Source organism: Qipengyuania triglochinis (genome assembly GCF_054655615.1).
Window position 1 is genome coordinate 958,182 of the sequence record NZ_BAAHND010000001.1, and the last position, 54,511, is coordinate 1,012,692.

General features: G+C 61.5%; 60 protein-coding genes (2 of these 60 only partly in view). 26 read left to right on the plus strand and 34 right to left on the minus strand.

Annotated features, from left to right (window positions below; translation table 11 throughout):
* The 6 genes from ACYQ0G_RS04740 to ACYQ0G_RS04765 form a co-directional block, all read left to right on the plus strand.
* On the plus strand, positions 1–369 hold the 3' portion of the coding sequence (locus tag ACYQ0G_RS04740; RefSeq protein WP_460099924.1) for a malonic semialdehyde reductase. It extends 240 nt beyond the left edge of the window; only the last 369 of its 609 coding nucleotides appear in the window; its start codon lies off the left edge, out of view; its stop codon occupies positions 367–369.
* 37 nt (positions 370–406) lie between these two features.
* Positions 407–1,021: a tRNA (adenosine(37)-N6)-threonylcarbamoyltransferase complex dimerization subunit type 1 TsaB gene (tsaB, locus tag ACYQ0G_RS04745; protein WP_460099926.1), complete on the plus strand. Its 615-nt coding sequence runs from the start codon at positions 407–409 to the stop codon at positions 1,019–1,021.
* Entirely contained in the window at positions 1,018–1,470 is a 453-nt protein-coding gene (locus ACYQ0G_RS04750; RefSeq protein ID WP_460099929.1) for a GNAT family N-acetyltransferase, read from the plus strand. The genes tsaB and ACYQ0G_RS04750 overlap by 4 nt, the downstream gene beginning before the upstream one ends.
* Positions 1,471–1,586: 116 nt before the next feature.
* Positions 1,587–2,027: a Ros/MucR family transcriptional regulator gene (locus ACYQ0G_RS04755; protein WP_460099932.1), complete on the plus strand. Its 441-nt coding sequence runs from the start codon at positions 1,587–1,589 to the stop codon at positions 2,025–2,027.
* 72 nt (positions 2,028–2,099) lie between these two features.
* The gene (locus tag ACYQ0G_RS04760; protein ID WP_460099935.1) at positions 2,100–2,522 is read left to right on the plus strand and encodes a Fur family transcriptional regulator; all 423 of its coding nucleotides are present in this window, start codon (positions 2,100–2,102) and stop codon (positions 2,520–2,522) included.
* A gap of 181 nt (positions 2,523–2,703) precedes the next feature.
* Entirely contained in the window at positions 2,704–3,390 is a 687-nt protein-coding gene (locus ACYQ0G_RS04765; protein WP_460099937.1) for a lysophospholipid acyltransferase family protein, read from the plus strand.
* On the opposite strand, the gene ACYQ0G_RS04770 is transcribed toward ACYQ0G_RS04765, so the two are convergent.
* From ACYQ0G_RS04770 to ACYQ0G_RS04795, 6 genes are all read right to left on the minus strand, one after another.
* Positions 3,387–4,271, minus strand: coding sequence for a LysR substrate-binding domain-containing protein (locus ACYQ0G_RS04770; protein ID WP_460099940.1), 885 nt, complete (start codon positions 4,269–4,271; stop codon positions 3,387–3,389). The two genes, ACYQ0G_RS04765 and ACYQ0G_RS04770, sit on opposite strands and share 4 nt — an antisense overlap.
* A gap of 70 nt (positions 4,272–4,341) precedes the next feature.
* Positions 4,342–5,259 carry a hemolysin family protein gene (locus tag ACYQ0G_RS04775; protein WP_460099942.1) on the minus strand — a complete coding sequence of 306 codons (918 nt, stop codon included), beginning with the start codon at positions 5,257–5,259 and terminating at the stop codon, positions 4,342–4,344.
* Positions 5,260–5,283: 24 nt separating this feature from the next.
* Positions 5,284–5,769 (minus strand): rRNA maturation RNase YbeY, encoded by a 486-nt coding sequence (ybeY, locus tag ACYQ0G_RS04780; RefSeq protein WP_460099945.1) that lies wholly within the window; start codon positions 5,767–5,769, stop codon positions 5,284–5,286.
* A 41-nt stretch (positions 5,770–5,810) separates the two neighbouring features.
* Positions 5,811–6,854 carry a PhoH family protein gene (locus ACYQ0G_RS04785; protein WP_460099948.1) on the minus strand — a complete coding sequence of 348 codons (1,044 nt, stop codon included), beginning with the start codon at positions 6,852–6,854 and terminating at the stop codon, positions 5,811–5,813.
* A gap of 100 nt (positions 6,855–6,954) precedes the next feature.
* Entirely contained in the window at positions 6,955–8,298 is a 1,344-nt protein-coding gene (gene miaB / locus ACYQ0G_RS04790; RefSeq protein ID WP_460099951.1) for a tRNA (N6-isopentenyl adenosine(37)-C2)-methylthiotransferase MiaB, read from the minus strand.
* A gap of 91 nt (positions 8,299–8,389) precedes the next feature.
* Entirely contained in the window at positions 8,390–8,851 is a 462-nt protein-coding gene (locus ACYQ0G_RS04795; protein WP_224811918.1) for a peptidylprolyl isomerase, read from the minus strand.
* Positions 8,852–8,946: 95 nt separating this feature from the next.
* Here ACYQ0G_RS04795 and mgtE point away from each other — a divergent pair, with 95 nt between their 5' ends.
* The 4 genes from mgtE (at position 8,947) to ACYQ0G_RS04815 (ending at position 13,266) form a co-directional block, all read left to right on the plus strand.
* Entirely contained in the window at positions 8,947–10,407 is a 1,461-nt protein-coding gene (gene mgtE / locus ACYQ0G_RS04800; protein ID WP_460099953.1) for a magnesium transporter, read from the plus strand.
* 233 nt (positions 10,408–10,640) lie between these two features.
* On the plus strand, positions 10,641–11,030 hold the full coding sequence (locus ACYQ0G_RS04805; protein ID WP_460099956.1) for a DUF1489 family protein: 390 nt from the start codon (positions 10,641–10,643) through the stop codon (positions 11,028–11,030).
* A 178-nt stretch (positions 11,031–11,208) separates the two neighbouring features.
* Positions 11,209–12,954 carry a methyl-accepting chemotaxis protein gene (locus ACYQ0G_RS04810; RefSeq protein WP_460099958.1) on the plus strand — a complete coding sequence of 582 codons (1,746 nt, stop codon included), beginning with the start codon at positions 11,209–11,211 and terminating at the stop codon, positions 12,952–12,954.
* 66 nt (positions 12,955–13,020) lie between these two features.
* Positions 13,021–13,266, plus strand: a complete 246-nt coding sequence (locus ACYQ0G_RS04815; protein ID WP_224811920.1) for a hypothetical protein — start codon at positions 13,021–13,023, stop codon at positions 13,264–13,266.
* A gap of 120 nt (positions 13,267–13,386) precedes the next feature.
* Here ACYQ0G_RS04815 and ACYQ0G_RS04820 read toward each other — a convergent pair whose 3' ends face one another.
* The 4 genes from ACYQ0G_RS04820 to ACYQ0G_RS04835 form a co-directional block, all read right to left on the minus strand.
* Positions 13,387–13,776 carry a hypothetical protein gene (locus tag ACYQ0G_RS04820; protein ID WP_460099961.1) on the minus strand — a complete coding sequence of 130 codons (390 nt, stop codon included), beginning with the start codon at positions 13,774–13,776 and terminating at the stop codon, positions 13,387–13,389.
* Positions 13,777–13,839: 63 nt separating this feature from the next.
* Positions 13,840–14,529 (minus strand): DsbA family oxidoreductase, encoded by a 690-nt coding sequence (locus ACYQ0G_RS04825; protein WP_460099964.1) that lies wholly within the window; start codon positions 14,527–14,529, stop codon positions 13,840–13,842.
* Positions 14,526–15,308 carry an NAD(+) diphosphatase gene (gene nudC / locus ACYQ0G_RS04830; protein WP_460099967.1) on the minus strand — a complete coding sequence of 261 codons (783 nt, stop codon included), beginning with the start codon at positions 15,306–15,308 and terminating at the stop codon, positions 14,526–14,528. Before nudC ends, ACYQ0G_RS04825 begins: the two co-directional genes overlap by 4 nt.
* 81 nt (positions 15,309–15,389) lie before the next feature.
* Positions 15,390–16,703, minus strand: coding sequence for a serine hydrolase domain-containing protein (locus ACYQ0G_RS04835; RefSeq protein WP_460099970.1), 1,314 nt, complete (start codon positions 16,701–16,703; stop codon positions 15,390–15,392).
* Positions 16,704–16,819: 116 nt separating this feature from the next.
* On the opposite strand from ACYQ0G_RS04835, the gene ACYQ0G_RS04840 reads away from it, so the two are divergent.
* Complete coding sequence (locus ACYQ0G_RS04840; protein WP_460099973.1) at positions 16,820–17,041, plus strand: hypothetical protein; 222 nt, start codon at positions 16,820–16,822, stop codon at positions 17,039–17,041.
* Here the strand turns inward: ACYQ0G_RS04840 and mutY are convergent.
* Positions 17,038–18,057: an A/G-specific adenine glycosylase gene (mutY, locus tag ACYQ0G_RS04845; protein WP_460099975.1), complete on the minus strand. Its 1,020-nt coding sequence runs from the start codon at positions 18,055–18,057 to the stop codon at positions 17,038–17,040. The genes ACYQ0G_RS04840 and mutY overlap by 4 nt on opposite strands.
* A 14-nt stretch (positions 18,058–18,071) precedes the next feature.
* Between mutY and ACYQ0G_RS04850 the strand changes: the two genes are divergently transcribed.
* From ACYQ0G_RS04850 to ACYQ0G_RS04880, 7 genes are all read left to right on the plus strand, one after another.
* Positions 18,072–18,635 carry a DUF721 domain-containing protein gene (locus tag ACYQ0G_RS04850; protein WP_460099977.1) on the plus strand — a complete coding sequence of 188 codons (564 nt, stop codon included), beginning with the start codon at positions 18,072–18,074 and terminating at the stop codon, positions 18,633–18,635.
* A gap of 10 nt (positions 18,636–18,645) precedes the next feature.
* The gene (locus ACYQ0G_RS04855) at positions 18,646–19,365 is read left to right on the plus strand and encodes a thioredoxin domain-containing protein (RefSeq protein WP_460100643.1); all 720 of its coding nucleotides are present in this window, start codon (positions 18,646–18,648) and stop codon (positions 19,363–19,365) included.
* A 105-nt stretch (positions 19,366–19,470) separates the two neighbouring features.
* Entirely contained in the window at positions 19,471–20,211 is a 741-nt protein-coding gene (locus ACYQ0G_RS04860) for a thioredoxin domain-containing protein (protein ID WP_460099980.1), read from the plus strand.
* Positions 20,212–20,236: 25 nt separating this feature from the next.
* Positions 20,237–23,662, plus strand: a complete 3,426-nt coding sequence (locus tag ACYQ0G_RS04865) for an AAA family ATPase (protein ID WP_460099982.1) — start codon at positions 20,237–20,239, stop codon at positions 23,660–23,662.
* A gap of 188 nt (positions 23,663–23,850) precedes the next feature.
* Positions 23,851–24,489, plus strand: coding sequence for a hypothetical protein (locus ACYQ0G_RS04870; protein ID WP_460099985.1), 639 nt, complete (start codon positions 23,851–23,853; stop codon positions 24,487–24,489).
* Between the two features lie 108 nt (positions 24,490–24,597).
* Positions 24,598–25,149 (plus strand): TetR/AcrR family transcriptional regulator, encoded by a 552-nt coding sequence (locus ACYQ0G_RS04875; RefSeq protein ID WP_460099988.1) that lies wholly within the window; start codon positions 24,598–24,600, stop codon positions 25,147–25,149.
* Complete coding sequence (locus ACYQ0G_RS04880) at positions 25,146–26,279, plus strand: MFS transporter (protein WP_460099990.1); 1,134 nt, start codon at positions 25,146–25,148, stop codon at positions 26,277–26,279. The genes ACYQ0G_RS04875 and ACYQ0G_RS04880 overlap by 4 nt, the downstream gene beginning before the upstream one ends.
* 13 nt (positions 26,280–26,292) lie before the next feature.
* Here ACYQ0G_RS04880 and ACYQ0G_RS04885 read toward each other — a convergent pair whose 3' ends face one another.
* From ACYQ0G_RS04885 to ACYQ0G_RS04915, 7 genes are all read right to left on the minus strand, one after another.
* The gene (locus tag ACYQ0G_RS04885; RefSeq protein WP_460099994.1) at positions 26,293–27,027 is read right to left on the minus strand and encodes a metallophosphoesterase family protein; all 735 of its coding nucleotides are present in this window, start codon (positions 27,025–27,027) and stop codon (positions 26,293–26,295) included.
* Positions 27,028–27,104: 77 nt separating this feature from the next.
* A complete protein-coding gene (locus ACYQ0G_RS04890) occupies positions 27,105–27,473 on the minus strand; it encodes a MerR family transcriptional regulator (protein WP_460099997.1) in 369 nt (122 codons plus the stop codon).
* Positions 27,474–27,495: 22 nt separating this feature from the next.
* Positions 27,496–27,795: an integration host factor subunit alpha gene (locus ACYQ0G_RS04895; RefSeq protein WP_460100645.1), complete on the minus strand. Its 300-nt coding sequence runs from the start codon at positions 27,793–27,795 to the stop codon at positions 27,496–27,498.
* A 110-nt stretch (positions 27,796–27,905) separates the two neighbouring features.
* Complete coding sequence (locus ACYQ0G_RS04900; protein ID WP_460099999.1) at positions 27,906–28,871, minus strand: beta-ketoacyl-ACP synthase III; 966 nt, start codon at positions 28,869–28,871, stop codon at positions 27,906–27,908.
* Positions 28,868–29,905 (minus strand): phosphate acyltransferase PlsX, encoded by a 1,038-nt coding sequence (gene plsX, locus ACYQ0G_RS04905; RefSeq protein WP_460100001.1) that lies wholly within the window; start codon positions 29,903–29,905, stop codon positions 28,868–28,870. The genes ACYQ0G_RS04900 and plsX overlap by 4 nt, the downstream gene beginning before the upstream one ends.
* 26 nt (positions 29,906–29,931) lie before the next feature.
* Entirely contained in the window at positions 29,932–30,114 is a 183-nt protein-coding gene (gene rpmF, locus ACYQ0G_RS04910; RefSeq protein ID WP_224811933.1) for a 50S ribosomal protein L32, read from the minus strand.
* 166 nt (positions 30,115–30,280) lie between these two features.
* Positions 30,281–31,231, minus strand: coding sequence for an acyl-CoA desaturase (locus tag ACYQ0G_RS04915; RefSeq protein WP_460100004.1), 951 nt, complete (start codon positions 31,229–31,231; stop codon positions 30,281–30,283).
* Positions 31,232–31,304: 73 nt separating this feature from the next.
* Here ACYQ0G_RS04915 and ACYQ0G_RS04920 point away from each other — a divergent pair, with 73 nt between their 5' ends.
* The gene (locus ACYQ0G_RS04920) at positions 31,305–31,622 is read left to right on the plus strand and encodes a metalloregulator ArsR/SmtB family transcription factor (protein ID WP_460100007.1); all 318 of its coding nucleotides are present in this window, start codon (positions 31,305–31,307) and stop codon (positions 31,620–31,622) included.
* Here the strand turns inward: ACYQ0G_RS04920 and ACYQ0G_RS04925 are convergent.
* From ACYQ0G_RS04925 to ACYQ0G_RS04935, 3 genes are all read right to left on the minus strand, one after another.
* Positions 31,619–32,287, minus strand: coding sequence for an MBL fold metallo-hydrolase (locus tag ACYQ0G_RS04925; RefSeq protein WP_460100009.1), 669 nt, complete (start codon positions 32,285–32,287; stop codon positions 31,619–31,621). The genes ACYQ0G_RS04920 and ACYQ0G_RS04925 overlap by 4 nt on opposite strands.
* A gap of 246 nt (positions 32,288–32,533) precedes the next feature.
* A complete protein-coding gene (locus tag ACYQ0G_RS04930) occupies positions 32,534–32,899 on the minus strand; it encodes a hypothetical protein (protein WP_460100011.1) in 366 nt (121 codons plus the stop codon).
* 98 nt (positions 32,900–32,997) lie between these two features.
* Entirely contained in the window at positions 32,998–33,651 is a 654-nt protein-coding gene (locus ACYQ0G_RS04935) for a S24 family peptidase (protein WP_460100013.1), read from the minus strand.
* A 198-nt stretch (positions 33,652–33,849) separates the two neighbouring features.
* Between ACYQ0G_RS04935 and ACYQ0G_RS04940 the strand changes: the two genes are divergently transcribed.
* Together ACYQ0G_RS04940 and ACYQ0G_RS04945 are read left to right on the plus strand one after the other, a co-directional pair.
* Positions 33,850–34,092 carry a hypothetical protein gene (locus ACYQ0G_RS04940; protein ID WP_460100016.1) on the plus strand — a complete coding sequence of 81 codons (243 nt, stop codon included), beginning with the start codon at positions 33,850–33,852 and terminating at the stop codon, positions 34,090–34,092.
* On the plus strand, positions 34,082–34,447 hold the full coding sequence (locus ACYQ0G_RS04945; protein ID WP_460100018.1) for a hypothetical protein: 366 nt from the start codon (positions 34,082–34,084) through the stop codon (positions 34,445–34,447). Before ACYQ0G_RS04940 ends, ACYQ0G_RS04945 begins: the two co-directional genes overlap by 11 nt.
* Positions 34,448–34,466: 19 nt before the next feature.
* Here the strand turns inward: ACYQ0G_RS04945 and ACYQ0G_RS04950 are convergent, their stop codons facing one another.
* The 6 genes from ACYQ0G_RS04950 to cysS form a co-directional block, all read right to left on the minus strand.
* Positions 34,467–35,405, minus strand: coding sequence for a D-2-hydroxyacid dehydrogenase (locus ACYQ0G_RS04950; RefSeq protein WP_460100021.1), 939 nt, complete (start codon positions 35,403–35,405; stop codon positions 34,467–34,469).
* Positions 35,406–35,505: 100 nt separating this feature from the next.
* On the minus strand, positions 35,506–35,715 hold the full coding sequence (locus ACYQ0G_RS04955; protein ID WP_460100024.1) for a DUF6980 family protein: 210 nt from the start codon (positions 35,713–35,715) through the stop codon (positions 35,506–35,508).
* Positions 35,716–35,842: 127 nt separating this feature from the next.
* Entirely contained in the window at positions 35,843–36,112 is a 270-nt protein-coding gene (locus tag ACYQ0G_RS04960; RefSeq protein ID WP_460100027.1) for a hypothetical protein, read from the minus strand.
* 1,176 nt (positions 36,113–37,288) lie between these two features.
* Entirely contained in the window at positions 37,289–37,663 is a 375-nt protein-coding gene (locus tag ACYQ0G_RS04965; RefSeq protein ID WP_460100029.1) for a hypothetical protein, read from the minus strand.
* Positions 37,664–37,981: 318 nt separating this feature from the next.
* Entirely contained in the window at positions 37,982–38,266 is a 285-nt protein-coding gene (locus ACYQ0G_RS04970; RefSeq protein WP_460100031.1) for a hypothetical protein, read from the minus strand.
* A gap of 926 nt (positions 38,267–39,192) precedes the next feature.
* Positions 39,193–40,644, minus strand: coding sequence for a cysteine--tRNA ligase (cysS, locus tag ACYQ0G_RS04975; protein WP_460100034.1), 1,452 nt, complete (start codon positions 40,642–40,644; stop codon positions 39,193–39,195).
* Between the two features lie 176 nt (positions 40,645–40,820).
* Here cysS and ACYQ0G_RS04980 point away from each other — a divergent pair, with 176 nt between their 5' ends.
* A complete protein-coding gene (locus ACYQ0G_RS04980) occupies positions 40,821–41,492 on the plus strand; it encodes a hypothetical protein (protein WP_460100037.1) in 672 nt (223 codons plus the stop codon).
* A 258-nt stretch (positions 41,493–41,750) separates the two neighbouring features.
* Here ACYQ0G_RS04980 and ACYQ0G_RS04985 read toward each other — a convergent pair whose 3' ends face one another.
* The 5 genes from ACYQ0G_RS04985 to ACYQ0G_RS05005 form a co-directional block, all read right to left on the minus strand.
* Positions 41,751–42,425: a nitroreductase gene (locus tag ACYQ0G_RS04985; protein WP_460100040.1), complete on the minus strand. Its 675-nt coding sequence runs from the start codon at positions 42,423–42,425 to the stop codon at positions 41,751–41,753.
* Positions 42,422–42,886: a hypothetical protein gene (locus ACYQ0G_RS04990; protein WP_460100042.1), complete on the minus strand. Its 465-nt coding sequence runs from the start codon at positions 42,884–42,886 to the stop codon at positions 42,422–42,424. Before ACYQ0G_RS04990 ends, ACYQ0G_RS04985 begins: the two co-directional genes overlap by 4 nt.
* The gene (cobT, locus tag ACYQ0G_RS04995; RefSeq protein WP_460100045.1) at positions 42,886–44,712 is read right to left on the minus strand and encodes a cobaltochelatase subunit CobT; all 1,827 of its coding nucleotides are present in this window, start codon (positions 44,710–44,712) and stop codon (positions 42,886–42,888) included. The genes ACYQ0G_RS04990 and cobT overlap by 1 nt, the downstream gene beginning before the upstream one ends.
* A 10-nt stretch (positions 44,713–44,722) precedes the next feature.
* Positions 44,723–45,382: a fructose-6-phosphate aldolase gene (gene fsa, locus ACYQ0G_RS05000; RefSeq protein WP_460100048.1), complete on the minus strand. Its 660-nt coding sequence runs from the start codon at positions 45,380–45,382 to the stop codon at positions 44,723–44,725.
* 66 nt (positions 45,383–45,448) lie between these two features.
* Entirely contained in the window at positions 45,449–46,177 is a 729-nt protein-coding gene (locus ACYQ0G_RS05005; RefSeq protein WP_460100051.1) for a DUF4197 domain-containing protein, read from the minus strand.
* Between the two features lie 65 nt (positions 46,178–46,242).
* Between ACYQ0G_RS05005 and ACYQ0G_RS05010 the strand changes: the two genes are divergently transcribed.
* Genes ACYQ0G_RS05010 through ACYQ0G_RS05020 form a run of 3 tightly spaced genes read left to right on the plus strand, consistent with a single transcriptional unit; the run spans position 46,243 to position 51,685 of the window.
* On the plus strand, positions 46,243–48,408 hold the full coding sequence (locus ACYQ0G_RS05010) for a primosomal protein N' (protein ID WP_460100053.1): 2,166 nt from the start codon (positions 46,243–46,245) through the stop codon (positions 48,406–48,408).
* A 59-nt stretch (positions 48,409–48,467) separates the two neighbouring features.
* Positions 48,468–50,057, plus strand: coding sequence for a hypothetical protein (locus ACYQ0G_RS05015; RefSeq protein WP_460100056.1), 1,590 nt, complete (start codon positions 48,468–48,470; stop codon positions 50,055–50,057).
* A 56-nt stretch (positions 50,058–50,113) separates the two neighbouring features.
* Positions 50,114–51,685: a cryptochrome/photolyase family protein gene (locus ACYQ0G_RS05020; RefSeq protein WP_460100059.1), complete on the plus strand. Its 1,572-nt coding sequence runs from the start codon at positions 50,114–50,116 to the stop codon at positions 51,683–51,685.
* An 8-nt stretch (positions 51,686–51,693) separates the two neighbouring features.
* Here ACYQ0G_RS05020 and ACYQ0G_RS05025 read toward each other — a convergent pair whose 3' ends face one another.
* Both ACYQ0G_RS05025 and ACYQ0G_RS05030 read right to left on the minus strand, forming a co-directional pair.
* Positions 51,694–52,446: a siderophore-interacting protein gene (locus ACYQ0G_RS05025; RefSeq protein ID WP_460100061.1), complete on the minus strand. Its 753-nt coding sequence runs from the start codon at positions 52,444–52,446 to the stop codon at positions 51,694–51,696.
* Between the two features lie 30 nt (positions 52,447–52,476).
* The gene (locus ACYQ0G_RS05030; RefSeq protein ID WP_460100064.1) at positions 52,477–53,502 is read right to left on the minus strand and encodes a CPBP family intramembrane glutamic endopeptidase; all 1,026 of its coding nucleotides are present in this window, start codon (positions 53,500–53,502) and stop codon (positions 52,477–52,479) included.
* 355 nt (positions 53,503–53,857) lie between these two features.
* Here ACYQ0G_RS05030 and ACYQ0G_RS05035 point away from each other — a divergent pair, with 355 nt between their 5' ends.
* Positions 53,858–54,511: the 5' portion of a hypothetical protein gene (locus ACYQ0G_RS05035; protein ID WP_460100067.1), read on the plus strand. 45 nt of this gene lie beyond the right edge of the window; the window shows 654 of its 699 coding nt (coding positions 1–654); it begins with the start codon at positions 53,858–53,860; the stop codon falls past the right edge of the window.

Here is a 54,511-nt window from a genome sequence, read left to right on the forward strand (position 1 = left end):
GAAAAGATAAAGACCGCACCAGTCGTTGTCATCATCGGTTACGACATCGACTTCCATGAAGAGCTTCCTTGGCTCTTCCCCCACGCCGACGCCAAAAGCTGGTTTGAAGGCGATGAGGAAGGTCGAAAGGAAGGAGCATCGCGCAACTCTGCCTTGCAAGGCGCCTACCTCATGATAGCCGCTCGTTCACTCGGTCTCGATTGCGGACCGATGTCGGGCGTGGATCTCGATAAGATAACCGATCATTTCTTTGAAGACTCCCCGCGGCATCGCGCAGACTGGGTGTGTGCAATCGGATATGGCGACAAAGAAACGATTTTCGACCGCAGTCCCCGTCCTGATTTTGCCAAGTTCAATCGCATAGACTGACTTGAAGCATCGGATCGTGTGGGGCAGGACGCCGTCCATGCGACTGCTCGCCATAGATACGTCAGGTGAAGCTTGCTCCGTCGCACTATTCGACGGAGCTAAGCTGATCGATGCTCGTCACGAAACGATCGGTCGCGGCCATGCGGAGCGCTTGGTTCCGATGATAGCAGACCTGCCCGAAAGTGGGCGTTCTGATAGGATTATGGTCTCTCTCGGCCCGGGCAGTTTCACCGGAGTGCGTATCGGGCTTGCAGCAGCAAGAGCACTCGGCGTCGCTTGGAATGCATCGGTGGCTGGATACCCGACATTGTCTCTCATAGCGGCAATTGCGCAAGCCGAAGTATCTGGACCATGCGATATCTGTATGAATGGCGGTCACGGAGAGTGGTTTCTCCAATCTTTCGACAGTTCGGGATTGCCGATTACGGAAGTTCAGTCCCGCCGTCCCGAAGAAGCGGCACGTGAATTGACTGCTGCCGTTGTGGCTGGGAACAGAGCCGCTGACTTCGCTAAAATCTCCGGAAGAGAAATTCGATCGCTGGAAGTTGTAGCTGATGCACGTCTTGTGAGCGCCATCCCCGCGTCCCTCAAGATCTCGGCGCTTTCCCCTATTTACGGCCGGGCTCCGGATGCAAAGGCGCCCGGACAATGACCGAGCTGGACCGGTTGATGCAGGTCATGGAGGCCAGTTTCGATCCGCACTATCGTGAAGCGTGGACGCGGCGCCAAGTCGAAGATTCGCTTCTAGTGCCGTCAACTTTTGCGATACTTTGTAACGAAACGGGAAACCAAATCTCCGACGGTGAAACGGCAGCAGGCTTCATACTTGCAAGACAAGCTGCGGATGAAATCGAACTTCTGCTAATTGCAGTAGATCCATCTCATCGAAGGAAAGGCATTGGTTCACGATTACTGCAACGATTTCTAGATGTTGCCAGCGAACGTGGAGCAAGCGACGTGTTCCTAGAGATGCGCGCCAATAACCCTGCAGTATCTGTCTATCTTGCAGCCGGTTTCGAACAAATCGGACACCGCGCTGCTTATTACCGGACTGTTTCCGGAGAAACGATCGACGCCCTTACCTTCGGTAGAAAAGTATAATTGACTTGCCGTGTGCATCACGGTTGTACGTATGCGACAAACTGTATCTTGGTTACAGTTTTGTGTAGACTTGCTACTCTACGATGCATACTTCCGGCCGAAGCTGGAGTACTAACATGAACGATTTTCAAACAGATATGAGTGAAACACTCATCACCCTTACTTCGGATATTGTGGCAGCACATGTTTCGAACAACAGTGTTACCGTAGACGACGTACCTGCATTGATTTCCAATGTTTATTCTGCACTTTCCGGGTTGGGCGGAAATGGCACGAGTGAAGAAGAGCGTCCTGATCCTGCGGTTTCAGTTCGTGCATCGGTCAAGAAGGATCACATCATCTGCCTCGACTGCGGCAAGAAGATGAAGATGCTCAAGCGTCACCTTTCGACCGAACACGATATGTCGCCGGAAGACTATCGTCAGCGCTGGGACCTTCCTTCTGATTATCCGATGGTTGCACCGGATTATGCAGACACGCGCCGCGATCTTGCCAAAAAGATCGGCCTCGGCCGCAAGCCTGGTGAAAAGCGGACGCGAACTAAACAGTCTGCATAAAGCAGCAGTACCGCTTGAGATAGACGCCCCGCCCCGATAAGGTGCGGGGCGTTATTCATTCAGGAAGACGAATTGCATCAGCGTATCGATCTCGAACAGCTTTGTGCCGACAAGGGTCTGCGCATTACAGAGCAACGCCGCGTGATAGCCAGAGTGCTGTCTGAAAGCGATGACCATCCCGATGTGGAAATGGTCCATGCGCGGGCCAGCGAGATCGATCCGGGCATTTCGATTGCAACGGTTTATAGAACCGTCAGACTGTTCGAAGAGGCCGGAATTCTCGATCGACACGATTTCGGAGATGGACGGGCACGTTACGAAGCTGCACCGGAAGCGCATCACGATCACTTGATCGATGTGGAAAGCGGCAAGGTCGTCGAATTCGTCGATCCCGAACTTGAGGCGCTGCAAAAGCAGATTGCGGAAAAGCTGGGATATCGTCTCGTCGATCACCGGATGGAACTTTATGGTGTCCGGCTCGACCGCGAGAACTGAGCGCAAGCTCGCCCGCTATTCCGCGAAACGGCTTGCCGCAGCGGCCGGAGAGAAGGTCCCGCTGAGCGCACCAGGATGGGTCCGGTTCATTTTGCGAATCACCGGCATTTTCCTTCTGTTGCTAGTTTTCGTCCCCTTGCATTACGCCTATCGCATTTTTGCGTACGGCTCACCCTTCCCCATGCTTTTCCTTCGCTACACCGCGCGCGTAGTCGGGGCCCGGGTGGAAGTAATCGGCACCCCTCTTCGCCGCGATGTCTTTTTCATCGCCAACCATATCTCGTGGATCGACATCCTAGCGATGGCAGGGGCCAGCGGCACTGCGTTCGTTGCCAAATGGGAGCTCAGTCAGGTCCCCGTAATAGGCTGGCTTTGCAGTCTAAATCGTACCGTTTTCGTCAAGCGCGAACACAGGATGGGCGTAGCTGAGCAAATCAACGCCTTGAAAGAGGCGTTGCATGACAATTGGTCTATCACGGCATTTCCCGAAGGCACTGTAACTGACGGGCATTCGCTACTGCCGTTCAAGTCATCGATGATTTCCGTGCTGGAGCCGCCGCCTGCAAGCGTCATGGTCCAGCCAGTGGTGATCGATTATGGCGCAAACTCGGAAGAAATTTCCTGGATCGGAGAGGAAACCGGGCTCCATAACGCTATGCGGGTCATGGCGCGGCGCGGCACGTTCAACATGCGCATCCATTACCTCGATCCGTTCAGCCCGGAAGACTATCGTGGCCGAAAGGCAATCGCTGCTAAAGCGCGCGAGGAGATCGAACGGCAGCTTGTTACCAATCTCGGCAAGCCACTTCGGGATTATCAGCATGTCGTCGAAGCGGTACGGTACCGCCCCAAGGCGGCTGAGGTCTAGAGATCAGCCTTTACCAGCCAGTCATGAAACAAGCGCACCGGCCGCTCTTCCAGAGCCGTTGGCTTGCAAACAAACCAATAGCTATAGGGGCTCTCAACCGTAGCGTTGTAAAGCGTCGCAAGCCGCGGATCGGCCGCCCGCCGCATGTGGTCATCATGCATGATGGCGATTCCAAGCCCTTGAGCGGCTGCTTCCAGCATCAATTGGCCTGAATCGAAATGATCGATCGCGGCGGGCTCCAGATTGGGATGCCCGATCTCGGCACGCCAGGCGGAAAAACTTTCCGGCAATTCATTATGGATGAGAAAGGTCTGCTTAGACAGCTGATCTTCATCTGGGACATCGCCTAGTCTGACGGCTAGATTCCGGCTGCAGATCGCGTGAACCTTATTGTAATCCAGCCTCACCGCATGAAGCCCCCTCGAGGGGCCACGCGAGAGAATAATCGCCGCATCCAGTACGTCGCCCACCCTGTCCTCCAGATGGGCGCCCGTATCGATATCTATGTGCAAAAGCGGGTGCCGGGCTCGAAGCTCGGCTAGACGCGGGAATAGGCGCTGGCTTCCGAACAAGGGAAGCACACCGAGGTGCAGCCGCAGTACCGAGAGATTTTCGGACTGGCTTTCGACCGCCCTCGCCAAAGCTTCCAGCTGCGGATTAACTGCTTCGTAAAAGGCGTGGCCGTCATCGGTAAGCTGCATCGCCTGACGTGCCCGGGTAAACAGCTTTTTCCCGACGAACTCCTCCAGATTGCCGATGCGGCGCGACAAAGCACTCGGGCTTAAGCCCAGCTCGTCGGCCGCAGCACGGGCGGACCCTAAGCGGACGGTCCGGACGAAGGCTTCGAGAGCGCGAAGGGGAGGTAGACGGCGAGAGGCCATACGCTTGGCCTATGCATTTAAACGCCACCTGTCGAGTATGGATGTGCGCTTTTCTGCAACTCACACACGATCAATCGAGCGGCTCTTCAGGCTCCGGAGCGTGGAGCCGCAAGCGCGTTACATGGGTTTCGTCGCCGTCGGTCACTTCTATGCGCCAACCCGATGAGTGCTCCAGTATCTGGCCCTTGGGCGGGACCTGTTCGGCCAAGACGAAGGCGAGCCCCCCAAGGGTATCCACGGACTCTTCTACTTCGGCAAGGCGAGGATCGATACGATCTGCCACGTCGTCCAATTCGGCACGCGCATCGCAATCCCACATGCCGTCACCGATAGAAGCAATCCACTCTTCCGGCGCATCGTCATGCTCGTCTTCGATTTCGCCGACGATTTCCTCGACCAGATCCTCGATCGTAATGAGACCATCGGTCCCGGAAAATTCATCGAGGACAATTGCCAGATGCATACGTTGCGAACGCATATCTGCCAGCACATCGAGGGCATTACGCGTTTGCGGCACGTAAAGCGGTTGCCGCATCAAAACCGTCCAGTCCTCCGGCGGTGGCTTACGCTCTGCCAAGAAGGAAAAGATATCCTTGATGTGGATCATGCCGATGACATCATCGAGCTGCCCGCGATAAACCGGCATGCGTGAATGACCGTGCTCGGAAAAGGTCGACACGACTTCGTCCCACGTCGCGTCTGCATTAATCGCGATGATCTCACCGCGTGGCACAGCTACGTCGTCCGCATCGTGTTCCGAAAAATGGAGCAGATTGCGAAGCATTTGACGCTCCACTCCCGAAAGATCACCTGTCGCGCTATCTTCCGAATCTTCGGAGCCCTTTTCGCCCTCGTGCTCGTCGATCGCTTCCTCGAGCTGGGCGCGCAAGCTGCGGCCACCACCTTCGGCGTCAAACAATTTGCGGATTGCGGGCCATAGCCCGCTGCTACTCTCCGCGTCTCCGGCGGGGGGTGAAGAATTGGCCATGGGCCGTTTTGCTACTCCAAAAATTCAGCGATCCCCATATGGGTCCGCGATACCTAGTTTTGCAAGCGCTTCGATTTCGAGTTTTTCCATCGCCGCTGCCTGACTGTCGGAATCCACATGATCGTGCCCGGCAAGATGCAAGAAACCGTGAACGAGCAAATGGGCTGTGTGGTCCGGCAGGCTGACGCCCTTTTCCTTCGCTTCCCGCTCACAGGTTTCGAAAGCCAAGGCAATATCTCCGAGCATTTCCGGGGGGCCATCCGCCTGCAAAGCTAGCAAGTCCTCGCGTTCCAGCATCGGAAAAGACAAGACATTCGTAGGCTTGTCCTTTCCGCGCCATTCTCTGTTTAGCTCGTGAACTTGGCTATCGGTCGTAAACAACACGCTGGTCATGAGACGTTCGCTGGCAAGAGCGGGTTCGCTATTAAGAAGCGCGCTGTGCGCTTGCTGGCAAAGTCCTTCCCAATCATGGCCCTGCGGCCAGCCGTCTATTTCGATATCCAAGTGCAAAGCGCAGATCCGATGTGTTCGATCTCGACTATTACCGAGTGTTAGCTCGTCGGGCCTTCATAGGCTTCGACAATACGTCCCACGATCGGATGCCGCACCACATCGGCTGCGGTGAAGCGGATCGTTCCAAAGCCATCGACACCTTCCAGCTTGCCAACTGCATCTGCAAGCCCGCTCATGCCATCGCCACCGGGGATGTCGACCTGTCGCGGATCGCCACAAATCACCATCCGGCTATTTTGGCCAAAGCGGGTGAGGAACATCTTCATCTGCTCCCGCGTGGTGTTCTGCGCCTCATCGAGGATGACGAAGGCATCGGCCAGTGTGCGCCCGCGCATAAAGGCAATCGGCGCGATTTCAATCTCGCCCGAGGCGAGCCGCCGCTCGACCTGTTCCGGCGGCATGCAGTCGTAGAGCGCATCGTAAAGCGGGCGCAAATACGGATCGACCTTGTCTTTCATGTCTCCCGGCAGGAAGCCGAGCTTTTCACCGGCTTCGACCGCGGGGCGGGACAGGATCAGGCGCTGCACACTTCCAGTAATCAGCTGCGCCACTGCCTGCGCAACGGCGAGATAGGTCTTGCCCGTACCGGCCGGCCCAAGCGCGAAAATGATGTCGTCACGAACCAGGCTGCGCATATAGGTCGCCTGCATGGCGCTACGCGGCACGATGGTCTTGCGCCGCGTACGGATCATGATGGGCGGTCCGCCCTTGGCGTCGCTCAGCTTGCCGTCGACAATTCCGTCCAGCGTGGGTTCGTTAGACATGGCGATCAGAGATTCGATGGCTCCAGCGTCGAGATCTTGCCCCATGGCCAGCCGGTCATACATTTCATTGAGCACATCACGCGCGCGGGCAACGCTGTCTTCCGGGCCTTCGATGTGGATCGCGTTTCCGCGAGCCGAGATGAACACACCTAGGCGGTTTTCCACCTGCACCAAATTGGCGTCGAACTGTCCGAAGAGCGCGCCGAGCAGGCTCTGGTTGTCAAAGTTCACATCCACCTGCGCGCGGCGAACCTCGCGCTGGGGTACGGGCGGTTTGGTCAGGGCCGGGTCGGCCTGCCGTGCTGGTTTGCGAGCCATCTGCTCCTTTCGCGAAGGGTTACGAGTCGGAAATCTAGGCACTCCGGCCCGCTAAGCAAGGTAGGCCCTGCAAATATGGTGGAAAGTCACGCGCCTGTAATCAGGCAGCAACCCGTTCCCGTAGCTTGCCAGCGAGCGAATTCGGTCCCGCTTCGACCAGTTCTGCCGTCACAAGATCGCCGATAGCTGCTTCGCCTTCGAACCAGACACTCTGCAACCAGGGCGACTTGCCCAGCCACTGTCCGGGAAGCTTGCCCTTGCGCTCTACGAGCACTTCGCAATTCCGCCCAACGCTCGCCTCATTGAAAGCCATCTGGTCGCGATTGAGCGCGGCCTGAAGGCGCTGGAGACGCTCGTCCATCACTTCTTTCGCTACCTGCCCATTCATCGTGGCGGCGGGGGTACCGGGGCGTGGTGAATATTTGAAGCTGAAGGCCTGCGCGTATTTGACCTCGTCCACCAGCGCGAGGGTTTCCTCGAACTCGGCATCGGTTTCGCCGGGGAAGCCGACGATGAAGTCGCCCGACAGCGCGAGGTCCGGGCGCGCGTCGCGGAAGCGCTCCAGAAGCTTCAGGTAGCTTTCCGCCGTGTGGCTGCGATTCATGGCCTTCAGAACACGATCGCTGCCCGCCTGCACCGGCAGGTGGAGGAACGGCATGAGCTTGTCGATCTCGCCATGCGCGGCGATCAGATCGTCATCCATGTCGGCAGGGTGACTGGTAGTGTAGCGGATGCGCGCGAGCCCATCGACCTTGGCGAGATCGCGTATCAGGCCCGCAAGGCCAACCGAGTGGCCCTTCTCGTCCTCTCCCGACCACGCCGATACATTCTGCCCCAGCAGGGTGATCTCCCTGGCACCGGCATCGACCAGCTTCTTCGCTTCGGTGACGAGGTCCGCATAGGGCCGGCTGATTTCAGCGCCACGGGTATAGGGCACCACGCAATAGGTGCAGAACTTGTCACAGCCTTCCTGCACGGTGAGGAAGCTTGCCGGATTGGTGCGGCGACGTTCGGGCAATGCGGCGAACTTGGCGATCGCGGGCATGTCCGTATCAGTCGCCCGCTCGCCCTTCACAGCCTTGTCCAGCATCTCGGGCAGACGGTGATAGGCCTGCGGGCCGACGACCATGCTGACCGCCGGACTGCGCGCCATGATCTCTTCACCTTCGGCCTGTGCCACGCAGCCGGCCACAGCAATCAGCGGTTCCTTACCGACCTTGCGCCCGGCCTTGGTCAGGCGTCCGATGTCGGAATAGACCTTCTCGGCTGCCTTTTCGCGGATGTGGCAGGTGTTCAGCACGACGAGGTCGGCTTCCTCGCCATCGGGCGCAGGCACGATGCCCTGCTCGCCCAGCATCTCGGCCATGCGCTCGCCATCATAGACGTTCATCTGGCAGCCGAAGCTCTTGACCCTGTAGGTCTTGGGGGGAGTGGTAGGTTTCATGACAGGCTGGCGCACATAGCGAAAAGGTGTGGGTCCTACAATGCGAAGGGCGGCACGCGGCCGCCCTTCCTATTCGAGATGATGGAACGACTTACGAAACAGTCGCCTTCACGATCTTGCCCGGGTTCGCCGGCGGTTCGCCCTTGGGCAGGGCGTCGACGTGTTCCATGCCGCTCTCGACCTGGCCCCAGACGGTGTACTGGCCGTCGAGGAATTCGGCGTCGTCAAAGCAGATGAAGAACTGGCTGTTGGCGCTGTCGGGAACCTGGGTGCGGGCCATCGAGCAAGTGCCGCGGGTGTGCGGTTCGCTGTTGAACTCGGCCTTGAGGTCGGGCTTGTCGCTGCCGCCCATGCCAGTGCCGGTCGGATCGCCGCCCTGCGCCATGAAGCCGGGGATCACGCGGTGGAAAACCACGCCATCGTAGAAGCCTTCGCCCACCAGCGTGGTGATACGCTCCACATGGCCGGGTGCGAGATCGGGGCGCAGCTTGATCACCACATCCTTGTTTTCGCTGTCGCCGGTGTCGAGGGTGAATGTCAGCTTGTCTGCCATTGGTATGTCTCCTGTAATACGGTCGGCGCCTCATTAGCAGGGACAGCGCCTGTGTCACGGCTTGCTTTTCGGGTAACGCTCCCTAGAGCGGCGATATGGTCGACGAGACGCGCCTCGACGAAGACGATGTGATGCTGGCGCCGGATGCGGAGAGCGGGCCGGAGGACGGCGCGCGCCCCGACGACCGTATCGACGACGAGCGCATGGACGAGGAGAACACGCTGAAACGCGAGTTCGTCCGCTCGGTCGAGGAAGCGCTCCAAGCCGGCGCGACCGGCCAGCTCTACGATCTCGTCGAACCACTGCACCCCGCCGACGTCGCCGACCTTCTCGAACTGTTCGAGAAGGAGGACCGCCACCGGCTGGCCAGCGAGATCACCGATCTCATGACCAGCGAAGTCGTTGCAGAACTCAACGACTACGTTCGCGACGAGATGATGGAAGCGCTGCCTGCCGATGCGGTGGCGCAGATTGCCGAACAGCTCGATACCGACGATGCCGTCCAGCTGATCGAGGATCTGGCCGAAGACAACCAGAAGGCCATCCTCGCCGAACTCGATCCGGAAGACCGGATCGCCATTCAGACCGCCCTCTCCTATCCAGAGGAGACCGCCGGGCGGTTGATGAACCGCGAATTCGTAGCGGTGCCCGAACACGTTACCGTGGGCGATATCATCGATTTCCTGCGCGATGGGCGCGACCTGCCCGAAGACTTCTTCGAGATCTTCGTGATCGACCAGCGCATGCACCCCGTCGGGACCTGCCAGCTTTCGTGGATCCTGCGTACGCCGCGTAATGTTGCGCTGGGCGATGTGATGAAGCGCGACCAGACGCTGATCCCGGCCACGCTCGACCAGGAAGAGGTCGCGCTGATGTTCCAGAAGTACGGCCTCATCAGCGCCGCCGTGATCGACGAGGACGGCCGCCTGGTCGGCCAGATGACGGTCGACGATATCGTCCACATCATCGCCGAGGAAGCGGGCGAGGACGCCCTGCTCATGTCCGGCGCGGGTGAAGGCGACATCAACGAACCGATCCGCGCAGCCTATTCCAGCCGCGTGCGCTGGCTGGTGGCAAATCTGGGCACGGCGCTGGTCGCCAGCCTGATCATTGCCGCCTTCGGGGCCGCGATCGAACAACTGGTTGCCCTTGCGGTGTTGATGCCCATCGTCGCCAGCATCGGCGGCAATGCGGGCACCCAGACCATGGCGGTGACAGTGCGCGCCATCGCGATGAACCAGCTGACCAGTTCGAACACGGGCCGCATCCTGTGGCGCGAATTCCGCGTCGCCACGCTGAACGGCGTGACCATTGCGGTGCTCATCGGTGTGGCGACGGCGGCCATCTTCACCCCCACGCTGGGCGCGGTCATCGCGCTGGCCATGGTGATTAACGTGGCAACCGCCGGGCTTGCCGGGGTGCTGGTGCCCGTGGCCTTCGACCGGCTCAATCAGGACCCGGCCGTGGCAAGCAGCGTCTTCGTGACCATGATCACCGACTCGATGGGCTTCTTCGCCTTTCTCGGACTGGCCGTGGCGAGCGGGATTGCAGGGTAGTTTCCTACAGGATGGAGCACATGGAGCACGGTCCAGAGGGAAAAATTTCCTGGCCCGGTTTGGGTGCGTGAACCGGCGGAATTGGGCGCTTTCGTGAGGGGAATGCAGAAGCATTCGGGCACCCTGCATCCGATCCCGCTTTGTAGGAAAGGCCTTTTCCCGCACGATCCATGTGGCCCCCTCCCTCAGGTCCCAGCGGTTGCTCTTTCGGACCGAATTCCTATGTCCTTGCCATGCCGCTCCATCTGACCAAGATCGCGTTCGGCGCGCAGAGCTTCAACGATATCGAAAGCTGGTACGAACAGCGGCGCAGCCCCAATCTCACCACACGCTATCGCCCCACCAAGTGGGAGGAGTGCATCGGCGGATCGCTTTACTGGATCCACCAGCATTCGATCGTGGCGCGCAGCGAAATCCTCGGTTTCAGCGAAACACCCACCGGGCGCTGGTCGATCGACCTCAAGCCCGAACTGGTCCGCGTCCACCCTCGCCCCAAGCGCGCCCATCAGGGCTGGCGTTATCTCAAGGGCGATCCCCCGCGCGATCTGGAAGAAGGCGAGGATATCGGCGATGTCCTGCCCGGCAAACTGGCCGGAAAGCTCGAAAGACTGGGCCTTATCTGACCCAAGCCCCTGATCCGTCACCTTTGTGACACGAAGCGGCCTCGCGGTCATAGTGGTTAAGGAATATTAACCTTCAAGCCCCTGATAAACCTTCATTTTCCTGTCATTTTTCCGGTGTAGCCGCGCTCGCAAACCACCCTGCCGAATGACTCCGGCGAGGTAGATCGGGGCCTGCATTATGACCATCCATGCCAAGTTCCCTTCGCTCGGGGACGCAAAGAACTGGGCGCCAGCCGAAAAGCGGCAAGCTGCGGCGCCGCTTCGCAAGGTTCTGGCGTCGCGCCGCACGATCCGCGGCCAGATCGCGATTTTCGTGATGCTCGCCGTGGCCATACTGCTGGGCCTCGCCGCACTGCTTGGGGCGGGCCTATACCAGTTGTCGCTGCGATCGGATCAAAGTGCCGTCATTGCGGAGCGCGCGCTGGCAGCTTCCCAATTCGATACGGGGATTGCCCAGAGCCGCTACCACGCCTCTCGCTATGCGGTGACCGGCAATGAGGAATCGATCCAGGCCGCGTTCGCGTCGCTGGAAGATGCGAGCAAGCGGCTCGACAGATCGATGGCTACGGACGTGACCGAAGCGACCTCGCAAGAACGTATCGCATGGCTGCGAGATCAGGTTTCGAGTTTCCGCCCAGAGCTGGTGGCCCTGCGGTCTTCGGTCTCGACCTATGGCCCGCAGGAAGATGCGGCCACCCTGGCCCAGGCAATCGACGTCAGCGGCAGCCTGTTATCGGGCCAGATCGGCGAGATAGAGGGCGAGCTATCGGACGCTGCCGAGCGGTCAAAGAACGAGCTGGAAAGGCTCAAATTCTGGATGTCGATCGGTGCGCTCGCGCTGATTCTCGCATGTGGGCTGGTGGTGGTTCTGGCGGCGCGGCGCATGGCTGGCCAGGTGTCGCATTCGCTGGGCGAAATAACCGGCGCGATGACCGCATTGGCCGAGGGCGACAGTTCCATCGCCATACCCTTCGTGGAACGCGAGGACGAGATCGGCGAGATGGCACGCGCCCTCGTGATCTTCCGTGAAAGCGCCGAAGCGCTGACCAATCTGCAGCGTAAGGCCCACGAGGACCAGCAGGTGCTGCTGCGCGATCTCGCACGCGGTTTCGAAGGTGGCATGGGCGACGTGGTGACCAATGTCGCCGCTGCATCGCATCAGCTGGAAAAGACCGCCAGTTCCATGGCCGGAGCAGCCAGCCAGTCGGTCGAACTGGTGGAGGATGTCGTTCGCCGGATGAACGATACTTCGGCCGGAATGACATCGGCCGCAGCGGCAACCGACGAGTTCGCCATGTCGATCGGCGAAATCGGCAAACAGGCCGCCCAGTCCGCATCGCTGGCCCAGGACACCCGCACCAGTGCGGAACTTGCCGATGAAACGATGAAGGATCTTGCCCGCTCGGCCTCCGAGGTGGGCGAGGTGGTCGATCTGATCGCATCGATCGCCGACCGGACGAACCTGCTCGCTCTCAACGCGTCGATCGAAGCCGCAAGGGGCGGCGATGCGGGACGCGGTTTTGCCGTGGTGGCAAGCGAGGTCAAAGAACTCGCACGCCAGACCCGCGAAGCGACCGAAAGCGTTTCGGCCAAGATTGCCTCCATGCAGGCGAGCACCAGCAGCAGCGCTGGTGCCCTGACCGCGATCGGAGAGCGGATCCGCGAAGTGGAAGCGACAGCCACCACGATCGCCGGAGCCGTCGATCAGCAATCGCTGTCGAGCCAGGAACTGGCACGCAGCCTCGATTTGGCGGTGGCCGGTGTCGGCGAGATAGAACAGAGCATCGAACAGCTGCGCGAACGCGCGCGGGACACGGGGATGGCTGCCGACCAAGTGCTGGGCGCGGCAACCGGGCTCGATGGGGACGCCCGCGCGCTGGAACGTGAGGCGACGGCCTTCGTCGGAAAGATTCTCGCCGCCTGAGAAAGGCGCGCTTTTCGGAACATCGCAGCAGGGCCGACCGTTGATTGGGCAAAGGAGATAACAAACATGCCCGAACGCCAGTCAATGCACCCCGACAATGAACTCATCGACGAGATGACCAAGCATCCTACCCCATCGCAGCAAAGCTCGTCGGGTGGCGAAGTTAACCGCAGGGTCGGCAAACGCGGCGAACTGAACCGCGCCACCGATCCCGAAAACCGCGAACCGGAAGTCGGCTCGGACAATCCCGCGCAGGACGCCAAGAAGGGTGAAAAGACCCGTCAGGCGATGCAGGATAGCCGGTCGAGCTAAGTTCGCTCAAAAAATCCAACCAAAAGACCCCGCCCTCAACGGCGGGGTTTTTTGTGACCTTGAAGGTTTTCACTGGCAGATTGCGAATGTCCGCTAATGGGGTGGGAAGCAGTCGGCGTGTCACTTACCCCGCAAAACGCGTTGACGCGATTTAAGAGTGCTGACGATGGCTGCTATCCCAAAGAGCGTATAACCACCGACAAGAACACCTATATCGAACTCTTCAGACGCGCTTAGGCTAAACGAGAGCGCCAATGCCCCTGAGATGATGATCGCGAGAGCGTAGCGCCAGCGAGCATTGTTGAAGTTATAGAAATCCTCGACGATTTCTTCCTTGCGATTTTCCATTCCCCAAGCGGCGTGGCCGATCACCTGTTCCCACGACCAATCCATCAAGAGCAACACGCCAAGACTGAATATACCGATAGCCATCGGTGACGACGGCGGGGCGGAAGTCAGCATCGGAATGGCTATCAGCGAAATGCTTAATGCCAGCAAAGCCCATCTCATCTCCAATTAGTGCCCTTGATCGAAAATGTCCGCAATGGGGTCGCTAACAGACAGCGAGCGACGTCACCTGTCCGCGACAGTCTTCTCCGCCACCCGCCTCAGCGCATTTGAATATGCTTCCGGCGGTTGTGCGCCGGGGATGATGAAGCGGCCTTCGACCAGCATGGCAGGCACGCCCATGATGTTCAGCTCCATCGCCGCGTGTTCTTCGGTGCGGGTCTTGCGGGCGATGTCCTCACGGTCGAGCGCGACGGCAGCGGCATCTCGGTCGAGCCCGGCCTCCTGAGCAACATCGAGCAGCACTTCGCGCTCGCCGATGCGGCGGCGGTGGTTGAAGTGGGCTTCGAACAGCGCGAGCTTCAGCCGGGTTTGGGCCTCGGGTCCGTGCTCTTCCAGTGCCCAGGTCAGCAGCCGGTGCGCGGCGAATGTGTTCCACATCATCGCATCGGGCGCGGGCTCTTCACCCTGATAATCCAGCGACACGCCAGCCGCCTCGGCTGCGGTGCGCATCTGGCCCTGCACATCCTTCGACTGTTCGATGGTCCGGCCGTATTTACGGGCGATGTGGGCGGTGCGTTCCTCACCCTCGTCGGGCATGTCGGGATTGAGTTCGAAGGCGTGCCAGCGGATTTCCGCCTCTATTTCACCTTTCAGCTGGCCAAGCGCCTGCGACAGATTGCCCCAGCCGACGAGGCACCAGGGGCACATGACATCGGACCAGATGTCGATCGAGAGTTTGCGCGGCTCGGTCATTTCTTCACCCACCATTCCATCAGATAATGCGCGATCGCATGCGGCGGCGGGGCGATGAAGGGGCCGTTGCCTGCCAATGCAGCAACCACATCTTCGCGCGTGTACCAGTCGATCTCGGCCATCTCGGTTTCATCGATCGTCAGCGCGGTGTCGTCGGCGAAGGAATGGCAGCCGATCATCAGCTGGCTGGGGAAAGGCCATGGCTGGCTGGCGATATAGGTCACATCGCGCACGCGCACGCCGCTTTCCTCGAGCACTTCGCGCTGAACGGCTTCCTCGATGCTTTCGCCGGGTTCCACGAAGCCGGCCAGCGCGGAAAACCGCCCTTCGGGCCAGCCTAGCCCGCGGCCGAGCATCAGTTTGCCGTCATGTTCGACCAGCATGATGGTGACCGGATCGGTGCGCGGAAAATGGCTTGCCCCACAGGCGGTGCAATCGCGTTGCCACCCGCCTTTGGCGATCTTGGTATTCCCGCCGCATTGCGCGCAGAAGCGGTGCCTTGCGTGCCAGTCCACGATACTGCGCGCCCCGCCGTAAAGCGCCAGGTCATCAGGGGCGAGCGTTGCCATGAGCGACCACAACTGCGGATTGGCGAGCCTCGGGCTGGCACCTCCGGCAGGCGGGACCGCGGCGAAACACGCCTTGCCATCGTCCAGGCCCAGGAAAACCAGCTCTGCATCTTCCGGCGCATCGGCCAGCGTGCCCCAGGCTAGGCCGCCGGCATCGTCGAGCGCGGGTATCAGGCCGTCGAGCGCCAGCAACCGCGCCTTCCAGTTCATATAGCCTGCCAACCGTTCGGGATCGGCGCGGACGTGATCGGCGCGGTCCAGCCGCGATCCGGTAAACGAAAGTGGGATGGCTCAGGCTCCCTGCATGGCGGCGAGATCGGCCAGCACGGCCTCGGGAAAGCCCTCGTGAATGGGGTAGGCTTCGGACGGCATATATTGCGTCATCATGGTGGCGCGCAGATTGGCCTTGTAGCTGACGACGGCGACCGTGCCAGCCGCCCCGCCCCAGCCATAGGCACCATCCTGGACCCGCCCACCGGCGCCGAAGCCCTGGCCTTCGATCCACGTACCCTTGGTGGTCGCGGTTTCGGGCAGCAGGTTGGACGTGCCCAGCTTGACCGCAGCTTCGCTCATCACGCGGCGGCCGTCGATCATGCCGTAACCCAGCAGCATCGTCAGGAAGCGGTCGTAATCGCGCGCGCTGGAGACAAGGCCCGCCCCGCCGAAGGGGAAAGCCGGCTTGTCGAGATAAACCGAAGCCGCGGCCGGATCGAGCGGGAGGAGATTGCCGCCAAGCACCCCGTAATTGGTGGTGAGACGGCCGACTTCGCTTTTCGGCACGCGGAACCAGGTGCTGTCCATGCCGGTCGGTTCGAAGATCGCGGTGCGCAGATATTCGTCGAACGGCATTCCGCTGACGACTTCGATCACGCGGCCCATCAGGTCGAGCCCGACCGAATAGCTCCATTTCGTACCCGGCTGCAGCACCAATGGCATGCGGGCGAGGTTGTTGGCGAATTTGTCCAGCCCGGCGATTGCCTCGTCGCGGCCAAGGCCGGGGATCGGCAGGCGGCTGACCTGGCCGGGGGAGATACCGTATTTGGCATACATCTCGCGGATCGGGCCCTGCTGGACGATGCCATAGCCAAGGCCCGCAGTATGGGTCAGCAGTTGGCGCACGGTAATCGGCCGCTCGGCAGGTTCAAGATCGGTGACCGAACCATCATAGGTCTTCTGCACCATCATGTTGGAGAATGCGGGGAGTATCTCGGCAATGGGCTGGTCAAGGCCGAGCTTGCCCTCATCGATCAGGATCATGGCCGCCATGCCCGTGATCGGCTTGGTCATCGAATAGATGCGATAGAGGCTGTCCGCATCCGCGCGCTTGCCGCTGCCGAGCGCGAGATCGCCGCGCGCGAGATAGGTCGGTTCGGCTTCGCCCCAACCAAGCGCCGCGACCATATTGGCCAGCTTGCGCCCGCCGACATATTTATCGATCATCGCCTGCACGTGAGGCCATGCTTGCGCCGCTTCAGGCAGTGCCTGCGCAAAGGCGCTGCGGCCCAGCGGTCCCGCAGCCAGCGCGGCGCCTGCGGTGAGCCACGCCCCGCCGCGCAGCAAGGATCGGCGCGAAATTTCCGGTGCGTCGAATTCACGATAAGCCATGAAGCGTCCTCTTTCCCTCAAACTTGTTCCGGCGATTGATGCGGATTTGAAGCTGAACGGTCAATTGCGAAACGAAACCTCTTGCAGCCGCGCGGTGCCCTATCCATATAGGACACATGCTTAATCTGATTTCTTTCCTGTTCGGAATCGTCTCGCTGATCATCGTCATTCCCTCGACCATTCCGCTGCTTGGCTGGGGTAACTGGTTCGCGCTGCCGCTGATCGTGATCGGCGTGGTGATCGGCCAGCTTTCGTCGAGCAATAGTGGGCGTAATTTCAACCTGATCGTGCTGCTGATCGCGGTGATCCGCCTCTCGCTTGGCGGCGGGCTTATCTAAGCGAGCGCCAGCCGCGCAGCCTTGGCGAAGAGGGTCGGCAGGCCCGCTTCGTCCAGTCGGTCGATGGGCCACCATTCGCCGTCGCCCGTGGGCATTTCTCGTCCCGTATAGCGCTGGACAGATAGCTCCAGCGCGAAATGCGTGAAGGTGTGGCGCACCAGGCCGGCGGCGTTCCATTCGCCTTCCAGTGGCGCTTTCGCATCGCCATCCCCGCGGGCGGACCAGCCGTCATCCGGCAGCGAACGCATTCCCCCCAGCATCCCCTTACCCTCACGCCTGACCAGCCACACCGCGCCTTCGCGCTCGATCCAGTAGGCATTGCCTTGCCGCACAGGCTTGACCTTCTTCGGCTCTTTGACCGGAAGCCTGGCCGGATCGCCATTCTTCAGCCCCTTGCACTCCGCAGTCAGCGGGCACAGCAGGCATTTCGGATCGCGCGCCGTGCAGATCGTTGCGCCAAGATCCATCATCGCCTGAGCGAAATCGCCTGCGCGCTTATCGGGCGTGATCGTGTCGGCGCAGCTGCGGATCTGCTTGCGAACGCCCGGCAAGGGCTCATCCAGCGCGAAGAGGCGTGCCACTACGCGTTCGACATTCGCATCGACTACCACCGCGCGCCGACCGAAGGCGATCGCCGCCACGGCCGCCGCGGTGTAAGCGCCCAATCCGGGCAATTCGCGCAACCGCTCCTCCGTATCGGGAAAGCTGCCCAGCTCAGCTACGGCGCGCGCCGCCTTCACCAGATTGCGCGCGCGCGAATAATAACCCAGCCCCGCCCACGCCGCCATGACGTCTTCTTCGGGAGCTGCGGCAAGGTCTCGCACCGTAGGCCAGCGGGCCGTGAACGCTTCGAAATAGGGTTTCACCGCGGCCACCGTGGTCTGCTGCAGCATGACCTCGGACAGCCATACACGATAGGGATCGGGCGCGGCCTCGCCCGGCATCGCACGCCACGGCAATTGCCTTGCATGCGCATCATACCAGTCGAGCAATTTTTTGGAGACTATGGCGGCCACGGCGCGCCTATGGCATGAGCGGCGGCATAATGGGAAGTGACAAGACAGACAGCCGGAAACCGAAGAAGGGTGCAAAGCCTTTCAAGCCCTATGAACGCCCTCGCGGCGGCGGGGCCAAGGCGATTTCCGACCTGATGCCGCAGATCGGCCGTCCGGCCTTCCGCCGCTTCGGCTTCGTGCAGAGCAGCGTGGTCAGCCGCTGGCCCGAAATCGTGGGCGAAACGCATGCCCGCGTCTGCATGCCCGAAATGATCCGTTTTCCCCCGGGCGAAAAGTCCGAAGGCATATTGGAACTGGTCGTCTTGCCCGCGCATGCTCCGCTCATCCAGCAAGTGCTGCCGGAGATAACAGAGCGGGTGAACCGCTTCTTCGGCTATAAGGCAGTGGCGCGGATCAAGATGCGGCAAGGTGCGGTTAAGCCTCCGGAGGACAGAAACAAGGCGAAAGCGCCACCTTCGCTCAAGCCGATTCCGATGGAGTTGGGCGACAGTCTGCGCGATATAGGGGATCCCGAGCTGCGCACCGTGCTGGAATCGCTGGCGCGCAACTTCGGGACCGATGACAACAGGAAAGACTGACGTGCGTTCAATGTCCCGTTTTACCAAGCCGCTAATGATCCTGGCAGCATCGGCGCTCGCCGTTGGCGCTGCCGCGCAGGATAAACCCCGCCCTGAAACCGAGAAGAAAGGCAATTGGGGTACGATGGTCACCGCGACCGAGGGTGGTCACCTGATCGGCAATCCCGATGCTGCCGGCAAGCTCGTAGAGTTCATGAGCTATACCTGTTCGCATTGCGCCGATTTCGCGCGAACGGGCGATGGGGCGATAAAGCTGCTCTATGTGCCGACTGGCAAGGTTTCCTTCGAGGTACGCCACCTCATCCGTGACCCCATCGACCTGACGGCAGCGCTGGCCGCCCAATGCGGAGAACCGTCCAAGTTCTTCGGCAATCACGAAGCACTTATCATCAAGCACGGTGAATGGATGGCCAAGGCCAGGAAAGCCACGCAAGCGCAGACCAGCCGCTGGCGCTTCGGCAGTTTCGCCAGCCGTGCACAAGCCATCGCCAGCGATCTCGATTTTTACGACATCATGGAAGGTCGGGGCTTTACCCGCGCCCAGTTGGACCAGTGCCTGACCGACGAGGCGAAGGCCAATGCGATCGCCAACCAGAGCCAAGCGGATATCGAGAAATTCGATCTCAGCGGCACCCCGACCTTCATCATGGCGGGCAAGACGCTGGATGCGCATGACTGGAAATCACTCCAACCCCATCTCGACGAGTACTTCAAGAGCCCCAAAAGCTAGCATTGCTGCGCTTTTCCGGGGACAGCCCTGTGGACACAGTCTCGGCCCTGCTTCATCTGCGCAAGGGCTTGGAATAGCCTTTTCGGCCAAATTAAGAGGATTTCGATGACACGCAGCCTTCGTTTCGCTTTTGTTGCTCCGATCGTTCTGGCGCTCGCCGCCTGTGGCTCCGGTGCAGAAGAAAGCGCCAATCTCGAAGGGGAAGCCATTGCGGCAGTGCCCGCCCCTGCCGATACGCAATGGCGCGACGTCGCCACCGAAACATCTGAGGGTGGCACTCTCGTCGGCAATCCCGATGCGCCGCTGAAGCTGGTCGAATACGGGTCGCTGACCTGCCCGACGTGCGCGCGCTTCTCTGTCGAGGGGGGCGAGCCTTTGATGGAATATGTCGACAGCGGCCGGGTGAGCTTCGAACTGCGCCAGTTCGCGATCCATGGCCCGATCGACATCACCCTTGGCCGCCTGACCAAATGCGGTGCGGCTGAATCGGTCATTCCGCTGTCGGACCAAGTCTGGGCCAATCTCGAGACCATCATGAATTCCTACCAGGCCAATGCTGATGCCTTTTCGCAGGCCATGGAACAGCCGATCGAGACGCGCTTCGTGACCGGAGCAGAGCGGATCGGCCTACTGGATTTCTTCGCCGCCCGCGGAATCAGCGAAGATCAGGCGCGCACCTGTCTGGCGGACACGGCAGCAATCGAAAAGGCTGCGGGTTTCACTCAGCGCTACGGCTCTGAATTCGACATCGCCGGTACGCCGACATTCCAGTTGAACGGGCAAACGGTGGACGCCAATACCTGGTCCGCTCTCGAACCCATCCTGCAGCGCGCGGGCGCGAGGTAAAGCCGAGTCGGGGGGGCAGACAGCGATGCTCATCAAACAGCTCAGGCTGAGCGGTTTCAAGAGCTTCGTCGAACCCTCCACCTTGCGTATCGAACCCGGGCTGACCGGCGTGGTCGGCCCGAACGGGTGCGGCAAATCCAACCTGCTCGAGGCGATCCGCTGGGTGATGGGCGAAAACTCGCCCAAATCCATGCGCTCGGGCGGTATGGAAGATGTCATCTTCGCAGGGACGGCGACCCGCCCTCCCCGCGATTTCGCCGAGGTCGTGCTCTCCGCCGAAACGGGCGACGCCGAAGAACTAGAGGTCATCCGCCGGATCGAACGCGGCGCAGGCAGCGCCTACCGCGTCAATGGCAAGGACGTGCGCGCCAAGGATGTGGCGCTGACCTTCGCCGATGCCGCCACCGGCGCGCATAGCCCCGCTCTCGTCAGCCAGGGCAAGATCGCGCAGGTCATCGCCGCCAAGCCGGTCGAACGCCGCATGATGCTGGAAGAGGCCGCGGGGATCGCCGGTCTGCACGTCCGCCGTCGCGACGCGGAAAGCAAGCTGCGCTCGACCGAAAAGAACCTCGAACGGCTCGAAGATCTGATGGCGGGGATGGACAGCCAGATCGCCTCGCTCAGGCGGCAGGCCAAGCAGGCCGAACGCTATCGCGCCCTGTCGGACGAGATCAAGACTGCCGAGGCGCGGCTCGTCTATGCCCGCTGGCGCGATGCGGCTGCCGCTGCCGAAGAGGCCAAGAAAGCGGCCGCAGAGGCCGATGCGCAGGTAGCCGCGGCGCAAAAAGCAGCTGACGAAGCGCAGAGGGCGCAGCGTGAGGCGGCGGAAAAGCTGTCAGAGGCGCGCGAGGAGCAGGCCGACCGGCGCGATGATGCCAGCGCGCACGGCCACCGGATGGCGTCGCTTACCAGCCAGCTCGAAGCAGCCGAGCAGCGCCTTGCCGATCTCAACCGCCAGAAGACCCGGCTCGAAGAAGATCGCGGCGATGCCGACCGGCTGACCAAAGATGCGGCCGAAGCCTTGGCTAGGCTTGAGAAGGAACTCGCTGCCAGCGAAAAGTCGCTCGCCGAGGACGAGGCGCGGCGCCCCAAACTCGTCGCTCAGGCCGAAGATGCCGAGCGGGCCAGCCGCACCGCCGAACTGGCGCTCGCCAAGGCGACGGCGGACAATGCTGGGGTAGAGGCGGAATGGCGCGTGGTCGAGGCGGAGGTCCAGCAAGCCAGGACACGCGTGGAACGGTTGCAGGCCGACAGCCGCCGGATTTCCCAGCAACGCGAGGCACTTGCAGGACAGGATTTCGCCGGCGCGGTCGATGCCGCGCGCAGCGCCGCGGAAGAGGCAGCAAACAAGGTCGCGAGCAGCCGCGAGACCATCGAGGAAATGCAGTCTCGCAAGGCTGAATTGCAGGCCCAGCGCGATGAAGCAGCCAGCGCTTACTCCACTGCCAAGGCCGAATTATCGGGAGTTCAGCGCGAATACGATGCGCTGAAACGCGACCGGGAAGCGCGCGAAAGGGCGGCGGCCAAGCGGTCCGGGCGCGAGCAGGCGATCGACGGGATACGGGCTGAAAAAGGCTATGAGAGAGCGGTCGCCGCGGCTCTCGGACGCGACGGCAAGGCGCTGCTCGGCCTGCCCGATGGCGAGAGCGACGGGCGTTACTGGACCGGGGCAAGTGTTCCGAAAAACGTCCCGAACACCCTACTTGATCGGCTCGAACGCTGCCCGGAACAACTCCGCGCACGGCTTGCGCTGGTGCAGGTGGTCGAAGAGGACGATGGCCGCGAATTGAAGCCCGGCGAACATCTGGTCACCATGGACGGCAAGCTGCGCCGCTGGGACGGGCTGGTAGTGCGCGGCGAAGGCGCGGCGGAGGCCGCACGACTGGAGGCGGAGAACCGCTTCGCCGAACTCGATGCGCTGGTGCCCGAGCTGCAGACTGCGGTGGAGCAGGCAGAAGCCCGGCAATCGCAGGCGGCGGACACTCTCTCGGACCTCCAGCGCGATCTTGTCGCGGCGGAGCGTGCGCTGACCGCTGCCAGCGAGGCCGAGCGCAGCGCGCTGCGTGCTCTCGACCAGGCCGAGGCTGCCCGCGAACGCAACGCCGCCCGGCTCGAGGAACTGGCCGAAGCCGAACGCCAGCAGGCCGATATCGTGGCTGGCGCCCAATCGGACCTCGCCGCTGCCGAAGCCAAGCGCGCTGCCCTGCCCGATCCGGCAGCCGGCCGCGCCGCGCTCGAAACCGCGCGGGCGAAGAACGAGGCGTCCCGCACCACCATGCAGGCCCGCGCTGCCGAGCTTGCCGCGCATGACCAGTCGCTTGCCGTCGCCCGCGAACGCACCGCAGCCCAGCGCAGCGACATGGCCAACTGGCAGGCCCGCTCGGGCGAGGCCGCGCGCCGCCTGTCCGACATGGCCCGCCGCTTCGAGGAGATCGAGGAAGAACGCGCGATCTTCGCCGCCAAGCCCGAGGGCCTGATGAAGGAAATCGAGCAGGGCGACACGGTGCGCGAACGGCTCGGCACGCAGCTGGCCGAGGCGGAAAAGGCCCTCGCCGCAGCAAATGCGCAGGCGCAGGCCGCCGATCAGGCGTTGAGCGCCGCGAATGAAACACTCGCCAGCGCGCGTGAAAACCGCGCCGGCCTGTCCGCCCGCGCCGAAAGCCACGATGCGCGCCGGATCGAGATGGCCCGCACCTCGGGCGAGCGATTCCAGTCCCCTCCCCCGCTCCTGCCGGGCAAGTTCGACTTTGCCGAAGACAGCGTGAAATCCGCCGATGACGAGGGCGAGGAAATGGACCGCCTGACTGCGAGCCGCGAACGCATCGGCCCGGTCAACCTCGTCGCCGCCGAGGAACTGGAGCGGATCGAAAGCGAGCACGGCACCAATGCCGCTGAACAGCAGGAACTGCGCGAGGCGGTTGCCCGGCTGCGCGGTTCGATCGGCAATCTCAACCGTGAAGGGCGCGAACGGCTGCGCGAGGCTTTCGAGCAGGTCAACGGCCATTTCATGCGCCTGTTCACCCGCCTGTTCGAAGGGGGCGAGGCGCATTTGGCGCTGATCGACAGCGACGATCCACTGGAAGCGGGGCTGGAGATCTTCGCCCAGCCACCGGGCAAGCGCCTGCAATCCCTCACTCTGCTGTCGGGCGGCGAACAGGCGCTGACCGCCACCGCACTGATCTTCGCGCTATTCCTCACCAACCCGGCCCCGATCTGCGTGCTGGACGAAGTCGACGCGCCGCTGGACGATGCCAATATCGACCGCTTCTGCGACCTGCTGGAAGCGATGGTGAAGGAAACCGACACCCGCTACCTCATCGTCACCCACAACGCCGTGACAATGAGCCGCATGCACCGCCTGTTCGGCGTGACCATGATCGAAAAAGGCATCAGCCGCCTCGTCAGCGTGGACCTCGGCGGCGCGGAAGAACTGCTGGCGGCGGCAGAGTAGACGGGACCGATGTCTGGAGCCGCGGTGGATTTGCACCGCGCCACTGGCAAAAGCACTGACAGAGACTGGCAGGCGCGTTGAAGTCGGCGTAACCCGCTGTTTAGAGATTTGATCCAGTTTCGGAGAAACATCTTAGGCAGCAGGCAACAGGGTGTAATCTGCCTGTTGCTTCCGATTCGAGGCCATTCATGACAATTCAACGCATTCTCAAGATTGCCGTTCTTGCGTTGCTCTTCGCGGCTGCTCCTGCGATTTTTCTATTTCTCAGCAGCCTGTGGACTGTGCTGATGAAGGCCGATGATGAGCACAGAGAGGACGCTCTCGTCATATTGGCGAGCGATGTCTGGTTTGCGAAAGATCGTCAGTTGCGCATCTCCAACCTCAGCCAGAATGAATATTCATATCGGGAGATAAGGCCGGTCCTGGTTTTGGCTGATCCCGGCCCACCCCCGAAACCACCCTTGGTCATCAGATTTCCGTCGTGCAGCGATCCTGAGATAATCGAGGATCCCAATAAATTCCGCCTTTACTCGTCAACTGGCTATCCATTCTCTTTGCGAAGACAAGACATTGCCGATGCCGGCAATCTTCGCTTCGCAGAGAAGTTGGGTGTGGCGCGGCTCGCATTCTTGAGGTCCTGCCTGCTGGCCACGCCCTTCGCCGGCTCCTGCGGCAGGTGGCTCGATAGTCAGGCAGTGGGTGATGATGAGATCATCCCGGTGCTGTTGAAAAGGCAGCAGCTAGAACTTTCCGATAATGGGCTGTGTTGGCCACAAAGCGAGTTGGTGGGGCCAGACACGAAGGGCGACGAGTCCTCGGCTGATTAGGAAGCAAAGCGTGCAGCGGCGGGCCATCCCTCAGGAGATGTTGGCCGCCTTAAGCTCGCAGCCAAGATTTTTCACCAATCCACCTGCCATGTAAAACGATCGTTTTACATGGGGCCTGTCATCGTCTATCCGTCTCAAATGGATAGAACCGATGCGCTAACTCTCGCCGCCGAGCGGCTCTTCGACCAGAACGGCTATACCGCTACCGGCATGGACAGGCTGACGCAGGCCGCGGGCATGTCGAGCCGGACCCTTTACAAGCATGCTGGCAGCAAGGCGGCGCTGATGGGCCGGGTGCTTCAGGCGCGCGACCGGCGCTTCATGGAGAGCATGGATGTGGCCAGCGTGGATGCGCTGTTCTCCGCATTGGAAGAATGGATCCGCAACGAGGGTGCGCGCGGCTGTTTCTTCCTGCGTTCCCTGGCCGAGACTGGCGGTGACACACCCGAAATCGCCGCCGCGGTCAGCGCGCACAAGGCGGCGTTCGTGAAGCGAGTTCACCAGGTCGTGGCCGCAGACCTCGGCTATGACGATCCCGCTCTCGCCGAACAGATCCTCGTTCTGATCGAGGGCGCAACGCATGCCGCAGTCTATCGCGGTGTCACGGCCGTATCGGCGGCGCGCTCCGCCGCGGCGATGCTGATGAAGGCGCGCGGGTGAGCCCTGCGCTTCGCATCGGTGCAACCGGCTTCGGTCTGATTGCTCTTTGTTACGGTTTTGCGCGCTTCGCCTTTGGGCTGTTCCTGCCGCGGATCGACGCCGAATTGCACCTCGGCCCATCGCTGAGTGGCATGATCTCGGGCGGGGCCTTTGCGGGTTATTGCCTTGCCATCATCGCGGCGGCCGCGCTGACCGAGAGGCTGGGCGCGCGCGCAGTGGCGATGGCGGCGGCGATCATGGCGGCACTCGGCATGGCGGGTATCGCGCTGGCGCCTTCGCCCATCCTCCTCGCGTTCGCCGTGGTTGTAGCGGGATGCAGCGCGGGCCTTGCCTCCCCTCCGATGGCGGCAGCCGTGGCCTCCGCCGTACGAAGCGACCGTCAGGATGCGACGAACACGGTTATCAATGCCGGGACCAGTGCGGGCGTCGCCCTGTCCGGGCTGATCGCTCTGGCCGTGCACGGGCAATGGCGAATGACCTTCGCGGTCTTTGCCGGGCTGGCAGCCGTGCTTGCGATTGGCGCCGCTATCGCTCTTCCTCCGTCACGCGAGAGCCGGCCACCAGGGGGTTTGCCGCCGATCACGGGGACGCTGGCGCGCCTTATCATCGCGACCTTTCTCGCCGGGATGGCAAGCACTGCGATATGGTCGTTCGGCGGTCAGCTCGTCTCGGAAAACCTGGGTTGGGGACCGGCAGGAACCGCAGCGCTGTGGATCGCCATCGGCGCAGGCGGAATAGCCGGAGCGTCGGCGGGCAATCTCATTTCGCGCTTTGGTTTGGGGCAAGTCCATCTGACGTTCTGCGCGGCGCTTGCGATCACCATCGGCGCGGTTGGGGCCGGAGTGGCAAGCACGGAACTGGTCCTGGCAAGCGGTGCCCTGTTCGGAGCGGCCTATGTAATGCTGACCGGCGTCTATCTCGTCTGGGGCATCCGCGCATTGCCGGACCGGCCCGCCACCGGATTGACGATCGGCTTCCTGTCGCTGGCCATCGGGCAGACCGTCGGCGCGCCGATCTTCGGCCTGTTGCTGGGCGGGCCCGGCATGACGATTGCGATTATCGCTTTCGGCGCCCTTGCGCTGCTGGCTGGTGCAGTCCGCCCCGGCCTTTCCCCTAACCGGCCATCATGAGCCGCAATCCGCGTTATACTGTCCCCGTGCACAGGGCTTTGGCCCAGTCGGCGCGTTCTACCGCCTCGGCGTCGCGGGCGGCCTGCTCCCAGTCATAGGCAACCAGATGGAAGCTTGCCTGCCAGCTGCCGCCATCGTCGCTGACAGTGGCATAGCGCGCAAAGGGCGAGCCGTTTTCCATGGCGTGGGGAAAGGGATTATCGTCCTCATAGGCAGGAAGGCCGACGCTGCCCGGGTTTACGATAAGCCGCCCGTCGCGCAGCATGACCGCGCGCGGGACGTGGGTGTGGCCACACAGGATCAGGCGCGTCGAGGCTTCGCCTGCCCGCTCTTCCACTTCGGCGAGCGTGGCGGGGCGCACGGCGGTCTCGGTCACCGTTTCGAGGAAATAGACCAGATCGCTGGACGGGGTGCCGTGTACCATGAGCACGTCCTCGGCCAGCTGCAGGGTAGGTGGCAGCGATGCCATCCAGGCCAGCTGATCGTCGCGCAGCGTTTCGCGCGCTCGCCTGTCCGACAGCCCCATGCGCGCGGGATCGCCTTCGAGAACCTGCCGTTCGTGATTGCCGCGGATCGTTGGCAGGTCCAGCGCCATGAGGCGGCCTGCCGTCTCGCGCGGCCAGAGTGCGCCCGAGCAAATGTCCCCAAGATTGACGATCTGGTCGACGCCAAGCGCCTGTGCATGGGCGAGGACCGCATCGAGGGCGGCGATGTTACCGTGGATATCGGAGAGAACGGCGATTTTCATGGCCGATGCATCTTGCCCGCCATAAACCCGGCTGTCGAGGCGGAACCCTGGGACTGCAGCGACCCAGCAACGCCGTCTCAGGCCATCATCGCGGCCTTGAGTTCGTTACGGATGGCCTTGAGGCGGGTCAGCAGGTCGGATTTGTTCAGCGTGTCGGACGGCGGCGTTTCTGCGGCAGACGCCGCCTCTTCCGCAGGCTGGTTCAGCGCGGCTTTCGCGCCCTTGAGGGTATAGCCCCGGGAATTGACCAGATCATCGATCCGTTCGACCAGCGCCACGTCTTCGGGGCGATAATACCGGCGGCCACCGCTGCGCTTGAGCGGTTTCAGCTGCGGGAATTGCTGTTCCCAATAACGCAGCACATGGGTCTTGATACCGGTAGCGGTGGCGACTTCGCCAATGGTGCGCAGCGCGCCCGCCTCCTTGTGATCTTCAAATTCGGCCATGCGCCATCCTTAGGCCAGCGGATCAGCCGTGCGCAATCCGCTCTTTCAACAGCTGGCTGGCGCGGAAGGTCATCACGCGGCGGGGCGTGATCGGCACTTCGACACCGGTCTTGGGATTGCGGCCGACGCGTTCTTTCTTGTCGCGCAGCACGAAGCTGCCGAAGCCCGAAATCTTCACGTTTTCGCCATTGGCGAGGGCATCGCACATCTTCGCGAGAATTTCTTCCACGAGGTCTAGCGATTCCGCCCTGCTCAAACCCATCTTGCGATTGATGGTTTCAGCCAGATCGGCGCGAGTGAGCGTTCCAACGGAGCGCATCATATCCATCGTTCTTCCTTCCCCAGAAGCGACCCTGGGTTCGATCAATGGTTACAACATACTGTATTTGGCCAATTCCGGCAATGGAGCTGGTAGTTTTATTTTGCCGAATACTAGAGGCGTGCCAAAGCGGCACCCCAGGTAAATCCGCCGCCCATGGCCTCGAACATCACCAGATCGCCTTCCTTGATTCGCCCGTCCTTGCGAGCAACGTCGAAGGCCAGCGGAACCGATGCGGCCGAAGTGTTGGCGTGCTGATCGACGGTAACCACGACCTTGTCGGGCGACAGGCCGAGCTTGCGTGCCGTAGCGTCAAGTATGCGGGCATTGGCCTGATGCGGCACCACCCAGTCGATATCATCGGCCACGATAGAGGCATCATCGAGCACTTCGTTCAGCACTTCGGCGAGGTTCACCACCGCATGGCGAAACACCTCGCGCCCCTTCATGCGCAGCTTGCCGACCTCCCCCGTGGTGGAGGGCCCGCCGTCGACATAGAGCAGGTCCTTATGCGCGCCGTCGGCATGAAGCTTGGTGGCGATGATGCCGGGCCCATCCGCCTCCACTTCGCGCGACTCGATGACGACCGCGCCGGCACCGTCGCCGAACAGGACGCAGGTGGTGCGGTCTTCCCAGTCGAGAATACGGCTGAAAGTTTCCGCGCCGATGACCAGCGCTTTCTTCGCCATGCCGGTGCGCAGTAGCGATTCCGCCGTGCCCAGCGCGTAAAGAAAGCCCGAGCAAACGGCCTGGACGTCGAATGCCACGCCGCCGCGACAGCCAAGCGCGCTCTGCACCTGAGTCGCGGTGGCGGGAAAGGTATGGTCGGGCGTCGCGGTGGCCAGCACGATCAGGCCAATCTCGCTTGCATCCACTCCGGCATCATCCAGCGCTTTGCGCGCAGCTTCGGTCGCCAGCGTTGATGTGGTTTCGCCCTCACCCGCTATATAGCGCTGGCGGATGCCGGTACGCTCGACGATCCAGTCGTCGCTCGTATCGACGCGTTCTTCGAGATCGGCATTGGTCACGCAATTCTTCGGCAGCGCACTGCCGCTGCCGGTAATCACCGCACGAATCATTTGGCCCCCAGGCTTCCGGTGTCGATGGCACCGAGATCCTTCGCGATGCGGTTGGTAATGTCGTCTTCCAGCAGCCGCGCCGCGACTTCCACCGCATTGGCCACGCCCTTGGCGTTGGCGCTGCCATGGCTCTTCACGACCACGCCGTTGAGGCCGAGGAAGACCGCGCCATTGTGGTTGTTGGGATCGAGATGATGCTTCAGCAGCTCGGTAGCGGGCCGCGAAACGAGGAAACCGACCTTGGAACGGAAGGACGACGAGAATGCACTGCGCAGCAGATCGGTTACGAAGCGCGCTGCGCCCTCGATCGCCTTGAGCGCGATATTGCCTGAAAAGCCGTCGCAAACGACCACATCGCATTCGCCGCGATTGATCTTGTCGGCTTCGACATAGCCTTCGAAGTCCATCGCCAATCCGCCAGCCGTGCGCAAGCGATCGGCGGCAGCCTGGATGTCTTCGGTGCCCTTGGTTTCTTCGGTGCCGATGTTGAGCAGGCGCACACGTGGCCGCTCACGGCCAGTGACAATCCGCGAATAGGCGGCACCCATGATGGCGAACTGCACCAGATTGCGCGCATCGCATTCGCGATTGGCGCCAAGGTCGAGCATGATGACGTCATTGTCGCCCAGCGTGGGCAGCAGGGCCGCGAGCGCAGGCCGGTCGAGACCGGGCATGGTGCGCAGGGCAAGCTTGCTCATCGCCATCAGCGCGCCGGTATTGCCGGCAGACACCGCAGCCCCCGCCTCGCCGCGTTTCACGGCGTCGACAGCGAGACCCATACTGGTGGTCTTTGCGCGGCGCAGAGCTCTCGACGGCTTTTCATCGCCCGCGACGACATCCTCGCAATGAAGGATCTCGCTAGCTTCGGACATGCCGGGATGATTGGCCAGCGCAGCCCTGATCTTCGTCTCGTCACCGACCAGCAGGAACTTGAATCGGTCGTGACGCCTGCGCGCAAGCGCGGCGCCCTCGACCATTACGCGAACCCCTTCGTCCCCGCCCATCGCGTCAACGGCGATACGCGGTAAACTCATGACGTTCTCCGGTTCAAGCTAAGGTCTTAAAGGCCCTCGGGAGCGAGAACTTCGCGCCCGTTATAGTAGCCGCAGTGCGGGCAAAGATTGTGCGGGCGCTTCAGTTCGCCGCAGTTCGAGCATTCGTGATGCGCCTCTACCGAGAGCGAATCATGCGAACGACGGTTGCCACGACGGTGGGGCGATACTTTTCTCTTGGGGACGGCCATCTCGGCACCTGTTCCTCAAACAATTTCAGTCAATTTCGGTGGCCGCCCTAGGGGACAGGCAACCATCGCACAAGAGGCGCGATGAATGCATTGTCCCGACCGTGACGGTGAAGGCGCGCGCTATAGCGAATTTTCCGAAGGATGCAAGCGAAGCGGAGGATTATCGCTAGATATCGATTCCGGCAATCGGTCCGCTACGACTTGCCTCACCGTGGTCCGACAGCGCTATCAGCTTTCCGTCCCTCTCGGGCATATCGGCAGGCAGGCACACATCCCAGGCGAGTCCCATCTTCTCAAGCTGCCTTATGAAAACATACCCCCAATCGCTTTGCCCCGGCAACAGCCCGATACGCGCTGAGCCCGGATAGGCATGGTGATTGTTGTGCCACGCCTCCCCCATCGTCGGCAGAGCGGCCCAAGGAACGTCGTAGGCCTGCACCCCCGCTTGCCGCACCAGATAGCTTTGCGGCCCCCGATTATGCGCCAGATAGCCCACAAACCAATGTCCGTGGACGGTAATCACGACGCGGGCACACACACCCCAGATCACGAAACTCCAGCCCCCTGAGAGGTAGAGGATCGCGGCAACCGGCAATTGCTGTGCCATCCAGTACCGTTCGAAAAAGCGATAGAGGGGTTTTCCTTCGATCTCCGACAGGTCGAATTCCGGGGGATTCTCAAGGTCCAATCGGCAATGCATCTGCCACCATGCATCTTTCAGCATCGATTCTCCGTGCGAAAGATAGGGATGGCAACGTTGCTGGCGTTGCGCCCAATCCCGCAAATCGTGCGTGCGCACTATCCATAAGGGGCCGCTCATTCCCGCGATCGTGCCGCACCAGATCAGAAACCGTTCAACAGGCCGCGTTGTCCGGAAGCTGCCGTGAATGAGAAGGCGGTGAAAGCCGACCGAATGGCCCAGCAGCACAAAAAAACCGGTAAGGGCGAGGAACACCAGAAACGCGGGTAGCGTGAAGAATATCGGCCCGAGAACCAGCGCCGCGAGGAGCATGGAGCCGTTCCAGAAACTATGGACGGGGTCCCACACCACTCTTCCGGCGAAGGCGTTGGCGCCCCGGTCATCGCTAATCCAGTTGACGTCGCACTTATCCCGCATGGCACACTCCAGTAAGGCGATTAAGTAATTACTTAACCCCTATGGACTGGAAAGTGTTTAAGCAAGCCCTTACATGGATATCATGCAACGCATCTTCGAAGCCCTGAGTTCTGCTATCCGCCGCAAGATCCTCGCCTATCTGGGCGATGGCGAGTTGACTGCCGGTGAAATTGCCGAGCGGTTCGACGTGTCGAAACCCGCGGTTTCGCAGCATTTGACCGTGCTCGAGAATGCCGGCCTCGTGACCCGCGAAAAGCGCGGGCAATATGTGTATTATCAGGTTGTGCAGGACAATTTGGTCAACACTCTCAACGGCTACGTTCAAGAAGTCTGCCCGGTCGCAAAGCCGCTCAAATCCGAAGCGGCCTTGCGCAACAAGCCGAAAAACTAACCCAAAACCGAATCGCTCACGAAGGCATTCGTCTTGCGTTCCTGGCCGAAGGTACTGGTGGGGCCGTGGCCGGGGATGAAGGTGACATCGTCGCCCAGCGGCCATAGCTTCTGGGTGATCGCGTCGATCAGGTCCTGGTGATTGCCCATCGGGAAGTCGGTCCGTCCGATGCTGCCCTGGAAGAGGACATCGCCTACCACGGCGAACTTGCTGGGCCGGTGGAAGAACACCACGTGGCCGGGCGTGTGGCCAGGGCAATGGATGACTTCCAGCGTCAGATCGCCGACCGTCACCGTATCGCCATCTTCCAGCCAGCGATCGGGTTCGAAAACCTGGCTGTTCATACCGTAGCGCGCGCCGTCTTCATCGAGGCGGCTGATCCAGAACCGGTCCGCTTCCTGCGGTCCCTCGATCGGCAGGCCGAGTTCCTTGGCGAGCACGCCCGCCTCGCCGCAATGGTCCATATGGCCGTGGGTGATGAGGATCTTTTCCAGCTCCACGCCCGATCTCTCGACCGCCGTCTTAAGCTTGTCGAGATCGCCGCCCGGATCGATCAGCGCGCCCTTGTTGGTCGCGGTGCACCAGATGAGCGAGCAGTTCTGCTGGAGCGGCGTAACCGGCACGATACCGGCCTTCATCGGAGGCGTGGGAGCTGTGTCTGTCATGCCTGCTAGATGGCGGGAGGCCGCTGCGAATGCAATGCCGGGGCGTCTCGGCTGACTCGATCCGCGTGCGTATGTTGCCGGGGGTGGGCGATGGATTGCCGCGGAGCCTTCGGCTCCTCGCAATGACTCAGGATTACGTCATTGCGAGCCGCAGGCGAAGCAATCCATGGCGCGGCGTCTAGCCACCAGTCTTTGACGCCATGAAGGCGGCGACATCGCATCGCCGCCCTCCATTTCGCGCAGAAATCAGCGGGTCTGGAAGTCCACCACGCGGCCGTCGGAACGGAAGACGCAGGTGAATTCATCGCGGTTGTAATCGCGGGTTTCGATGCGGCCCTGAACGTAGACATAGTCGCGTTCCTGCTGGTTCACGCTTTCGATGCGGACCCGGCCATAGCGCGAGGCTTCGCGGCCGCAGGCGTCCACTGCCGCGCGTTCGAAATCGCCGCGGGCGTTATAGCCATAATCGCTGCCGCCACCGCCGAGGATGGCGCCGAGAATGCCGCCCCCAAGGCCGCCGCCGTCCTGACCATAACCGCCCTGTCCGTATGAGGCGCAGCCGCCGAGCAGGATGGTGCCGGCAAGGGCTGCGGGGATAAGTATCTTTTTCATCGCTTCTCTCCAACTGATGCCCGGCGATCCACCAACCCGCGGGGTTGGGAAAGGTACGGGCGAGCCAAGCGATTGTTCCGCCGCGCTAATTCGGGCCGTCAGATCCGCCCGCCCTTCCATACCACGCGCCCGATCACTTCCACTTCCTCGCGGGCGAGGTCGATCGGGGCATAGGCTTCGTTGGCGCTGATCAGGGTGATTCTGCCCGGCGCACTCGCCTGGACCTGCTTGACGTGGAGGGTGTCTCCGATGCGGATTACGTGGATTCCTTCGCCGCTGCGCTTGTTGCGGTCGACGAAGATTTCATCGCCGCTGCGCAAGGTCGGTTCCATGCTGTCGCCCTCTACCCGGATGGCGGAGAGATCGGCCCCTTCCAGCCCCATTTCGCGCAGCCAGCGGCGGGAGAAACGGAAGGCGTCGAAGGCGATTTCCTCTGCCGAGAAAGCCCCCGGCCCGGCCGAGGCATCGAGCGCCAACCGCGGCACCGCAACGAAGTCCGAGGCCTGAAAACCGCCTGCATTTTCAACCCGTTGCACCGCCGCATCGGCGCCCAGCTCAACCTCCCCCACCCCGAAGAATTCGGCCAGTTTCCGCCGGTCCGCCTCCTCCAGTTTGCGCGGGCTTCCCTTGCGCACGAATTGCTGGAGATAGCTGGGATTGCGGCCCAGCATGGCCGACAGCGAGGCCAGGCTGGTGCGGCTTTTCTCGGTCAGTTCGACCAGCCGCGCCCGGTCCGAAGTCATCTCTGCCATCGCCATTCCTGCCTTTCCGCACTGTTCCGGATTTGCGCCCGAACACCCTCTTGATCGGGCCACCATCGGACCGATCACCCCGTTTAACGAGAAAATTCCTATACCATAGGATTTTTCCTAGACAAGTAGGATTTCGGCTGGAACGAATAGGGAACAGAGCGAGCGATTCGCCCCATATTCTTTCAGAGGAGCCCCGCCATGTTGATTCGCAGAATCGAGAAATTCCTCCGCCAGCACGACATGCCGGCGACCAAGTTCGGCCGCCTCGCCGCGCATGATCCGCGCTTCGTGCTGGACCTGCGCAATGGCCGCGAACCGCGCGGCGTTACCGAGGCGCATATCCGCAGCTTCATTTCCGGCTTCGACGCCGCGGTGGTCGAGGCCGCGCTGGCAGACGCCCAACTTATCGCAAACGCAAAGGAAACCGCCCGTGTCCAGTGAAGCCAGCCCCCCTCGCCCGGCCAAAATCCGTCCTCAAAATCGCCGCTCCGCCACCGACCATTTGCGCACCGCGCTGATGAATCTGTGCGATCACCGCGCGCAGGTGCTCACGCATAGCGAGAGAGCATGGGCCAGCATCACCTTCGCTGGCACGCGCCACCGGCTCGCCCTGCTGTTCGCCGGGGCCGAGGCGGTGGCCGCGGGCGAGCAGTTCATCGCCTGCCTGCCCGAACACGAATTCGCCATTCCGGGCCAGCTGGTCGCCGATGCCGGGATCGTGGAGGTCGAACACCGGCTGATGCCCAGCGAACGCATGGTGGTGCAATGCGATTTGCTGTTGCTGGAGGAGAGCTGATGCGCCGGACCTTGCGGCCTCAATACCCCGCCGCGAGGTCCATCTGCGGTTCGACCTTTTCGCCCTTGTGCCAGCGATCGAGGTTTTCGATGAAACGGTCCGCGCTGCGCTGGAACATCTTGCTCTGCGCGCGGCCGGACAGGTGCATGGTGACCTGCGCATTGTCGAGGCCCCACAAGGGGTGGTCTTCGGGCAAAGGTTCGGGATCGGTCACGTCGAGCAGCGCGGCCTCGATCGACTTCGCCTCCAGCGCGGCGACCAGATCGTCCTGCTTCACCACATCGCCGCGCGCGATGTTCACCAGCACGGCGTTGGGGCGCATGGCGGCCAGCTCCGCCTCGCCGATCATGTGCCGGGTTTCATCGGTGGAGGGCACTGCCAGGATCACCCAGTCGAACTCGCCCAGCTTCTCACGCCATTCACCGGGCCGCAAGGCGCCCTCCCCGCCCGACCGGCGCACGGGTACCACCTTCATGTCGAAGGCTTCGAGCCGGGTCTTGATCAGGCTGCCGATCGCGCCGAGGCCCAGCAGCAGCACCCGCTCCCCCGCCAGCTCGCGCTTGCCGGGGCTGTCGGTCAGCCACTCGCGCCGGTCCTGCGCGCGCACCACCTCGCGATAGCCCTTGGCATGGGCCAGCATCAGCATGACGACATATTCGGCGATGGTCAGCGCATTGATGCCCACGCCATTGGTCACGGTAACGCCGCGCTCCTCCAGCAGGTCCAGCGGCATGAAATCGAGCCCCGCATAGATCGAATTGAGCCATTTCAGACTGGTGGCCGCCTGCGCGATCTCGACCATGGGCGCGGTCTCGTTAAGGTCGAACCAGCCGATCTCCGCCTCCGGCGCAAGCTTGAGCGCCTCGTCCTTGCTGGAGAACCACAGCGGCTCCACCCACTCAGGCAGACGCGGCTCCACCAGCGGGCGGATCATGGCGGACATCACGGCTTTGGTCATGCGGGGGCAACCTCTCTTCCCTTGTGCCGTGCCGGTAGACGGGAAGCGCGGGCGCGGATCAAGTGCGGGGTGGGGATTTTGGGGGTGGTGTGGGGGACAGTCAGTCCAAACCATTTGGAAGTTTGGTCGCGCACCAAGGACAATACGAGATCGTAATGACCGACGACCCGCCATCATGGATTATGAGCCCGTAACTATCCCGCTTTTGCGAATAGTGGATCAAACAGTCGGGGCACTCAAATCGATCCGGATGGTCAGCGCAGGCGTTCTCGACGTTCGCGCGCATCATTTCGCAGCAATGCTTTGTCATGCCGCTCTTTCCCACAATGATTTTACGTCAGCAATCGGGTCGTTAGCTGCCCAACCGCTCCTCACACCTCGCTAGCTCGGCATTTCTGTCGCGAACTGGATGGCAATCTGAAATAGTCTACGACGAGCTATTTGGCGGAGTTCTGGTCGACTGCGAACCTATTCTCTTTAAAGAACAGATACCAAACTAACAGCAATCCAGAGATTGCTCCTACTGCAGCGGACAGCTGGCTCGAACCGCCATCATTAAAATGTGTCAGGCCGCTCAGACTACCTATTGAGAATGCAAAACCGGCAATGCGGGCTGATTTTCCATCCAAGAAGAAATTTGCGACGCCGCATCCGATAAGCGCGCTCAATACAATTGATAGCGCCACCACAAAGCCAGAAAGAAGCACGGACTGCAGTCTCCCATTCCTGCATTTTAAGCGCCATTGATGGCACGACACAAAAATGTCCGCAATCGGGTCGTTAGCAGTCGGACAGCTTTTCTCGTGCGTGCACTATTATCGGATGGTCGCTTTTAAGGCGCTGTGCTAATGGCCCGTAGCGTCTGCAATTGGGTGGGAAGCGGAAAGTCAGCTTAGCACCAAGTTCAGCTATTAGCGGTCGAACGGCTTTCGGGATGTCCCTCTAACCACCAATCGATGATTTCTATTGAACTCACCAAGGCTCCGTATGTTCTTGAAATGCCCTCACCTGGCTTGAGGGTCGGAACGGCTATTTCTTCTTCGCTCTCGACAGAACCATCGAAATATGATGCCTTGATGACTACTGTCTGAGGCTCACTGGCCTGCATCCAGTTATTCTCAATGATAATCCGCAGTATATTAGTTTGATATTTAGGAGGGATTGCTTCCGGCCGGGGACTTCTCGAATCGTCGTATACGTGACTTTCTGCCGACGAAAGCACTATAACTCTAAGTCCGCCTACGTTTATGCGCGCTTGTTCGCGAACGCTTTCGCACGGTGCCTGTTGATCTATCCGCTGCTCAATGGGCTTCGTTCGCCTCTTACTCCAAAACATGCAACTTCTCCTGCCCGTCGGCCATCGATTTTAGTTCTGGCAGAGGTTATTGGATGACCGCTAACGTTGGAAGAGATAGATGATTTGTATGGCAAGATTGGGGTCGTTAGCTGACAGACTGGTTTCGGTTCGAACCGTGGCAAAGCTGCCAGTCGGCTTTCGGTGAGCGCTCCCAAGTTGCGCAAGGTCAGCAGTTGGGTGGAAAGCAGCCATCAGCGACGGCGGAAAAAAATCGCCCAAGTAAGGAGGGCGTAGGCGAGCACTTCGCTTGTGATGAGCCATCTCGTGAAGGTGCTACTCTGGGCTCGACAGGCGGCCCCCTCAGCACCTTGGAAACAATCGCCCATAGATGTGAAGGTGAACAAGGCCGCTGCCACGATGAAGTATGCGAATGTCCACCAGCCAAAGGCAATCAGTTTTTTTCCGTTCATGGACCGAGACTGGCGCATGAAACGAACGGCGGCAATGAGGTCGTTAGCTGCCGGTCCGCTCTTGGCGTATAGCTAGCTCGGTGGAGCCATCGTCAGATGGGGTGGGAAGCAGACGTTCAATCTGCCAGCCGCATTGGTTCGTGATATATCTCGAACGAGAGGTTCGTAAGATCCAATGGCGTGGTATTTTCGGGACCCCAGGCATGTCCTTCCAACTGGTCCAATTTACCGTCATGCATGAACAACACGAACCCAAGACCGTGCTCTAATCCTTCAACGCGTGCATGTGTGGCGTTTCCAAGCGTGTTAGGGCAATGCACCGGTGGCACATCGTCCGGCACATCAATATCGGTGAAGAAGCCACCACCCGAGTTCTCGCGCCTTGTTACGACAGCGCGCCTAAGTTGGGCTTCCAGCGCCGAAGCTATCCTAGGAGTCTCCGCAAAGATCGCTCGCAGGGCCGCTGTTTCCATTTCAGTAAAGCGCGTCATCAACCAACTGTATCACAAACTTGGCAGCGCCTGAACGACTGCAAAGGGATCGTTAGCCGAACGTCCGCTTCGCCCAGTTCCCTGCCAGAACCGGACTCAGCATGGTTATGGCATTGGGTACTGGCGCACCATTGGCCGCGCTGCTGATCGGATGTCCCGTCTTCAATGGCCTTTTCGACTAACGGAATCTCTCGATAGGCCGTTACCTACGGCGCGGTCTGTATTTGAACGTCACTACAACCTTGCGTACCCTCCAGCAGGTTGGATGATCGCGCCGGCATCAAAAAATGCCAACGCAACCTTTGTTCTCTCACTCGGTTACAGAACAAGCACGATTATACTCACAATGGCCCCAGCGAACAGCGCAATCAGGACCATCTCCACGATAGTGAATTTGTCGATATGATCTGAGCGGAACTGGCCGTATCCCGCCGGATTCTTGCTCGCCATACTGGCGATTTCGAACGCGCTGGCCTGCTTGCCAAACCAGCGTTTCAATTGGACCACTTCTTCATCGCTTACATCCGGGTACCGGTTCAGCAGGATTTCGATGCTATCGAAACGTGCGGATGGATCGGCAGGATCTGCCTTGTTCTCAAACATAATTTCACCTGAATTTTTGACATAGAAATCTCGCCCTCGGCGAGGCGATCAGGTGAGTTTTGGCGGAGCTCTGGTTGGAGGCAGGATATGCCGGCCCTGAAAAGGCGGTGGCCCTGTCTGTTTTGGAGGGCCGCTGAAGGCGTTTGGCTGAGCAAAATCCGCTTGCTGAGGCTCCGAGACGGGAAGTCTCGGAACAACCGGCTCGACGGTCAGAGCTTGCCGTGATGCCTCATCCCGTTGAACGAGAATCGCGACTTCATAAGTGGTCGCGTCGAAAGCCGATCCACGGTCGCGATACGTCGGTATGGCAGAGGACGGCGTGGCCTGAAATAGCACAGCGACCAGGATTGAAAGCAATCCCAGTCGGAAGAGAAGTCTGTGCAGGCGCAAAACAGTCACCCAGGCGATTTATTGCTACTCGCGGCGCAAAACAAGTGCAGGCTAGAGCCATTGGCAACCGAGCGTGAGCAAAAGGGTTTCTAGCAAAAAGCTTTGTAAACCAGGCAATGAGCCTCCGCACTGAGCGCTACGGTGCGAAAACAGTCGCAAACCTTAGTTCGACTAAGACTATGCATCGATTGGCGACGGCTCGAAAGTGATACGAAGGTGCTTCGACGGTGTTAATTTGGGCATACTTAGGCTCGGATGTACCGATGGCGGCTTTCGGGCTTTCCGACTGAGGAGCGGACATTCGGTCAGTCACCTCATGTCCTGTAACCCAATGGATTCAAGGGAACGCAACCGCGTAGGCTTGGGAAGACGGTGCGGGTTGGGGCGAGGTCGCGCCATGGATTGCCGGGTGGCCCAGCAGGGCCGTCTTCGACTCCGCCTTTCGCTCCTCGCAATGACGGGAGGAAGCTTACCCCGTCATTGCGAGCGTAGCGCGGCAATCCATGGGGGCTGACAACCCGCTGCCCCCCAAAAAATCAATCCAGCTTCCACTCCCAGCCGAGCGGGTCGCCGTCCATGACTTCCACGCCTTTGGCCGCCAGGGTCGCGCGGATGGCGTCGCTGGTGGCGTAGTCTTTTTCCACCTTGGCATCCTTGCGGCGCAGGATTTCGGCTTCGATTTCTTCTTCTTCGATCTCGGCCGATTGCGGGCGGATGCGTAGATCCTCGCGGGTGAGTTGGAGCACCCCCAAGCCCAAGACTTGGTCCATTTTTTCTATCAAATTCTCAGCAGACTTACGTCCAATTCCTGCTTGTATCGTCCCTTCGAGTAAAGTCAGGGCGACACTGGTATTCAAATCATCAGAAATAGCATCTTCGAAGCGCGCAATCCGCGCATCTATCGCCTGCTGTACGTCAAGCTCGGAGCCGTTGTTTTTGGCTCTCATCTTATCCACCGCCATCACGATCCGCTTCAGCCGCGTGAGCGCCGCGCCCAGACCTTCCCAGCTGAATTCCAGCTCGCTGCGGTAATGCGCCTGCAGGCACATCATGCGGTAGGCGAGCGGGTGGAAGCCCTTGTCGATCAGCAGTTGCAGGCGCAGAAATTCGCCCGAACTCTTCGACATCTTGCCGCTGCGTTCGACCAGGAAATTGTTGTGCATCCAGATGCGCGCGCCGCTGTTTTCGGCCTCGCCCAGGCCGCCGGTGCAGCAATGCGCCTGGTTCTGCGCGATCTCGTTCGGGTGGTGGATTTCGCGGTGGTCGATGCCGCCGGTGTGGATGTCGAAGGGGAAGCCGAGCAGCTTGCCGCCCATGACCGAGCATTCCAGATGCCAGCCGGGCGCGCCCTTGCCCCAGGGGCTATCCCATTCCATCTGCCGCGTCTCGCCCGCGGGCGTCTTGCGCCAGATGGCGAAATCGGCGGAGTTGCGCTTGCCCTCGACCGTTTCGATCCGGCCCTCACCTTCCTCGGTAACAGCGCGCGCGAGGCGGCCGTAATCGTCCACGGTGGAGACATCGAAATAGAGGCCGCTGGCGAGTTCATAGCAATGCTTGCCCGCAATGCCTTTGGCGAAGTCGATCATCTCGTCGATGTAATCGGTGGCGACCGACCATTGGGACGGCTGGCGGATGTTCAGCGCCTTGACATCGTCCCAGAAGGCTTCGGTGTAATGTTTGGCGATATCCCAGATGGACTGCGATTTCTGCGCGGCCATCTTCTCCATCTTGTCCTCGCCCGCATCGCCATCGTCGGTCAGATGGCCGACATCGGTGATGTTGATGATGTGGGTGAGATCGTAGCCCTTCCAGCTGAGCGTGCGGCCCAGCACATCGGCGAAGACATAGGCGCGCATGTTGCCGATGTGGGGATAGTTATAGACCGTGGGCCCGCAGCTGTAGACGCGCGCTTCGCCCGGATGGACGGGAGTAAAGGTCTCGATCTCGCGGGTGAGCGAGTTGAACAGCTTGAGCGGAGTTTGGGTCATGCAGGGGCGTTTGGCGGCAGCGGGCGCGCGGGTCAATTGCCTCGCGTCATTGCGGGGGTTTGGGGGTGGTGCGTCTGCGGCGGTGTGGATGGGTGATAGGGCGGGAGATGGATTGCGTCGCTTCGCTCGCAATGACGTGGTGCCCCTCCACCCGTCATTGCGAGGAGCGAAGCGACGTGGCAATCCACTGCTCGGCCTTCAAGATCACTGGCAGCGGTGGCATTATTCGCCGGACCGAACCAACCCGCGGAACACAAACCGCCACCCCCCGTTGGCAAGTCTCACCCTCTACTTCGAAATACTTCACCCTGTTAGAAGCCATTATTACCGGAGCCTACATGACCAACCGTCTCGCACTTATTCTCGGCGTTTCAATTCTTGCAACCGCGTGTTCTTCGCAAGACGCCGACACACCGGAAACCGCCGATGTGGAGGCTGTCGACACCACCGCCGCGAATACCGCTCCGGACAGCACCGACATGCAGGACGTTGCCGCACCCGCCGGTGAAACGGGCGACACCGCCGCCAACGAAGCCAGCACCCCGGCGCCCGCAACCGGCAAGCGCATCGTCGACTGCAAGATCGTGAGCGGCGGCGAGGACGTGCTGGACGCGCCCTGCCAGTTCTCGCCCCAGTCGAACGGCGGCTTCACCCTCATGTCGCAGTCGGGCGATGGCGCGATCTATGGCCGTATCCAGAGCGTGAGCGTGTCGAAGATCGACAGCAAGACCGCCGAAGTGAGCGGCCTGACCTCCGACGGCATCAACTCGCGCTGGGGCCAGGCCACCCGCTCGGCGCAGGACCCGGCGTGCTGGAGCGGCAGCGATTTCTCGGTCTGCGCTTACTGAGCGGATGGGGTGCGGGGGTGCTGCGGACGTGGCGCCCCTTTCCACTTTGTGGGGTAGCTCGGGCAGTGGATTGCCGCGTCGCTGCGCTCCTCGCAATGACGGTTAAGATTTACATCGACGTCATCGCGAGCGAAGCGCGGCGATCCATGGGGTGAATTTGCGAATGCCGTTACAACACACGATGGATTGCTTCGCCTTCGGCTCGCAATGACGGGAGCAATCCAACGAAATCTTGACCCGAGGACCGGATGGTGTGGCTCAGCCCCACCCCTCGAACCGGACAGCCTCGTCCAACCTGGCGCGCTTTACGTCGAAATTGTTCACCGCCGCATCCGGATCGCGATAGCCGATCGCCATGCCGCAGAAGAAGATGTGATCCTCGGGAATTTCCACCATCTCGCGGATTTGCGGCGAATAGACCGCCCAGGCTTCCTGGAAACAGCTGTCGAGCCCTTCCTCGCGCAGCAGCAGCGCGATGGTCTGCAGCCACATGCCGATGTCGCTCCACTGCGGAGGGCCCATATATTTGGGCGTGTGGATCAGCATCAGCACAGGCGCCCCGAAAGCGCGGAAGTTCTCGGCAAACCACATCAGCCGCTTGCCCTTCTCCTCGCGCGAAATGTCGAGCGCGCCGTACAGATCCTCGCCCACGCCGAAACGGCGCTGTTCATAGGCCCCGTCCAGTTCGGGCGGGTAGATGTGATATTCGGGTTTGTGCGCCTCGCGCCCCTTGGGAAATTCCTGCGCAATCCGGTCGAACAGTGCCTGCATCGGCTCCCCGGTCAGCACCACACCATGCCACGGCTGCGTATTCCCGCCCGAAGGCGACCGTTGCGCCTTTTCGAGCACGCCGATGAGGCTTTCACGATCCACTGGCTGGTCGGTGAACTTGCGGATCGAGCGGCGGGTCTGGACGGCTTCAGTGGGGGTCATTCGGTACTTTCGGAAGGCTCGAAGGACACGCGAGCTGACTTGGCGAAAATTGAGCCTCCGCCCCCGTAGACATCGTCGAATGCGAGCTCGATATCACCAATCTCTGCCAACGAGTTTGACGGTAACTGTTCTTGGCTGATTACCTTCCGGAAGCCCATTTCGAGAATTTGCGTGGGGAATTTCCCTTCCAGCGCAGCACCAGTTACATCCTTCAATTCTATCGTGACAGTCGCTTGGCGGTCCTGAATATAGAATCCATTCTCATCCACTTCACTGGTCATTCGAAATGCAGCAACGATGAGCTTCGCATCCCCGGCTTCAAAGGTCGCAGCTACGATCTCGTCGTCATGAAACGTGGTGGAAAAGCCAAACCAGTGGTGAAGGTCTTTTCCACCTTCCAGTCCCGTTAGTACTTCGGGATCGATATTCCAGAAAGTCTCCTGAAGGAGTGAGCAAGGCATCACCCCTCCACCTCAAACAACCCCGCAAGCTGCTCGATAATCGTCCCGCCGAGCTGTTCCACATCCATGATCGTCACCGCGCGCTTGTAATAGCGGGTCACGTCATGGCCGATGCCGATGGCGACCAGTTGCACGGGGGACTGTTTTTCGATCCAGTCGATCACCTTGCGCAGATGGCTTTCGAGATAGCCTGCCTGGTTCACGCTCAGCGTGCTGTCGTCCACCGGGGCGCCATCCGAAATCACCATCAGGATGCGGCGGTCTTCGGGGCGAGCGAGCAGACGGGTATGCGCCCATAGCAGCGCCTCGCCGTCGATGTTTTCCTTCAGCAGCCCCTCGCGCATCATTAGGCCGAGGTTGCGGCGGGCGCGGCGCCAGGGTTCATCAGCCTTTTTGTAGATGATGTGGCGCAGATCGTTGAGGCGGCCCGGGTCGGCGGGACGGCCATCGGCCAGCCATGCCTCGCGGCTTTGTCCGCCCTTCCACGCGCGGGTGGTGAAGCCGAGGATTTCAGTCTTCACGCCGCAGCGTTCCAGCGTGCGCGCCATGATATCGGCGCTGATCGCAGCGATACTGATCGGCCGCCCGCGCATGGAGCCGGAATTGTCGATCAGCAGCGTGACGACCGTGTCCTTGAACTCGGTATCGCGCTCCATCTTGTAGCTCAGCGCATGGCCGGGGCTGACGACTACGCGGGTGAGGCGCGCTGCATCGAGCATGCCTTCTTCCTGGTCGAAATCCCAGCTGCGGTTCTGCTGCGCCATGAGGCGGCGCTGGAGGCGGTTGGCCAGCCGCGTGACGATGCCCTGCAGGCCTGCCAGCTGGCTGTCGAGATAGGTACGCAGCCGGTCCAGTTCTTCGTGATCGCACAGCTCGGGCGCTTCGATCACTTCGTCGAACTTGCTGGTGTATTCGCGATAGTCGAAATCTTCGGGCAGATCGGTCCACGGGCGGTTCGGGCGGACGGGCTGCATGCCCTCGCCTTCCTCGTCAGACGGATCGCCGTCGTCCATTTCCTGCTCGCCCTCGGCGTCCTGTTCGGCATCGCCATCGGCCTCGCCGTCAACGACTTCGCCGCGCGCGTCGCTTTCCTGCGGCTGGGCCTCGCCCTCGTCTTCCTCGTCGGAATCCTGATCTTCTTCGGGGGCTTCGCCTTCCTCGTCATCGCCATCGTCGCGGCCCTCATCCTCGGGCGTGTCGGGCAGCGTGAGTTCGAGATGCCGCAGCATGTCGAGCGTGAGATCCTGAAAGGCGCGCTGGTCGTCCAGTGCACCGGCCAGATCTTCCATGTCGGAACGGATGCGGCCGAGGATTTCCTCGCGCACCATGTCCACGCCGTGCCGGGCGCGCTCGGGAATAGCCTCGCCCGTCAAAGCCTCGCGCAGCATGAGCGAGAGCGCGGTCGGCAGCGGCACTTCCTTCGCCTCGGTGGCGCGGGCGATCGGGTCGGATGCGGTGCGCAGTTCTACCGCCGAATCCAGATTGGCCTTCATCCCCGAATATCGGGTGGAGCCGACCGCTTCATAACGCACCCGCTCGATCGCATCGTAACAGGCACGCGCGATCGGTTCGGGAGGTGCGCCCTTGGCATGAACGCTTTCGTTGTGATGCCGCAGCTTCAGCGCGAAACTGTCGGCGAAACCGCGCGCCTCCCGCGCCTGTTCGGGCGGGAGGGTGCGGCCCGGCAGTGGCACGCGGAAGTTCTTGCCCGACTGGGTCGGACTATCCGCGCTCCAGGCGACCTCGACCTCGGGTTCTTGCGCGATTGCGCGGGCCGTGCCGGTCAGCGCCTGCTTGAACAGGTCGAGGGGAGTCTGGTCTGCCATGGTTTCCTAGTTAGGACGTCGGGATCGTCTGGCCAGTCTTTTCCCAATCGGCGACGAAACCTTCGATGCCCTTGTCGGTCAGGATGTGCTTGAACAGCCCCTTGATCACTGCGGGCGGCATGGTGGCAACATCGGCGCCGATCAGCGCGCTTTTCAGCACGTGGACCGGGTTGCGGATGCTGGCGACGAGGATTTCGGTGCCGAAATCGTAATTGTCATAGATGCGACGGATGTCGGCGATCAGTTCCATTCCGTCGAAGCCATTATCGTCATGGCGGCCCACGAAAGGCGAAACGAAGGTGGCCCCGGCCTTGGCAGCCAGCAGGGCCTGATTGGCCGAGAAGCAGAGGGTGACGTTGACCTTGGTGCCGTCGCTCGTCAGCTTCTTGCAGGTTTTCAGGCCGTCGATCGTCAGCGGAACCTTGATGCAGACATTGTCGGCGATCTTCCGCAGCGTTTCGGCTTCCTTCATCATGGTGTCATGATCGAGCGCGACGACTTCGGCGCTGACCGGGCCATCCACGAGGTCGCAGATTTCCTTGGTCACTTCCATGAAATCGCGGCCCGACTTGGCGATCAGCGAAGGGTTGGTGGTCACGCCATCGAGCAGGCCGGTGTCGGCCATTTCCTTGATGTCGGCGATGTCGGCAGTGTCGACGAAAAATTTCATGTGTTCAGGCTCCGGGGAAGCGATTTGCGATTCCCCGGCAGCCTTAGCGATGTGGGTGCGCGGCGGCTAGAGGCGCGACGCCGTGCCGAAGGTCCCGATGATCAGCGGATCGCGGGTGGATTGCGGATCGCGGCGGATGGCCGCTTCTTCCAGCCCGATCTCGCGCCAGATCGTATCGTCCAGATTATTGGCGAAACGCGTGGTCGCATCGGCGATATTGGGTCCGGCCAGCGCGGACAGGAGTTCGCCCACCAGCGGATCCTGCGCCACGCGCATGGCATCGCCCAGTTCGGGCACCATCGCATCGATCAGCGTCCGGCCCATCGAATCGCGCAGGAAGGCAGTCGCGGCGGTCGGCCCGCCGTTCACCAGATCGATCGCATTGCGCACGCCGATGGTGCGCACGGCATCGGTCACCAACGGCGCGGCGCGTTCGGCGCCTTCATAGGCGATGTCGGCAAAGGCATCCTGCAGGCGGTTCTTGAACAGCGCGGAAGTGAGGATGCGCGACAGCACATCGCCGCGCGTGCCGAGCAGATTGTTGAGGCCCAGCGTGGCGACCTGCTGATCCCAGAACCCGCCCGAATTGAGCATGCGCCCGAAAGCGCGGTCAGTGGAGAGGAACAGGATACGCTGGACCGCATCGACCATGCTGAAGCCCGGCAAGCTGGCACAGCCCGCCAGCGCCAACCCTGCCCCGCCAAACGTAATCCCGCCAAGAAAGGCACGCCGCCCGCGTTTTTGATCAAGGATCGTCTCACCAAGGATCGCGGGTTTCACGAGAATATCGGTCATTTTATCACTCCTCACAAAGTCCCACCCTTGTTTCCTGCACTCTAGGCCGCCCATATGGCGCCTGAATGAACCGCGTCCGCTGCCTCGTCCTCAATGCCGCGCTGGGCCCACTCGACTACAAGGTGCCGGATGGCATGAAAGTCGAACTCGGCCAGGTGGTGGAATGCCCGCTTGGGCCGCGCACCGTGATCGGGATCGTCTGGGAGGCTGAACGGCTTCCCGGCACGGACGTTCCGGCAGAGAAATTGCGGCAGCTCAGGGGTTTGTATCCGATACCGCCCTTCAGTGCGCCGCTGCGGCGGCTGATCGAGTGGACTGCGGACTATTATGTCGCATCGCTGGCCAGCGTGGCGCGCATGGCGCTGTCTTCGGGCGGGGCGCTGAAAGGTCCGGCCAGCATCACCGAATACCGGCTGACCGGCGGCATGCCCGAACGCATGACCCCGCAGCGGCAGGCCGCAATGGAAGCGCTGGAGGAAGAACAGGCGACGATCCGCGAACTGGCGGGGATCGCGGGCGTCTCCGAAGGCGTGCTGCGGGGCCTCGTTAACCAGGGTGTGCTGGAACCGGTGGAGGTAGATTGCGATCGCCCCTATCCCGAAGCGCGGCCCGATTTCGCGCAGGTGGAATTGAGCGATCAGCAGCGCGAGGCTTCGGAGCTGTTTGCCAGCGCGGTTCGCGAAGAGAAGTTTGCGCCCTTCCTGCTCGACGGGGTAACCGGGTCGGGCAAGACCGAAACCTATTTCGAACCGGTGGCAGAGGCGCTGCGCATGGGGCGGCAGGTGCTGGTCCTGCTGCCAGAAATCGCGCTGACCGAGAATTTCCTGCACCGCTTCGAAGAACGCTTCGGCACGGTGCCGGTGCTGTGGCACTCCTCGCTCAAGTCGACCGAGCGGCGGCGGGCATGGCGGGCCGTGGCCAGCGGGGAAGCGCAAGTGGTGGTGGGCGCGCGCTCGGCGCTGTTCCTGCCCTTCGCCCGGCTCGGCCTGATCGTGGTCGACGAAGCGCATGAAACCAGCTTCAAGCAGGAAGACGGCGTGCGCTACAATGCGCGCGACGTGGCCGTGATGCGCGCCCATTTCGAGAAATTCCCGATCATCCTCGCCAGCGCCACCCCCGCACTGGAAAGCCTGCAGATGGCCGAAAGCGGGATCTACCGGAAGGTCGATCTGCCCAGCCGGTTCGGCGGCGCGCAATTGCCCAGCATCGACATAGTCGACCTGACCGAAGAAAAGCCGCCGCAGGGCATGTGGCTGGCGCAGCGGCTGGTGGACGGGGTCGCCGAACGGCTGGAACGCGGGGAGCAATCGCTCCTGTTCCTCAACCGCCGCGGCTATGCCCCGCTGACCCTGTGCCGCAACTGCGGGTTCCGCTACCAATGCCCCAATTGCAGCGCGTGGCTGGTGGAGCACCGCTTTACCCGCCGCCTCGCCTGCCATCACTGCGGCCATGAAGCGCCCAGCCCCGCTGCCTGCCAGGAATGCGGCGAGCCCGACTGCCTCGTCGCCTGCGGCCCGGGGGTGGAGCGGATTGCAGACGAAGTAGCCGAGCGGCTTCCCGAAGCGCGCGTGTTCGTGGCGACATCGGACACGCTCAATTCGCCCGGGCGGGCGGCAGAGTTCATCGCACAGGTCGATGCGGGAGAGATCGACGTGATCGTCGGCACGCAGCTCGTCACCAAGGGCTTCCACTTTCCCGAACTAACGCTGGTCGGCGTGGTCGATGCCGATCTCGGCCTCGAAGGCGGCGATCTGCGCGCGGGCGAACGGACCTATCAGCAGGTCGCGCAGGTGGCGGGCCGTGCGGGCCGCGGGGCAAAACCGGGCGAAGTGCTGATCCAGACCCGCCATCCCGAAGCCAGCGTCATCGCCGCGCTCGCCGCCGGGGACCGTGATGCCTTCTACTCCGCCGAAACCGAAATGCGCCGCGATGCCGGCGCCCCGCCCTTTGGCCGCTGGGCCTCGATCATCGTGTCTTCCGAAGACGAATCCGAAGCCCGCGAGGCTGCCCGCCGCATCGGCGATCTGCGCCCCGATGTGCCCGACTGCATGATCCTCGGCCCCGCCCCCGCCCCCATGGCGCAGCTGCGCGGCCGCTACCGCTACCGCCTGCTGATGAACGCGCGGCGCAGCGTGCAATTGCAGGACGTCATCCGCAACTGGCTGGGCCGCATCGACCACCCGCCCGGCGTGCGCGTGGCAGTGGATGTAGATCCCTACAGTTTCGTTTGAACTGGCAAGATGTCCGCTGTATCGCCGAATAGATAATTGGGGGTCACAGGGGTTTTCGCATGCGTTTTCTTATCTCAATCCTTGTAGCAATCGGCGTTTTTCTTTCCGCGCCTGCTTTGGCAGCTAGCGATGACCTTTGGAAAAGAGCAGAAACCGATCATTTCGTAATCTATTCGCCCGGCGAGACGGAAGAACTCGTCGATTTTGCCCGCGAGCTTGAACAATTCGATGGCCTACTGCGCTTCTGGTTCCGCAAGGCCTCGCGCAACGGTACCGACAAGATCGACATCTATCTGATGGACCACAGCCGCCAAGTAGCGAGGCTACTCGACAGGCGCGGCGTTGCCGGCTTCTACTCTCCCGAGGCGGAAGGCACTTATGCTGTGGCTCATCGTGGACGCGCCGGTATGCGCTCGCTCGACGGACAAACCGCCTTGTTTCACGAATACGCGCACCACTTCATGTATAATGAGTTTTCCCTGCCGATCCCGGCCTGGTTACGCGAAGGCTTCGCCGAATTTCTCGCAACGACTGAATTCGATAATGACGGTAGCTGGACCTACGGAAAACCTGCCTCTCATCGCGGCATCGAGCTCCGCCGTTTCGACGATCCACAGATCGAGCGGCTGCTAAGTTGGCCGAGCAAGACAGATGATCGAAAGAAGATCATCGCCGGTTTCTACGGCTGGTCGTGGGCACTGACCCACATGCTCTATACCGATCCGGATCAGGGCGCGCGTATTACAGCGTATATCGACCGCCTCGCAGCCGGGGAGCAACTGCTGCCTGCGGCCGAAGCTGTTTTTGGTGATCTCCAGCTGCTCGAAAACAGATTGCACAGGCATGTCGATCGCGAGATCGAATTCGCGGTTTCGACTGAACCCTTTTCCTGGTCTGATGAGGTTGATGTCAGCGAGCTTGGGGCGGACCAAAGCCGTATGCTCGAATTGCGTCTGCGCCGCCGAGGTGGCGGCGACCTCGCTGATGTACGCGACGACCTTGTCAGGTTCGCGGAGCAGGACGGCGTTAAAGCCGATGCCTACGCCGAACTGGCAATGGCAGAATTTGAACTCGAAGAACGAGAGCGCTGGGAGCACAGGGTCAAGAACAAAGACGACGATGGTTATCGAGAGCTCGGCGGGCCCTGGTTCCTTGCTGCTGAGGAAGCGGCCGACAAGGCTCTCGCTATTGATACGAACCATGTCCGCGCTAACATTGCTAAGGGCCGTATCCTGCTCCACCGGCTAGTCGAAGAAGAGCGTCCCACCGGCCACGACGACTGGAAAAAGGCCCGAAGGTATTTGCAAATTGCGAACAAAGCTGCCCCGGACAATACCGAGGCTCTCTATCGGTTTGCACACAGCTTCACACAGGAAAAGCGCGAAGGGCAGATGATGTTCGACGCCTATGGCGCAGCCTTTGTGCGCGCTCCGCAAGTCGGCACGTTCCGTATTGCACTCGCTTATGACCTTGCACGGCAAGGTCGGTACGACGAGGGTATCGCACTGCTGCAGATGCTGGCGAACGATCCCCACTATCCCGAAGCTGGCCAAAAGGCAGTCGAGCGGATCGAAACCATGCGCGAAACCGGAGCGAAATTTCCTCCTGCATCAACCTATGGAGACGAGGAGGAAGATGGGCGCGACTGACGCGCGTTCTTCCTGATCGGTCGGGACACCTTTAGTGCCATTTCCGTTAAGAGCGCATGGTACAGAGTTCCGACGGCCCCGTTCTCGTTCCGATCCTTGGCGACCAGCTCACCCGCAACCTCGCCTCGATCCGGGGTCGCACCAAGGACGATACCGTCATCCTGATGATGGAGGTCTGGGACGAGGCGACCTATGTAAAACATCACAAGCAGAAGGTCGTGTTGATCTTTTCCGCCATGCGTCATTTCGCCGGAGAGTTGCGCGATGCCGGATGGACGGTCGATTACGTGAAGCTGGATGCCGAGGGCAATTCCGGCAACTTCACCGGCGAGGTGGCCCGCGCGATCGAGGAGCATTCGCCGCGGCTCGTCAGCGTGGTCGAGGCAGGCGAGTGGCGCGTGCGCGAGGAGATGGACCAGTGGGCGGACAAGTTCGCCTGCGAGGTCGAAATCCTGCGCGACGATCGCTTCATCTGCACGCAGGCCGAATTCGACGACTGGGCGGAGGATCGCGACACGCTGCGCATGGAGTATTTCTACCGCGAGATGCGCCGCAAGACGGGCCTGCTGATGGACGCTGACGGCAAGCCCGAAGGCGGCGAATGGAATTACGACAGCGAAAACCGCAAGCCGCCCAAGGAAGGCCTGTCCGCCCCCGAACGCCCCAAGTTCGAACCCGACGCAATCACGCAAGCCTGCATCGAGCTGGTCGAAAGCCGCTTCGGCGATCACTTCGGCAGCCTCGACGCATTCCACTGGCCGGTCACACGTGACGAGGCAGAGGAAGCCGTCGATGCCTTTTTCGCCGAACGGATCGAACGCTTCGGCCCCTATCAGGACGCGATGGTCGCGGGCGAGGACGACCTGTTCCACTCCATGCTCTCGACCAGCATCAATCTCGGCCTGCTCGACCCGCTCGAACTGTGCCAACGCGCCGAGCAATCCTATCGCGATGGCAAGGCCCCGATCAATTCGGTCGAAGGCTTCATCCGCCAGATCATCGGCTGGCGCGAATATGTGCGCGGCTTCTACTGGCACCAGATGCCGCATCTGCAGAAGGCCAATGCGCTCAACGCCCAGCGCGGCCTGCCCGACTTCTACTGGACCGGCGAAACCGACATGGCCTGCCTTGCCGATTGCATCTGCTCCACCCGCGACAATGCCCATGCCCACCATATCCAGCGCCTGATGGTGCTGGGCAATTTCGCCCTCCTGGCGGGCATCGACCCGCGCGCGGTGCAGGACTGGTATCTGGTCGTCTATGCCGATGCCTATGAATGGGTCGAGCTGCCCAATGTGGCGGCGATGATCCTCTATGCCGATGGCGGGAAGCTGGCCTCCAAACCCTATGCTGCCAGCGGCAATTACATCAACAAGATGAGCAATTACTGCTCCGGCTGCACCTATTCGCCATCGAAGAAGACCGGCGAAGGCGCCTGCCCGTTCAACCCGCTCTACTGGCACTTCATGGACCGCCACCGCGAACGGCTGGAGAAGAACCACCGCATCGGCCGGATCTATTCCACCTGGGACCGCATGGATGCAGACCGGCGGCAGGAATATCTAGACAGCGCCGAGGCGTTTCTGGACACGCTCACCCCGGCCGACAGCAGCTGGGCGCGCAACTGAGCCTTTCGCTAGGCCGCCTGCGCCTCCGCATCCTCGCGCTTCAGGACCTTGTGCTTCGTTTCCTCCAGCCCGTGCTTCCAGTAGCTGGAGATGTAGAGATCATCGCCGCCGAGGCGGAGTTCGCCCCGGAAGAAGTCGCGCAAGGCCCGCATGGAGGAGAACTCGCAGGCCGCCCATGCAGCGACATTGCCATCGGGTAGCTCGACCGCCCGCAGTGCATCGACCAGCAGATCGGGCGCAAGGCCCGGCTGCGGGTTCACGACCCACTCGATCGTCACGCCCGACGGCGCATCGAGCCGCTGGCGATCCTCCTCCGACTGGAGTTCGATCGCGACATGGCCGCGAGCCCTGCGGTCGAGCGCTTCGAGATTGACGCCGATCGCCGGCAGGGCCGTCATGTCACCCGCGACGAGGTAGAAATCGCGCCCCGCCGGCAAGGGCTTGGCCGGTCCCGGCCCGCCGATCCGGACCGTATCGCCCTGCTTCGCAGCCAGCGCAAACCGGGTCGCGGGGCCTGCCGCCTCCCCGCCATGCAGCGCGAAATCGACCACCAGTGCTTCGGGCGTCTGGCGGCGGATGGTATATGTCCGCACGATCGGGCGCTCTCCCTCACCGGGCAACATCAGCTTGATATACCCGCCCGCCTGGCCTTCGGGAAAGCCCGCCAGCCCCGCCCCGCCGAGCGAGAGCCTGTGCATGGAGGGCGAGAGAGTTTCGGTGCTCAACACTTCGAGCGTGCGTGGTTCCGGTCTGCTTGTCATCCCGCCCATTTATTGCGAACCATTCGCAATTCAAGGCTGTGCCGCGTTATCTCTCCTGCCTTCCCCCGAAACGGAAAGCGTGGGCGAGACCGGGGGCGTGGAGACCGGCAGCGCCTTGCCCGTCCGGCGGCGCACCCACCAGGGCTGCACGATATGGCCGATGCGGGCAGCCTTCACGAGCAGCCAAATGCCCGTTGCCGTCGCCACCACCATGGCGATGGCGGAGGCTTCCAGCCCGAAGGCCCCGCCCGAAATCAGCGGGTCGCCCACGGGTTTGGCATCGACCAGGCCGTCTACCGCAATGCCCGAAACCGATACGTCCCAGATATAGCCCTGCACCACGTTCCAGCCCCAGTGCAACCCGATGGCGAGCCACAGATTGCGCGTCAGCATATAGGCCGCGCCCAGCAGGATGCCCGCCTCCAGTGCGATGGCGAGCCCCGCAAGCAGCGTGCCGTTGGGATTGCTCCAGTGAACGAGGCCGAACACCAGCGCCGAGATCAGCAGGGCGATCCAGCTGCCGAAGAACTCCTCCAGAAAGCGGAAGATCACGCCGCGGAACAGGATCTCCTCGAAGAAGGCGGCCTGAAATCCCGCCATCAGCAACAGCATCAGGAAGGAGGTACTGCCGCCCCAGCCGTCAATCCGGTATGCGCCCAGCAGCGCGGCGATGCCGACCATCAGGCTCATCAGTACGGCAGCGAACAGCAGGCCGACGAAGAAGTCGCGCGCGCGGCCATCGAAAGGCAGATCGTCGCGCGGCTCCGCCCCCAGATAGCGCAGCGAGAATTTGGCCACCATCACCGCGGCTATGGCCAGGAGGATCGCGGAGAGATAGTCGCTCAGCCAGACGGGCGCCGTCTCCATGTCGGGAATTCCGGCAATCGCCGCGACGGCGTAGAGGATAAGGCCGACGGTGATGCCGGCGACGACGAAGCTCAGCAGGCCGGATAACAGCGCGATCAGCGGGAAATCGAAGAACCGCCGCGCTTTCGATTTGCCGGTCTGTACTTTCGCCGTTTCAGGCTGTTCCTGCGGTGTGATTGTCTCGTCCATATCGACCCTTCCCTTCATTCGGCGAATTCAACGACGCGCGCTGCCCCTGTCAATCGCCATCGGCTTCGAACAGCACGCGAGCGTGACACCGACAGGGGCTTTTTGAAAAACTCGCCCCTGCCCCGCGAACCCCTGTTTTCCGCGGGGTGGAGCGATGTTTTCCAGCCCCGCCCTGTCAACTTCCGCAAACCGCTCTGCCCCAACCCCTCGGGGCAGGAGGATGCGCTGATTAGGAAACGTTGAAGGGCCGTGCGTGTCATTCACAGGCAGATTGCAGAAATCGGCAGTGTAGGAAAACGGGTTTTGTAAAAGGCCCGAAGAATTCAGCGCCCGCTATTCGCCAGACCGGCCGAGATTGACAGATGTCGGGCCCGCCGCGCAAAAGGTTGCCAAGCTTTCTTCTGTCAGCCTGACGATCCTTTCGGCAATCCTCGTGCTGCTTCCCGATCCGTCGACTGCGGAGCCCGATGCGCTTGCGGGGATGGTCCTCGAAGGCCGCAACCACCGGCCCATCGCCAGCCAGGAGATCCAATTGCCGCAATATATGAGGCGCGACACGCTCCTCATCCTGACCGAGGAGCCCGTGGAGCAAGACGGCTTTTGTCTGCGGACCCGCTGGCTTGCGGGTATCGCGCGAGCGGGCGAGGAGAATGGCGCGCCTACCTGGTGGTTCGACCGGAGGAGGGGCGCAAGCGCAGAGCGTGAGGTAGCACTTCCCCACGAGGACGGTGCCTGCTCCGACAAGGGCTACGTCCGCCTGATCGGAACAGAGGCAGCGTCCCCGGACCGCGCCGCTTGGGCGCTTGGCCGTCTCGACGCCTATCTGAAGGATGCGGAAAGCTTCACCATGCGATGCGCGGCGCAAGACCCCCTCCAGCCAGAATGCGACAACCCCGCCAGACTGCGCGCGCGGCTGGCCAATCCAAATCCGCGGGCGATATTGCCGGGTCGGGACGGCGCCCAAATCCGGATCGACAGCATGACCGATCTGACGATCCGTTATGACGAA

Bases quoted from the DNA above. Each gene is read 5' to 3' on its own strand.
- tsaB (WP_460099926.1), top strand. From the start codon at position 407: ATGCGACTGCTCGCCATAGATACGTCAGGTGAAGCTTGCTCCGTCGCA.
- ACYQ0G_RS04750 (WP_460099929.1), top strand. From the start codon at position 1,018: ATGACCGAGCTGGACCGGTTGATGCAGGTCATGGAGGCCAGTTTCGAT.
- ACYQ0G_RS04755 (WP_460099932.1), top strand. From the start codon at position 1,587: ATGAACGATTTTCAAACAGATATGAGTGAAACACTCATCACCCTTACT.
- ACYQ0G_RS04765 (WP_460099937.1), top strand. From the start codon at position 2,704: ATGCTTTTCCTTCGCTACACCGCGCGCGTAGTCGGGGCCCGGGTGGAA.
- ACYQ0G_RS04770 (WP_460099940.1), bottom strand. From the start codon at position 4,271: ATGGCCTCTCGCCGTCTACCTCCCCTTCGCGCTCTCGAAGCCTTCGTC.
- ACYQ0G_RS04775 (WP_460099942.1), bottom strand. From the start codon at position 5,259: ATGGCCAATTCTTCACCCCCCGCCGGAGACGCGGAGAGTAGCAGCGGG.
- ACYQ0G_RS04785 (WP_460099948.1), bottom strand. From the start codon at position 6,854: ATGGCTCGCAAACCAGCACGGCAGGCCGACCCGGCCCTGACCAAACCG.
- miaB (WP_460099951.1), bottom strand. From the start codon at position 8,298: ATGAAACCTACCACTCCCCCCAAGACCTACAGGGTCAAGAGCTTCGGC.
- ACYQ0G_RS04795 (WP_224811918.1), bottom strand. From the start codon at position 8,851: ATGGCAGACAAGCTGACATTCACCCTCGACACCGGCGACAGCGAAAAC.
- mgtE (WP_460099953.1), top strand. From the start codon at position 8,947: ATGGTCGACGAGACGCGCCTCGACGAAGACGATGTGATGCTGGCGCCG.
- ACYQ0G_RS04805 (WP_460099956.1), top strand. From the start codon at position 10,641: ATGCCGCTCCATCTGACCAAGATCGCGTTCGGCGCGCAGAGCTTCAAC.
- ACYQ0G_RS04810 (WP_460099958.1), top strand. From the start codon at position 11,209: ATGACCATCCATGCCAAGTTCCCTTCGCTCGGGGACGCAAAGAACTGG.
- ACYQ0G_RS04815 (WP_224811920.1), top strand. From the start codon at position 13,021: ATGCCCGAACGCCAGTCAATGCACCCCGACAATGAACTCATCGACGAG.
- ACYQ0G_RS04820 (WP_460099961.1), bottom strand. From the start codon at position 13,776: ATGAGATGGGCTTTGCTGGCATTAAGCATTTCGCTGATAGCCATTCCG.
- ACYQ0G_RS04825 (WP_460099964.1), bottom strand. From the start codon at position 14,529: ATGACCGAGCCGCGCAAACTCTCGATCGACATCTGGTCCGATGTCATG.
- nudC (WP_460099967.1), bottom strand. From the start codon at position 15,308: ATGAACTGGAAGGCGCGGTTGCTGGCGCTCGACGGCCTGATACCCGCG.
- ACYQ0G_RS04835 (WP_460099970.1), bottom strand. From the start codon at position 16,703: ATGGCTTATCGTGAATTCGACGCACCGGAAATTTCGCGCCGATCCTTG.
- ACYQ0G_RS04840 (WP_460099973.1), top strand. From the start codon at position 16,820: ATGCTTAATCTGATTTCTTTCCTGTTCGGAATCGTCTCGCTGATCATC.
- ACYQ0G_RS04850 (WP_460099977.1), top strand. From the start codon at position 18,072: ATGAGCGGCGGCATAATGGGAAGTGACAAGACAGACAGCCGGAAACCG.
- ACYQ0G_RS04855 (WP_460100643.1), top strand. From the start codon at position 18,646: ATGTCCCGTTTTACCAAGCCGCTAATGATCCTGGCAGCATCGGCGCTC.
- ACYQ0G_RS04860 (WP_460099980.1), top strand. From the start codon at position 19,471: ATGACACGCAGCCTTCGTTTCGCTTTTGTTGCTCCGATCGTTCTGGCG.
- ACYQ0G_RS04865 (WP_460099982.1), top strand. From the start codon at position 20,237: ATGCTCATCAAACAGCTCAGGCTGAGCGGTTTCAAGAGCTTCGTCGAA.
- ACYQ0G_RS04870 (WP_460099985.1), top strand. From the start codon at position 23,851: ATGACAATTCAACGCATTCTCAAGATTGCCGTTCTTGCGTTGCTCTTC.
- ACYQ0G_RS04875 (WP_460099988.1), top strand. From the start codon at position 24,598: ATGGGGCCTGTCATCGTCTATCCGTCTCAAATGGATAGAACCGATGCG.
- ACYQ0G_RS04885 (WP_460099994.1), bottom strand. From the start codon at position 27,027: ATGAAAATCGCCGTTCTCTCCGATATCCACGGTAACATCGCCGCCCTC.
- ACYQ0G_RS04890 (WP_460099997.1), bottom strand. From the start codon at position 27,473: ATGGCCGAATTTGAAGATCACAAGGAGGCGGGCGCGCTGCGCACCATT.
- ACYQ0G_RS04895 (WP_460100645.1), bottom strand. From the start codon at position 27,795: ATGATGCGCTCCGTTGGAACGCTCACTCGCGCCGATCTGGCTGAAACC.
- ACYQ0G_RS04900 (WP_460099999.1), bottom strand. From the start codon at position 28,871: ATGATTCGTGCGGTGATTACCGGCAGCGGCAGTGCGCTGCCGAAGAAT.
- plsX (WP_460100001.1), bottom strand. From the start codon at position 29,905: ATGAGTTTACCGCGTATCGCCGTTGACGCGATGGGCGGGGACGAAGGG.
- rpmF (WP_224811933.1), bottom strand. From the start codon at position 30,114: ATGGCCGTCCCCAAGAGAAAAGTATCGCCCCACCGTCGTGGCAACCGT.
- ACYQ0G_RS04915 (WP_460100004.1), bottom strand. From the start codon at position 31,231: ATGCGGGATAAGTGCGACGTCAACTGGATTAGCGATGACCGGGGCGCC.
- ACYQ0G_RS04920 (WP_460100007.1), top strand. From the start codon at position 31,305: ATGGATATCATGCAACGCATCTTCGAAGCCCTGAGTTCTGCTATCCGC.
- ACYQ0G_RS04925 (WP_460100009.1), bottom strand. From the start codon at position 32,287: ATGACAGACACAGCTCCCACGCCTCCGATGAAGGCCGGTATCGTGCCG.
- ACYQ0G_RS04930 (WP_460100011.1), bottom strand. From the start codon at position 32,899: ATGAAAAAGATACTTATCCCCGCAGCCCTTGCCGGCACCATCCTGCTC.
- ACYQ0G_RS04935 (WP_460100013.1), bottom strand. From the start codon at position 33,651: ATGGCAGAGATGACTTCGGACCGGGCGCGGCTGGTCGAACTGACCGAG.
- ACYQ0G_RS04940 (WP_460100016.1), top strand. From the start codon at position 33,850: ATGTTGATTCGCAGAATCGAGAAATTCCTCCGCCAGCACGACATGCCG.
- ACYQ0G_RS04950 (WP_460100021.1), bottom strand. From the start codon at position 35,405: ATGACCAAAGCCGTGATGTCCGCCATGATCCGCCCGCTGGTGGAGCCG.
- ACYQ0G_RS04955 (WP_460100024.1), bottom strand. From the start codon at position 35,715: ATGACAAAGCATTGCTGCGAAATGATGCGCGCGAACGTCGAGAACGCC.
- ACYQ0G_RS04965 (WP_460100029.1), bottom strand. From the start codon at position 37,663: ATGACGCGCTTTACTGAAATGGAAACAGCGGCCCTGCGAGCGATCTTT.
- ACYQ0G_RS04970 (WP_460100031.1), bottom strand. From the start codon at position 38,266: ATGTTTGAGAACAAGGCAGATCCTGCCGATCCATCCGCACGTTTCGAT.
- cysS (WP_460100034.1), bottom strand. From the start codon at position 40,644: ATGACCCAAACTCCGCTCAAGCTGTTCAACTCGCTCACCCGCGAGATC.
- ACYQ0G_RS04985 (WP_460100040.1), bottom strand. From the start codon at position 42,425: ATGACCCCCACTGAAGCCGTCCAGACCCGCCGCTCGATCCGCAAGTTC.
- ACYQ0G_RS04990 (WP_460100042.1), bottom strand. From the start codon at position 42,886: ATGCCTTGCTCACTCCTTCAGGAGACTTTCTGGAATATCGATCCCGAA.
- cobT (WP_460100045.1), bottom strand. From the start codon at position 44,712: ATGGCAGACCAGACTCCCCTCGACCTGTTCAAGCAGGCGCTGACCGGC.
- fsa (WP_460100048.1), bottom strand. From the start codon at position 45,382: ATGAAATTTTTCGTCGACACTGCCGACATCGCCGACATCAAGGAAATG.
- ACYQ0G_RS05005 (WP_460100051.1), bottom strand. From the start codon at position 46,177: ATGACCGATATTCTCGTGAAACCCGCGATCCTTGGTGAGACGATCCTT.
- ACYQ0G_RS05010 (WP_460100053.1), top strand. From the start codon at position 46,243: ATGAACCGCGTCCGCTGCCTCGTCCTCAATGCCGCGCTGGGCCCACTC.
- ACYQ0G_RS05015 (WP_460100056.1), top strand. From the start codon at position 48,468: ATGCGTTTTCTTATCTCAATCCTTGTAGCAATCGGCGTTTTTCTTTCC.
- ACYQ0G_RS05020 (WP_460100059.1), top strand. From the start codon at position 50,114: ATGGTACAGAGTTCCGACGGCCCCGTTCTCGTTCCGATCCTTGGCGAC.
- ACYQ0G_RS05025 (WP_460100061.1), bottom strand. From the start codon at position 52,446: ATGACAAGCAGACCGGAACCACGCACGCTCGAAGTGTTGAGCACCGAA.
- ACYQ0G_RS05030 (WP_460100064.1), bottom strand. From the start codon at position 53,502: ATGGACGAGACAATCACACCGCAGGAACAGCCTGAAACGGCGAAAGTA.